Here is a 56,900-nt window from a genome sequence, read left to right as displayed (position 1 = left end):
GCGGATAGGCGCAGACCGGCTTCTCCGCGACGACGCGCTGGAACATGGAGTCGCAGTCGGTGTTGGGCGATACCGGCACGACGAAATCGGGCATCCGCTGCTTCGGGATCGCCTTACCGTTCAGGAACAGCTGTCCGCCGCGCATCTGCACCGTGTCGCCAGGGATGCCGATCACGCGCTTGATATAGTCCTGCTTGGCGGTCGGCGGTGCCTTGAACACCACCACGTCACCGCGCGCGGGCGTGCGCGGCAGGATGCGGCCGGGGATCAGCGGCACGCCCCATGGCAGCGAGTAGCGCGAATAGCCGTAATTCCATTTGGTGATGAACAGATAGTCGCCGATCAGCAGCCGCGGCTGCATCGACCCTGAGGGAATCGAGAAGGGCGAGAACAGGAACGATCGGATGATGAACACTACGATCGCCAGCTTCAGCAGGAAGACCATCAGGTCCGCCCCCTCCGAACGCTTCGGCTTGGAGGCAGGCGCGGGCGGAGTCGGCGTGGGGGCAGCCGGGACGGGGTCGAGAGCCATGGGGTGAGCCATGCGTGCGACGGGGCGAGGCGTCAAGCGGGTTGGGGGATGCTTGTTGGGCGGTCGGGCAAGAGCCGCGGGAGACCCCAGCCTTCGCTGGGGTGACGTTTGGGTAGGATTATCCAAATATCGTCACCCCAGCGAAGGCTGGGGTCTCCCGCGGCTTACACGATATCGTCGAACAAATCCCGCCACTCCGGGTTCGACTCGGTGATCAGCCGGTGCTTCCATTCCGTTTGCCACGCCTTCAGCGCTTTCTCGCGCCGGACGGCGGTTTCGATGCCGTCATGCAGTTCCGCGAGCACCAGCATTCTGATCCCGTACTTCCGGCAATAGGCCGAACCCTCGTCCCGCCGATGCTGCCACGCACGAGCGGCAAGGTTCGCGGTGACCCCGACATAGGTCATGCCGAACGGGCGGTTCGCCATGATGTAGGTCCAGCCGCCGCGCATCGGGCTGGCGTACCGTGATGCGCAGGGAGATGCCAGCCTGCGCTGGCATGACGATATAAGGGAGTGGACCTGCCCCCGGTCCCCGCTCTAGGGCTGCCCGCATCCTAACCGACGACAAGACGAGGGACGATATGGCGATGCAGGACTGGTCCGCGATCGAGGGGCTTGGCAGCACGAAGCTCACCGAATTGTTCGCGAACGATCCCGATCGGCTGGCCAAGCTGACCGTCGATGTCGGGGCCGTGCATTTCGATTTCGCCAAGACGCATCTCGACGACGCTGCGATCGAGGCGTTCACCGGATTGGCCGCGACGATGGAACTGGCCGCCAAGCGCGATGCGCTGTTCGCGGGCCAGGTCGTCAACGTGACCGAAGGGCGCGCCGCCACGCATACCGCCGAGCGGGGCGAGGGTAATCCCGACGATGTGGCGCAGGCACGCGCGTTCCAGGCGCGGATGCGGCAGGTGATCGACGCGATCGAGGCCGACGCGTTCGGCCCCGTCCGCCACATCCTGCACGTCGGCATTGGCGGGTCGGCGCTCGGCCCAGACCTGATCTTCGACGCGCTGGGCCGCGACGAGGACAAGTATGACGTGGCGATCGTGTCGAACGTCGACGGCGTGGCGATGGAGGAAGCCGTGAAGGGCTTCGATCCCGCAGCCACGCTGCTGGTCGTGGCGTCGAAAACCTTCACCACGACCGAGACGATGCTCAACGCCGAATCGGCGATGGCGTGGATGCGCGAAGGCGGGGTCGAGGACCCGTTCGGCCGGGTGATCGCGCTGACCGCGTCGCCGGACAAGGCAGTGGAATGGGGCGTCGACGAAACCCGCGTGCTGCCCTTCGCCGAGTCGGTCGGCGGGCGCTATTCGCTATGGTCGACATTGGGCTTTCCGTTCGCGCTGGCGCTGGGGTTCCAGGCCTATGAGGAACTGCTGGAGGGCGCAGCCGAGATGGACCGGCATTTCCGGCTGACCGAGCCGGCGAAGAACGCCCCGGTACTGGCCGCCTTTGCCGACCTGTATTATTCGCAGGTGCGCGGGTGCGAGACGCGCGCGACCTTTGCCTATGACGAGCGGTTGCGGTTGCTGCCGTCGTATCTCCAGCAGCTGGAGATGGAATCGAACGGCAAGTCGGTGACGGCTTCCGGCGAACCGCTGGGGCGCAATTCGGCAGCGATCACCTGGGGTGGCGTGGGTACCGACGCGCAGCACGCGGTATTCCAGCTGCTGCATCAGGGCACGCGGATCGTGCCGCTGGAGTTCGTCGCGGTGGTCGAGGCGGGCGATACGCTCGACCCGGCGCATCACCGGCAGCTGCTGCTCAATGCCTTTGCGCAGGGCGCGGCGCTGATGGCGGGCAAGAGCAATGCCGATCCGGCGCGCGCCTATGCCGGCGATCGGCCGTCGTCGACGATCCTGCTCAAGGACCTCGACGCGCGGACGCTGGGGGCGCTGATCGCGTTTTACGAGGCGCGGACGTTCGTGAACGCGGCGCTGCTGGGGATCAATCCGTTCGACCAGTTCGGCGTCGAACTGGGGAAAGAAATGGCGAAGGCAGCCGATGCGGGCGGTCAGACGTTCGATGCATCGACCAACGACCTTCTGGCACGGGCAGGACTTGCATGAGCGATTACGACTACGACCTGTTTGTTATCGGCGCCGGATCGGGCGGGACGCGCGCGGCGCGCGTGTCGGCTGCTTATGGCGCGAAGGTGGCGGTGGCGGAGGAGTACCGCGTCGGCGGGACCTGCGTCATTCGCGGCTGCGTGCCGAAGAAGCTGCTGGTGTACGGCGCGCACTTTGCCGAGGATCTGCGCGATGCCAACGCGTTCGGCTGGGACGTGCCGGCGCAGTGCAATTTCAGCTGGGAGCGGCTGCGCGACAATGTGCTGGCCGAGGTCGACCGGATCAACGGCGCCTATACGAGCACGCTGGAAAACCACGGCGTCGAGATCATCCACGAGCGCGCGACCGTCACCGGACCGCATTCGGTGAAGCTGTCGGGCGGGCGTGAAGTTACCGCCGAACGCATCCTCATCGCGGTCGGCGCGAAGCCGGCGGTGCCGTCGTGCCCCGGCGCGGAGCATGGCATCACCTCGAACGAGGCGTTCCATATCGACGGCATCCCCAAGCGCATCCTGATCGCCGGCGCGGGCTATATCGCCAACGAGTTCGCGGGCGTGTTCCACCAGTTCGGTGCGCATGTCATCCTGATCAACCGCACCGACGTCATCCTGCGCGGCTATGACGAATCGATCCGCGACCGGCTGCTGCAGATTTCGATGACCAAGGGCATCGAGTTCCGCTTCCACGCCGAGTTCGAGGGGATCGAGAAGGGCGAGGATGGCTGCCTGACGGTCAAGATGTCGAACCATGAACCGGTGACGGTCGACATGGTGATGTTCGCGACCGGGCGCGTGCCGAATACCGACGGGCTGGGGCTGGAAAGCGCAGGCGTCGAGCTGGACGACAAGGGCGCCGTCAAGGTCAACGAGCAGGCGCAGTCGTCCTGCCCGTCGATCTATGCGGTCGGCGACGTGACCAACCGCGTACAGCTGACCCCCGTAGCGATCCGCGAGGGACAGGCGTTCGCCGACCGCACCTATGGCGGCAAGGACGTGACGCTCGATTACGACTGCATCCCGAGCGCGGTGTTCAGCCATCCGCCGATGGCGGGCGTCGGCATGACCGAGGGCGAGGCGAAGACGAAGCTCGGCTCGGTCAAGGTGTACCTGTCCGACTTCCGCCCGATGAAGAACGTGCTGGCCGGGCGCAACGAACGCGCGCTGTACAAGATGATCTGCGAGGAGACGACCGGACGGATCGTGGGGCTGCACATGATCGGTCCGGATGCGCCGGAAATCTTGCAGGCGGCGGCGATCGCGGTGAAGGCCGGGCTGACGAAGGAAGCGTTCGACCAGACGGTCGCGCTGCATCCGACGATGGCGGAAGAATTGGTGTTGATGAAGTAGGGCCAAATCCTTCCCATGGAATGGGGAGGGGGACCGTCCGGCGTAGCCGGATGGTGGAGGGGGCATCGCCACCGTCGGAACGGCTGCGTTTGCGGCGGCACCCCTCCACCATGCGGCGCATGGTCCCCCTCCCCGCATAGCGGGGAGGATTTTAGCCCTCTGCCAGAATTACATCCGCTTCGCTGACCGCCGACCCGCCGACCCGTTCCCCGATCGTTGCAGTCACCGCGACGTTCATCGTTACGTTGCCGAGCGTCCGCACGATATCCGGCAGCGTTTCGACCGCGACCAGCAGTGCGAGCGGTTCGACCGGCACACCCATCGCCACCGCGATCGGCGCGATCGAGGAGACGAAGCTGATCTGGCCGGGCAGGCTGGCCGCGCCCATCGTCGTGATCGCACCCGCGGCGATGCCGGCGGCGATCTGCCCGGCGCCGAGCGGCACGCCGAACACATGCGCGACGTACAGCGCGACGCCAAGGTTCATCGCCGGCCCGGTAGCGCGGAACAGCGCCACCGCCATTGGCAGCACCACGCCCGACGTCGCCACCGGCACGCCGACGTCGCCAGCGCCCTTCAGCATCGCCGGCAGCGAGGCGAGCGAACTCTGCGTCGAGATCGCAACCGCCTGCGCCGGGGCGGTTGCCTTCAGGAAACGGCCGATCGGCACCCGCCCACCGAAGCGCGCCAGCGGATAGGCGAGCAGCCAGATGCCGAGGCCGACACTCATCAGCACCAGGACATAATGGACCAGCGCGCCGAACGCCGCCGTGCCCGCGCGCGCGCCGACGACATAGCCGAGCGCGAATACGCCGATTGGGCCCAGCCACAACACCCAGTTGATGACGATCAGCATCGTGTCGGCGATCGCCTGGAACAGCCGCACCAGCACGCCGCGATTGTCATGCGGCAGGCGGGTCAGCGCAAAGCCGAACACCAGCGTGAACAGGATCAGCGGCAGGAACTGGTCGTTCGCCGCCGCTGCCACCGGATTGGTCGGCACGATCGCGACGAGGAAATCGGTGAACGGCGGGACCTTCGCGGCGGGCGCGGCGGTGCCGAAGGTCGCGCGCAACGCCTCCGCCGCGGTATTGCCCAGCGGGAACAGGTCGAGCAGCGTCAGCGTGAACAGCGCGCCCAGCGCCGACGACGTCCACAGGATGATGACGAACAACAGCAGCGATCGCGTCGCGATCCGCCCGGCGCGCGCCGCCTCCGCCGTCTGGGCGATGCCGGTGATCAGCAGCGCGACGACCAGCGGGACGATCGTCATGCGCAGCGCGTTCAGCCATGCGGTGCCGATCGGTTCGGCAATGGCGATGCCCGATAGTGCGGTGTCGGGCGATTGCCCCGCCAGGACAATGCCCAGCGCCAGCCCCGCGCCCAGTCCCGCCAAAATTCGTGTCGCCTGCGACATGCTCGCCCTTTTGATAAAGAGGCGGTAATAGCTCCGCCGATCGATCGCTCAACCTGAAGGCGTATGTCACGATGGCAAGGAAATATTTCGGCACCGACGGGATTCGCGGGCTGACCAACAGCAAGCCGATGACCGCCGAGATGGCGATGCGCATCGGCATGGCGGCGGGCGCGCATTTCCGGCGCGGCGATCACCGCCACCGCGTGGTGATCGGCAAGGACACGCGGCTGTCGGGGTATATGCTCGAAAACGCGATGGTCGCCGGGTTCACCTCGGTTGGCATGGATGTCGTGCTGGTCGGCCCGCTGCCGACGCCGGCGGTGGCGATGCTGACCCATTCGATGCGCGCCGACATGGGCGTGATGATCTCCGCCAGCCACAACCCGTATCAGGACAATGGCATCAAGCTGTTCGGACCGGACGGGTACAAGCTGTCCGATGCCGACGAACTGGCGATCGAGGCATTGATCGACAGCGAGATCGAGCTGTCGGCGCCGGGCGATATCGGCCGCGCCAACCGGATCGAGGATGCACGCGGGCGCTATATCCACTTCGCCAAGTCGACTTTCCCCGAGAATTTGCGTCTCGACGGCATGAAGCTGGTCGTCGATTGCGCCAATGGTGCAGCGTACAACGTCGCCCCGTCGGCCTTGTGGGAACTGGGCGCGGAGGTGATCGCGATCGGCGTCACGCCCAACGGCAAGAACATCAACGACCGCGTGGGATCGACCGCGCCGCAGACACTGTCGGAAACCGTCGTGTCGTCGGGCGCGGCGGTCGGGATCGCGCTGGACGGGGATGCCGATCGGCTGATCGTGGTCGACGAAGCGGGCCGGGTGATCGACGGCGACCAGCTGATGGCGACGATCGCCGCCAGCTGGGCGCGCGCCGGGCGGCTGCAGGGCGGCGGGCTGGTCGCGACGGTCATGTCGAACCTCGGCCTCGAACGGCATCTGTCGGCGCAGGGGCTGGGGCTGGTCCGCACCGCGGTCGGCGACCGGCACGTGCTGGAGAAGATGCGGACCGCCGGCTACAATGTCGGCGGCGAACAGTCGGGGCATATCATCCTGTCCGACTATGCGACGACCGGCGACGGGCTGGTCGCGGCGTTGCAGGTGCTGGCCGAAATCCAGCGCGCCGGGGCACCGGCGAGCGAGGTGCTGCACCGTTTCGATCCGTTGCCGCAGTTGCTGAAGAATGTGCGCTTCGCCGGGGGCAAGCCGCTCGACGATCCGCGGGTCCGGGATGTGGTTGCGGGCGTCGAGGCTGATCTGGCCGGGCGCGGGCGGCTGGTGCTGCGTGCGTCGGGGACCGAACCGGTGATCCGGGTGATGGCCGAGGGCGACGACGCGGGCCATGTCGAGCAGGTCGTCGACCGCATCTGTGACGCGGTGCGGCAGGCGGCGGGCTGATGCTGGTGATGAAGCCGGCGTGCGAGCGTTGTCACGCGCCGCTGCCGGCGGCGGCGCATGGGGCGTTCATCTGTTCGTTGGAGGACACGTTCTGCGCGGATTGTGCGGACGAGCTGGACGAGGTTTGTCCGAACTGCCGGGGGGAACTGGTGGATAGGCCGACGCGGCGCAGATAGATCCTCCCCGGCACGGGGAGGCGGACCATGCGAAGCATGGTGGAGGGGGGTGTCCGCATACGGAACCGTTGCGTTGCGTGGCCAACCCCCTCCACCATCCGCTGCGCGGACGGTCCCCCTCCCCATGATATGGGGAGGATTTTGAGCGCTACGATCCTCCCCACAGGGTGGGGAGGGGGACCGCGCCCGCAGGGCGTGGTGGAGGGGCAACGCCGCGCACGCTACGCTCAGCGGAGGACTTTCAACCGTCCGGCACCGCTGCTAACCCCACCCCATGACCACACCCCGTATCCTGATCGTCGCCGGTTCCGATTCCGGCGGGGGCGCCGGTATCCAGGCGGATATCAAGACCGCGACGATGCTGGGCGCACATGCGATGACCGCGATCACCGCGATCACCGCGCAGAACACGCTGGGCGTCGATGCCGTCCACCCTATCCCGACCGACATGGTGATGGCGCAGATCGATGCGGTCGTGCGCGATATCGGCGTCGATGCGGTCAAGATCGGCATGATCGGATCGGCGCGGACCGCCCATGCGCTGGCCGACCGGCTGCGCGATCTGCCGGGCGTGCCGGTGGTGTTCGATCCGGTGATGATCTCCACCAGCGGCGCGCGGCTGGCGGATGAAGCGACGGTCGCGGCGTTCGAACGGCTGATGGCGGTGGCGACGGTGGCGACGCCGAACCTGCCCGAACTGGCGGCGCTTGGTGGCGTGGGCGACATGCTGTCGCGCGGTTGTGCGGTGCTGGAAAAGGGCGGGCATGGCGAGGGCGAGGTGGTGGTCGACCGGCTGCACCAGCGTGTGGCGGGCGCGGCGCCGCTGGTCGAATGGTCGTCGCCCCGCATCGACGGCATGGCAACGCACGGCACCGGCTGTACCCTGTCGACCGCGATCGCGTGCGAACTGGCCAAGGAATGGACGCTGGTCGAGGCGATCGGCCGGGCGCGCAGCTTCGTGCGGATCGCGATGCTGGGCGCCGACGAACTGGGCCGCGGGGCGGGGCCGATGGCGCAGCAGGGGGTGCGGCTCGACCTTAACCAGACGCGCTGGTCGCCGATGCTCAATCAGGTGACGGTGCCGGCGAACGACGTGCCGGCCAGCGAGCATTTCTATCGCCTGCTCGGCCTCAAGACGATCGTCCGCTCCAGTCGCCGCTATGCCCGGTTCGAGAGCGAGGGCGGGGCGACCTTTTCGATCGAGATGACCGACGATCGCAAGGTGCCGGCGGTGTATTTCGAGGTCGGCGACCTGAACGTCGTGGTCCATTACCTGAAGGGGCAGGGGCTGTCGTTCGCGCAGGAGCCGATCGACCGGCCCTGGGGCTGGCGTGAGGCGCGGCTGTTCGATCCGGCGGGGAACGAGGTGTGTCTGTATCAGGCGGGCGAGATGCGGCGCTTCCCGCCATGGCGCATTGCCGATGCCTGACTGGAGCCATGAGGCCCGCCACACCGGGCCGGTGGCGGGGGTGGACGAGGCCGGGCGCGGGCCGCTGGCCGGGCCGGTGGTCGCCGCCGCGGTGGTGCTCGATCGCGATTGCGTGCCCGAGGGGCTGAACGATTCGAAGCAGTTGAGCGCGAAGCGGCGGGCGGACCTGCACGCGCGGCTGCTCGACTGTGCGACGGTCGGCGTCGGGATCGCCTGTGTCGAGGAGATCGACCGGCTCAACATCCTGTGGGCAACGATGCTGGCGATGGAGCGCGCGGTCGATGCACTTGGGATCGCGTGCGGCATGGTACTGGTCGACGGCAATCGCTGTCCCAACTGGTCGTATCCCAGCGTCGCGGTGATCGGCGGGGATGCGATCAGCCTGTCGATCGCGGCGGCGTCGATCGTCGCCAAGCAGACGCGCGATGCGATGATGGTCGAGGCCGACGGGCTGCATCCCGGCTATGGCTGGGCGTCGAACAAGGGGTATGGAGCAAAGGTGCATCTGGAGGCGCTTCGGACGCTGGGGCCGACGCCGCTGCACCGCAGGAGTTTCGCGCCGGTGGCGCAGGCGATGCTGCTGTAAAATCCTCCCCATATCATGGGGAGGGGGACCATCCGTAGGATGGTGGAGGGGCATGGCCGCATACGGAACGCTTGTGGCCCTTCCCGTCCACCACCGCTGCGCGGCGGTCCCCCTCCCCACCCTGTGGGGAGGATTTGCGGTGAGTTGAGGGCTACCATATCTTGAGTCTCGAATGGTCGGTCGGACTCAACATCTGCCCCACAGCGACTCGATTCGTCGTCGCAACGAATCCTGGCGCTCCTCGGAGTCAAGTATTTCTGCTTGACCGCGACTCGTGGATTCCCCGAAATGGCACCGATTCAAGGGGGACTGCGACGATGGTGGCGACGAAAATCCGGGCGAAGGCGCCCAAGACGGTTACGCTGCCACTCAACCGCATCCTGATGGACGACTGCATCGACGCGATGCGGTCGCTGCCGGCCAAGTCGATAGACTGTATCTTCGCCGATCCGCCCTACAATTTGCAGCTGGGCGGCGACCTGCTGCGCCCCGATGGCAGCCAGGTCGATGCGGTCGATGACGACTGGGACAAGTTCGACAGCTTCGCCGCGTACGACGCGTTCACGAAGGCGTGGCTGGCCGAGGCGCGGCGCATCCTGAAGCCCGACGGCACGATCTGGGTCATCGGCAGCTATCACAATATCTACCGCGTCGGGTCGATCGTGCAGGACCAGGGCTTCTGGATCCTGAACGACATCGTGTGGCGCAAATCGAACCCGATGCCCAATTTCAAGGGCACGCGCTTCACTAACGCGCATGAGACGATGCTCTGGGCATCGATGGGCGAAAAGGCGCGCTACACCTTCAACTATCGCCAGATGAAGACGCTGAACGACGAATTGCAGATGCGCTCCGATTGGGAATTCCCGATCTGCGGCGGGCCGGAGCGGCTGCGCAAGGACGGGACCAAGGTCCACCCGACGCAGAAGCCCGAGGCGCTGCTGTACCGCGTGCTGCTGGCGTCGACCAAGCCGGGCGACGTCGTGCTCGACCCGTTTTTCGGCACCGGTACCACCGGCGCGGTCGCCAAGCGGCTGGGGCGGCATTTCATCGGCATCGAACGCGACGCGACCTATGTCGAGGCGGCGACGGCGCGGATCGAGGCGGCGCTGCCGCTCGACGAATCGGCGATCCGTGCGATGCGGGCACCGTCCAAGCCGCCGCGCGTGGCGTTTGGCGTGCTGGTCGAAAACGGGCTGCTGCCGCCGGGGTCGGTGGTGACCGATGCCAAGCGCCGCTTCCGCGCGACGGTGCTGGCCGACGGGTCGCTGCTGTCCGATTGCGGCACGGCGGGGTCGATCCATAAGGTCGGGTCGACGTTGCAGAACGCGCCGTCGTGCAACGGCTGGACCTTCTGGCACACCGAAGGGCCGAACGGACTGGTCGCGGTCGATGCGCTGCGCCAGCAATGGCTGCTCGCGACCCAGCCCTGATGTACCTGCGCCCGGTCCGCTTCGTCGACACGCCGATCGGGTTGCCTGACGGTAGCGTCGCGCGGCTGGCGGGGGGGATGCTGTGGTTCGCGGCCTATGAGGTGCGCGACCGGGCGGGGTTGCGGATCACGGTACCGGTCGCCGGGTTCGCCGACTGGGTTGCCGGCCTGTCCGCGGCGCAGGCCGAGCGGGCGCAACTGCTCCACCGACGGATCACCGCGCCCCGCGCACCGCTGACGCTGGGCGAGCGGGTGCTGCGGTTCGACCAGCCGCAGGTGATGGGCATCCTGAACGTCACGCCCGACAGTTTTTCGGATGGCGGCGCGCATGTCGGCGACCCGGCGGGCGCGGCGGCGGCAGGAGTGGCGATGGCGGCGGCGGGCGCGGCGCTGATCGACCTGGGCGGCGAATCGACTAAGCCGGGTGCCGCGATCGTGTGGGAAGGCGACGAGATCGCACGCGTCGTGCCGGTCGCCGAACGGCTGGCAGCCGCCGGGGTCGCGGTGTCGGTCGACACGCGCAAGGCGGCGGTGATGGAAGCCGCGCTGACGGCGGGTGCGCATCTGGTCAACGACGTCGCCGCGCTCGCCTATGACCGCCGGGCGCTGGGCGTCGTCGTGGCGCGCGGGTGCCCGGTGGTGCTGATGCATTCGCCGGCACCGGCGCAGGGGCCGCATGGCGGGGAAGGCTATGGCGACCCGCTGCTCGACGTGTTCGACTGGCTGGAGGCGCGGATCGAGGCGGTGGTCGCGGGCGGGGTCGACCGGGCGAAGATCGTGGTCGATCCGGGCATCGGCTTCGGCAAGGCGCTGGCCGACAATCTCGCGCTGGTGAACGGGTTGGCGCTGTTTCACGGGCTGGGTTGCCCGGTGCTGCTGGGGGCCAGCCGCAAGCGGATCATCGGCGCGTTGTCGAACGAGGCGCCGACCGACCAGCGGCTGGGCGGATCGGTCGCGCTGGCGCTGGCCGGGGTCGAGCGCGGGGCGCAGATCGTGCGGGTGCATGACGTGGCGGAGACGGTGCAGGCGATCCGGGTGTGGCGGGGCTTGCGCGATGCGGCGTTGGTGGCTGGGTAGAGGCTTCTTCATCATTCCCGCGAAGGCGGGAATCCATAGCCGCCAAGGTTTCAGCTGGAGCCGATGCGGTAGCGTTTATGGACTCCCGCCTTCGCGGGAGTGACGGACGTGGGATAGGGCAAGTGACCTCGGCCCGGATGACGAGGGTGGCGATGGGATATTAGCCCGTCCCTGCAACGTCCGCTATAGGGGCGGGCATGGTTCGCGTTCTCCTGTTGCTCGCCGCGCTGTCGGTGCTGTTCGCCGATGTCGCCCACGCCCAGCAGAACGGGTTCGACCTCGACGGTCCCGAAGTGATGATCAGCGTCCGGCGTGGCGACGCAGAATTGCCGGTCGCCGCGGTGCCCGCGCTGCGCGGTGGCGACAAGCTCACGGCAAAGGCATTGCTGCCCACCGACCAGTCCGAACGCTATCTGCTGGTCGTCGCCTTCCTGCGTGGCGCGACCAACCCGCCGCCGAAAGACTGGTTCTTTTCGGTCGAGACGTGGAAGCCCAAGAAGAACACGCTGACCGTCACCGTTCCCGACGGCGCCGAACAGGCCATGCTGTTCCTCGCCCCCGAAGCCGGTGGTGGCTTTTCGGCGGTGCGCGGCGCAGTGCGCGGGCGGCCGGGGGTGTTCGTGCGCGCTGCGCAGGATTTGTACCAGGCGTCGCTCGACCGGCAGCGGCTCGACGCGTTCGTCGGGGCGATCGGCCGGATCGGCGACAGCGCGCCCGAACGACTGGCCACCGCCGCGCCGGTGCTGGCCAACGCATTGCGCATCAAGCTGAACGCCGACTGCCTGCTGCGCCAGCGCGCATTGCAGGCCGCGTGCCTGACCCAGCAGCGCGACGCGCTGGTGCTGCAGGCGCAGCGCGGCGCGACGTTGACCGAGACGCTGACCGGCACGCCCGTCGACCTCGCTTACCGCGTGGCGGCGACGCGCGAGGGCGGGGCTGGCTATTACAGCCCGTACATCGCGCTGGCCCGCGACGTGGCACGGCTGTTCGGCGCGTTTCGCAGCGCGCAATATCAATATCTGCCGGCACTGGCGCTGGGGCAGGGGAATGCGATCCACCTGCAGCTGAACAGCGCGCCGTCGTTCCAGAACCCGCGATCGGTGCTGGTCGCGCCGCTGCCGCCGATCGGCGATGCGCCGCCGCCGCTATGGCGATCCGCCGCGCCGGGCGCGCTGTGCCTCGCCAAGCCCGACCTCGTACTGCCGCTCGACGATGCGGCGCTATTGTTCGCGACCGATTATGCTCGCGACCTCGTGCTGCGCGTGACGTCGACGGACGGGCGGGTGTCGACCATGAAGCTGACCCCCGATGCCGAGCGCGGCGGCCTCGTGCTCGCCGGCAACGCGCCGCCCGCGCCGGGCCCGGTGGCGGAGGCGGTGGTGCAGGGCCGCTGGGGCTTTGCCGGGTTCAGCGGGCCGAGCGTCCCTGCGCAGATCGACGGTCCCGGCGCATGGAGCGCGCAGCCCGATGCTAACGTCATCGTCGGGCGCGACCATCCGCTGCTACTGCGCGGCGGGGCAGCGGCGTGCGTCGCCGGCTTGACGTTGCGCGACGGCGCCGGGCTCAGCCGCTCGCTGACGTGGAAGGCGGCAGGGCCGGATGCGATCGAGGCGGCGTTGCCGCTGGGCAAGACCCGGCCGGGGCCGCTGACGCTGACCGTCGTACGCCACGGCGCGGTCGCGCCGGACCAGATCGCGCTGACCGGGCGGGTGGAGCCGAGCCGGCTCGACCGGTTCACCGTCCATGCCGGCGACCGCGACGGCGTGCTGGAAGGGGCGCGGCTCGATCAGGTGACCGCGCTGACGCTTGCGGGCACGCGCTTTGCCGCCGGCGCGCTGACTCGCGTCGGGGAGGGCGACCGGCTGGTGCTGAGTGCCGAACAGCCCTTTGCCGGTGGCAGCGATGCGAGCGCCAGCGTGGTGCTGCGCGACGGACGCAGCGCCAGTGTGGCCGCAACGATCGCCCCAGCGCGGGCGGTGGCGCAGCTGATCGACCGGCGGGTGGTGTTCGATCCGCCGGCGGGTGCCCTGCCGATCGACCTGCCGCAAGGGCTGGTACCGACCGGCGCCTCGCTGACCTTTTCGGCGCGCATCGCCGGGGGTTTGCCCGCGGGGGACGACGGGATCGAGATCGCGGCGGGCGATGTCGTCAAGCGGCTGACCGTCGCATCGGGCGGGGTCCAGCGGGTCGGGAGCGACGTGGTGGTGACGACGATCGCACCGCAGGCGACGTTCGGGCCGGCGGTGACCGGCACGCTGCGCTTCCGCGCATGGCGTGGCGGGGCGGCGGGGGAGTGGCAGTCGCTGGCGACGCTGGTGCGCTTGCCGGTGCTGACCGGTATCGGCTGTACCGATCGCTGCACCGTCACCGGCCGCGACCTGTTCCTGCTCCGCGCGATCGGCGTGAAGGCCGACATGCGCGCGGCGACGGAGCTGCCCGGTGGCTTCGTCGGCACGACCGTCGTGGTGCCGACGCCGGCCGAGGGCACGTTGTACCTGCAACTGCACGACACGGCCGACGCTGTGCTGCGGGTGAAGGTGCCGACCAAATAGGGGGGCGATGATTCGCCAGAACTCTCTGGTCGGAGCGACAGGATTCGAACCTGCGACCCCCACACCCGAAGTGTAACATGGTATTGAGGTTAAGTTGCGGCGAGCACTATAATAATGTCGTACTAAAAATGGCTTGTGGGACAATTATGGGAGGCCAAGTGCTCCCCATTACCCCACGATGTATCAAATGGTGATTGCTAGGGTCAGGACCCATTGATGCGAGCGTCGCGATCTGATTCAGGCTCCGCAAGGAGACCGGAATGAGCGACCTGTTTTGGCTGACGGATGAGCAGATTGAGCGGCTGCGGCCGTTCTTTCCAAAGAGCCACGGCAAGCCGAGGGTGGACGATCGGCGGGTGCTGAGTGGCATCGTGTTCGTCAACCGCAATGGGCTGCGCTGGCGAGATGCACCCAGCGAGTACGGCCCGCACAAGACGCTCTACAACCGGTGGAAGCGCTGGGGCGAGGCCGGTGTGTTCGCGCGAATGATGGAAGGTCTGGCTGCAGCTGGCGCCGAGCCGCAGACGGTCATGATCGACGCGACCTACCTGAAGGCGCACCGCACGGCATCGAGCCTGCGGGTTAAAAAGGGGATCTCGGCCGCCTGATCGGCCGCACCAAGGGCGGCATGAACACCAAGCTCCATGCCGTCGCCGATGCGAACGGGCGCCCCTTGAGCTTCTTCATGACCGCCGGCCAGGTCAGCGACTACACCGGCGCAGCAGCCCTGCTCGATGACATGCCAAAGGCACAGTGGCTGCTCGGCGACCGCGGCTATGATGCCGACTGGTTCAGAGATGCCCTGGAAGCCAAGGGCATTCAGCCCTGCATCCCCGGTCGCAGATCGCGCAACGAGCCGGTCAAATACGACAAGCGCCGCTACCGACGTCGCAGTCGCATCGAGATCATGTTCGGCCGTCTGAAGGACTGGCGCCGCATCGCCACCCGCTACGACCGCTGCCCCACCGCCTTCTTCTCCGCCATCGCCCTCGCAGCCACCATCATCTTCTAGCTGTAATCAACGAGTCCTGACCCTACCAACCTTCAAAAACTAGACATTCGTTGGGAAGTGATTGAGGGCCTGTTAAACCATTTTGGTACAGCGAAAGGGGGTGTAGCGGGAGTATATCAAAGGCATGACTGGTTTGAGGAGAGAAAGGTTGCGATGAGGTTATGGGAAGAGGTGTTGCGCAAGATCGTTGTCGATCAAGCGAAGGGTTAGCGTTGTTGCAAGCAATATCCAGTATTTATGTCCGCAACGAACCAGTTGCGGTCATCCGCCGGCAACATCAACTATCCGAAAGCGGACGGTCGTTCATCATGGGAACAATCCTGCCCAATCTCACAGGAGATGCGGCGGATCAGCCTTTCCGCTACGGATGCGCGGACTGCCGCCCCTTGCTCGATGCGCCGCCAAGTGTTGTAACTGATGCCGAAGCGGGGTTGCAGCGCCTCGTCGGTTCGTCCCGGACACTGCGCGCGCATGTACCGCACGATCTCCGGCGGAAGCGGAACCATCGCCATCACCGCACCGACGCCGGCATCGGATTGCCACGCTTTTCCTTTGCAAGCGCCTCGTCGATGTCGGCACTAAGACAGTTGCGCCATTCGGCGTCGTATCGCACCACGCCTTCACGGCCGACGATGTACGGATTGGGATCGTTCGGCCCACGCCGCGCCAGCGCAGCGATGCGGGTCAGGCCATCGTCGCCGACCGTATGATTGGACAGCACGACATCGGCCTGCATCCGGTCGGTATAATCGGCGAAGTGGTTCAGCGCGTGGCGAAACTGCATCAGCGAGGCGACGTCGCGCGGCGAACCCTGCCCGCCGAACAGCGACGCCATGTGCGGCGCACCACGTTCGGTGACCGGGAACAGCAGCGAGACGGTGCCCGGCGTATGTCCCGGCGTCAGCAGCGCGGTCAGCGTACGGCCGCCCAACGCGATCTCCTGCCCGTCCTCGATGTAGAAATCGTCCGGCCCCTTGACGGGCAGCGTGCCGCGGGTCGGCGTCGCGGTCCAGTCGGCACGGCTCATCCCGATCCGCGCGCCCGACAGTTGCTTCAGATAGGCAGCGCCGCCGAAATGGTCGAAATGGTTATGGGTGATGACGATGATGCGGATGCGTTGCGGATCAAGCTTTAACGCCCGCAGATTGGCGACGATCACGTCGCGGGCATCCGCTTCGGTCGAAAGGGCGTCGAGCAGGATGATACCCGCATCGGTATCGATCGCCCAGATGTTGTTCTCCGCCGTCCCGATCGAATACACTCGATCGAACACCTGCATTGGTTTGGGCGCAGGTGCTTTCAGCGGACGGCGTTCGCGCACCGCCTGACAACGGTAGTAGAGCGTTACCGGCCAGTCTTTCCCGCCGGCTTCGGCAGCCAGATCGGCGTAGGCGCGCGCGCCGGGGGCGGTATAGCCACCGACCCGTCGCATTTCCTCGACGCTGCGGATTTCGGGACGGCCGCCATTGGGCGACGACGCCTTTTCCTGTGCGACGGCAGGGGCCAGCGCGACACCGGCCAGCAGGAGGATCATTGGCAAGCGCATCGTCTCATCCTTTCCGGTAATCATGCCGCGACCAGTGGCTTGTGCGCCGCGCGCCTGCCGACGATCAGCACCGACGTCGCGCTGCCGATCGTCAGCAAGGCCAGCGGCAACAGCGCCAGCACATGGCTGCCCGTTGCTTCGTGGATATAGCCATAGACATTGACCATCAGCCCGCCGCCGATCAGGTTTGACGTTGCGTTGATCGCCGCGATCCCCGCCGCCGCGGTTCCCGCCGCCGCGGTTCCCGCCGACAGCCAGCTTGACGCCATGCTCCAGAACGGCCCCTTGAAACAGTAGGCTCCGGTCAGCACGAAGGTCAGCAGCAGCACGGTCGGCGCCAGACCGGTCAGCAGAAACGTGCCGAGCACCCCGGCCGCGATCAGCAGCAACGGCAGCGCGGTGTGCCAGCGGCGCTCGCCGGTCTTGTCGGAATGCCGGCCCCAGAACACCATTGCCACGACCGCGATACCATAGGGGATCGAATTGACGAGGCCGGTCTGGAAATCGCTGAGGCCATAGGATTTGATGAGCTGCGGCTGCCAGACGCCCAGCACGCTGCCCGCCGCCGACGCGCCGCAGCACGCCAGCACCATCGCCCAGAAGGCCGGCGTGGTCAGCAGCCGCCAAGGCGAACCATCGACCATCGAACGATCACCGGCCTTTGGCGCGATCTCAGCCGACAGCCACGCCTTTTCCTCGGCATCGAGCCAGCGCGCCTCGGCCGGGCGGTTGGTGAGCACCGCTAAGCAGGCGATGCCGCACAGCACCGTCGGTACCCCTTCGCAGATGAACAGCCACTGCCACCCACGCAGCCCCCCGACGCCGTCCATCGACAGCAGCAGTCCACCCAGCGGTGAACCGATGAAGCTGGACAGCGGGATGGCGACCGCGAACAGCGCGAGCGCCCTGCCGCGATAGCGGGCGGGCATCCAGTAGGTCAGGTACAGGACGACGCCGGGAAAGAACCCGGCCTCCGCCGCGCCCAAAAGGAAGCGCATCACGTAGAAGGACGACGCGTCCCAAACGAACGCCATTGCCGCCGACACCGCGCCCCAGCTGATCATGATCCGGGCGATCCAGATGCGCGCGCCGACCTTCTGCAGCATCAGGTTGCTCGGCACCTCCATCAGGAAGTACGCGACAAAGAACAGGCTGGCGCCGAAGCCGAACACCCGGCTGCTCAGGCCCAGATCCTCGTTCATCTGCAACGATGCCATGCCGATATTGGCACGGTCGATAAAGGCCAGCAGGTAGCAGAGCATCAGGAACGGCAGCAGGCGCCACGTCACCTTGCGCATCGTCCGGGCTTCGATCGGATCGGGTCCGGTCATCTCACTCTCCGTGTGACGGCGCCGTCGTCTCTTGTGGACGACATTCACCGGGGAATTATTAGGCGGCGGTTGCCGGCAAGGCGTTGACGAGGTTGCGGGTAACGAGCGTGCCCGTCGCGAGGTAATCCGCGATCTGTTCGACGACGCTGATTCCGACGCGGATCCGCGCCTCGCGCGTATTGGCGCCCACATGCGGGCTGGCGACCAGGGTGTCGAGGCTCCACAGCGGACTGTCGGCGGCGGGCGGCTCGCTTGTGAAGGTGTCGAGGCCCGCCCCGGCGATCGTGCCGCTGCGTAGCGCATCGACCAGCGCCGGTTCGTCGATCAATTCGCCGCGTGCGGTATTGAGCAGGATCGCGCCCGGCCGCATCGATGCCAGCGCCCCCGCGTCGATGAAGCCGCGATTGTCGGGCGTCAGCGGGCAATGCAGGCTGACGATGTCGCTGTCACGCAGCAGCGCGTCGACGCTGTCGCAGCGAATCGATCCCGGCGGCAACTGCGTATCGGAAAGATACGGGTCGTAAATGCGTACGCCGACGCGGAACGGTGCGAGCAGGTCGAGGAACGCCCGGCCGATCGCACCCAGCCCGATCAGGCCGACCTGCTTGCCGGTGATTTCCATGCCGGCATAGGTTGGCTTGTCCCATTCACCCGCCCTCATCCGCCGGTCGAGCCACGCGGTGGACCGCGCGACCGACAGCAGCAGCGCGAGCGTCTGCTCAGCGACCGACTGCGCGTTCGCGCCACCGGCGACGACAACCGGAATGCCGCGATCGGCGGCGGCGGTGAGGTCGATTCCGTCGACCCCGACCCCGTGCTTGGCAACGATGCGCAGCGTGGAAATCCCCCGAATGACGTCGTCCGTGACGCGGCCCATGCGCACTACGATCGCCTTTGCGGCTACGGCATTGGCCGCCTCGATCATCTCGTCCGGGGTAGCGTAGGGCTTGAGCGGAACGAGTCGCAGTTGGCGCGCTTCTGCCACCGCCATCGCTGCGTCGCTGAGCAACGGCCCTGCGATCAATACCGTGTTGGTGGCGCTTTGCCCCATGGTTCCAAGCCTCTCCCTGTGCGGCGGCACCGCATCTTGCGCAGAACCATACTCGCGATGAAAAATGACGCAACGCCATTTTGCAACGGCATTGCGTTTTTCTGAAATGGCCGTAGAACTGGCAGCCGACGAGGCAAACTCGCAACAGTTACAGGAGAGGGATTATGGAATCCGGCTGCACCCATGCCGACTATCGCCACTTGCTGCTGGTCGGCGTTAGCGCCCTTGGACTGTGGGCGTTCCCAGCTTCCGCACAAATCCCGACACCCAGCACATCGGCAACCGCCGCGCCGCAGCCCGGTGATGCGGCCGCTCCCCCCGAGACCGCGCCCGAGGCCGTCCAGACGCAGGAAGGTCAGCCCGCCGAAGCGGCACCCGATACGACCGCAAATCCCCAGGAAACGGGCGAGATCGTGGTCACGGGTTCGCGCATCGGACGCAGCGGGTTCACGACGCCGACGCCGGTCACCGTCATCAGCACCGATCAGCTCGCCAAGAGCGCACCGTCGACCATCGCCGAATCGCTGCGCAACCTGCCCGCGCTGACGGCGACCTCCGGCCCGCAGCGCGCGAGCGGGACCCAAGGCGGCGGCCAGTCCTTCCTCAATCTGCGCAACCTGGGCGCGGTCCGCACGCTGACGCTGCTCGACGGACGCCGTTTCGTCGCCGCCAGCCAGTTCGGCACGGTCGACGTCAACCTGCTGCCCGCCGGCCTGATCCAGCGTGTCGACATCGTCACCGGCGGCGCATCGGCGGCCTATGGCTCCGACGCGGTCGCCGGCGTCGTCAACTTCGTGCTCGACACCAAGTTTGAGGGACTGAAGGGCGAAGTGTCGTCGGGCATTTCGACCGAAGGCGACAACGCCGAGAAGCGCGCGATCCTGAGCGGCGGTATCAGCACGTTGGGCGACCGGCTGCATCTGATCGCCAGCGGCGAATATTACCAGAACGACGGCATTCTGGAGGGGCAGCGCGACTGGGCGCGACGCGGCACCAACCTCATCAACGGTCCGGCCGGTGGCCCCTCTCAGTTACTGACCGACGACGTCCGCAACATCGGCACCTATGGCGGCATGTTGCTGACAGGCAATGGCGGCACCGCGGCACAGAACGCGGCGTTCCGCGGCCTGCAATTCGGTCCCGGTGGCACGGTTTTGCCCTACAGTTTCGGCTCGTACCTGACGCAGACCCAGCAAATCGGCGGTGACGGCGTCAACACCGAACTGTTCCAGGAAATCAACCGTCCGCTCGAACGCTGGTCGGCGTTCGGCCGCGCCGAATATGACCTGACCGATACGATCTCGATCTTCGGCGAAGCGTCCTATGGCTGGACCGACACGCGCTATTCGACATCGGTCAACCGCCATCAGGTCCAGAACCCGATCACCATCCGGCGCGACAACGCGTTCCTGCCGCAGGGCATCCGCACCCTGCTCGCCGCCAATCCCAACGTCTCGACATTGACGATGCTGCGCTGGTCGACCGAGGGTGGCCTGACCGACGTCGCGGTCACCACCGACACCCGGCGTTTCGTCGGTGGCTTCAATGCCGAGGTCGCCGGGCTGAAGTTCAACGGCTATTATCAGCATGGCCGCACCAACCAGCGGACCGACGTCCTGAACAACGAGATCACCGCGAATTTCACACGGGCGGTGGACGCGGTGGTCAGCCCGACGACCGGGCAGATCGTCTGCCGTTCGACGCTGACCGATCCGGGCAATGGCTGCGTCGCGTTCAATCCGTTCGGCGTCGGCGCACCCTCCGCCGGCGCGCTCGCCTACACCCGCGGCACCAGCCGGACCGATTCGGTCTTCACCGAAGACGTTGCCGCGCTGAACCTGTCGGGCACGCTGTTCGAAGGTTGGGCTGGCCCGATCTCGTTCGCGACCGGCGGCGAATATCGCAAGGAAACAGCCGAGCTCGCGGTCGATGCTCTGTCGCGACAGGGCGCATTCCTGTTCGCCAATCCGCAACCGTGGAGCGGCGAATATGACGTCCGCGAAGGTTATGTCGAAACGGTCATTCCGTTGCTGCGCGACCTGCCCTTCGCCAAGCGGGTCGAATTCAACGGCGCGGTCCGCTATACCGACTATTCCACCAGCGGCGGCGTCACGACGTGGAAGGCGGGTCTCAGCTGGACGCCGTTCGACGCGCTGCGCCTGCGCGGCACCCGCTCGCGCGACATCCGCGCGCCCAACCTGTCCGAATTGTTCACCAGCGGCCGTACGCAATCGGCGACGATCGTCGATCCGTTCAAGAACAATATCCGCCTGTCGGGCATCTTCGTCACCACCGGCGGCAATGCCGAACTGCAACCGGAAAAGGCCGATACGCTGACGCTCGGGGCCGTCCTGCAGCCGACCTTCATCCCCGGTTTCAACCTGTCGGTCGACTATTACGACATCAAGATCCGCGACGCGATCGGCACGCTGACGCCGCAGCAGACGGTCGACCAGTGTTTCCAGGGCAATCAGCTCGCCTGCGGACTGGTGCGCCGCGATGCCGGCGGCAACCTGCTCGACCTGACCGCCTTCCCGATCAACCTTGCCGAACTCGAAACCAACGGCATCGATGTCGAAGCGAGCTACCGCGTGCCGCTGTCGTCGCTGATGGATACCGACGCAACGCTCAGCCTGCGTACGGTCGTGTCCTATGTCGGCAAGCTGTCGTCGACGACGCCAGGTTCGCCCGCGATCGATCGCGCGGGCGAGGTCGGGATCAGCGCCAATCCGCACTGGCGCTTCAATGCGCAGGCCGATTTCTACAAGGGCGATTTCAACTTCTTCAACCAGGTCCGCTTCATCGGCGGCGGCCGCTACGACGTGACCCGCGGGCCGGCGCAAATCGACCTGCAGAGTATCAAGCCGCAGGCCTATTGGGACATGCAACTCGGCTACAGCCTGAAGAATGTCGGGATCGATGGTGCCGAATTCTACCTGAACGTCCGCAACGTGCTCGACACCGATCCGCCGCGCGCGCCCGGCGACGGCACCATCGCACTGGCGACGAATACCGGTCTCTACGACACCACCGGCCGCCTGTTCCGCGTCGGCTTCCGCTTCAATTTCTGACCCTAACGCCGTGTCGGGCATCCTTGCCCGGCCGGTGAGGAGAATATCATGGCCATTGGTTTCCGCGTCCTTCCTCTGACCCGCCGCATCGATGCCGCTCTTGTCCGGCGCTTCGCCGAACTGCCCGTCGCCAATGTCAGCGATGCGATGCAACGCATGACCGGCGGCGGCGCCGCGCTGCGTCCGATGCACGGCGGTGGCGTACTTGCCGGTCCCGCCGTCACCGTGAAGGCCCGCCCGGGCGACAATCTGATGATTCACAAGGCGATCGATATCGCCGAACCCGGCGATGTCGTGGTAGTCGATGCCAGCGGCGACCTGACCAACGCGCTGATCGGGGAGTTGATGACCGCTTATGCCGAAACCCGCGGCATTGCCGGGATCGTCATCTACGGCGCGATCCGCGACGCAGCCACGATCCGCGCCAGCAGCTTCCCGGTGTTCGCCGCCGGCGTCACGCATCGCGGGCCGTACAAGGACGGTCCGGGCGAAGTGAACGTACCGATCGCCATCGACGGAATGGTCATTCATCCCGGCGACCTGGTGCTGGGCGATGATGACGGACTGGTCAGCGTGCCCATCGACGGCGCGGAAGCGGTCTACGACAAGGCCCACGCCAAGCACGCGGCCGAGACAGCGCAGATGGAAAAGATCCGGCGGGGCGAAAATCCGCGCGCCTGGGTCGACGAAGCGCTCCGCCGCTTGGGCTGCGAGGGACTTTGATGATCGGTCCTGCCTGAACGACGAACTACGTCGGCAGGCGGGACCCGAGGGTCGAACGATCAAACACGTCGACCAAACTGCATAGGCCAACGAGCCGGGGAGAGGGTATCATGAAACGCACAGCCATTTTGTTGGCGACCACGACACTGGGTATCGCCGGCGCGGCATCCACCGCATCGGCGCAGATATCGCCGGCCCCCGTCGAGGCGGATCAGACCGCAGCCGATGCCGCCCCGGCCGATCCGACCGATAGCGGACAGGACATCGTCGTTACCGGGTCGCGCGTCAGCCGGCCGGGCTATACCGCCCCGACTCCCGTCACCTCGCTTAGCAACAGCGAACTGACCAAATCGTCGCCCTCGACTATCGCCGATGCGCTGCGGACCTTGCCTGCGCTGACGAACACGTCCGGCACGCAACGTAATTCGGGCAGCGCGGGCGGCGGGCAGAGCTTCCTGAACCTGCGCGGCCTCGGCGCGACCCGGACGCTGACGCTGGTCGACGGGCGGCGCTTCGTGTCGACCAACATTACCGGCAGCGTAGACGCGAACCTGATCCCGTCCGCACTGGTCGAACGGGTCGACATCGTCACCGGGGGTGCTTCGGCGGCCTATGGATCGGACGCGGTTGCCGGCGTCGTCAACTTCGTGATCGACACCAGGTTCAAGGGGTTGAAGGGCAGCGCGCAGTACGGCATCTCGTCCGAAGGGGACAATCGCGAGTTCGTCGCGACCCTGACCGGCGGTACGCGCTTTGCTGACGATCGCGGTCGCATCGTTGTCAGCGGGGAATATTTTCGCAACGATGGCATCGACGGGGATGCCCGTCGCTGGGCGCGCAGCGGCTATCAGGTTATCACCCGGCCGGGCGCCGCCGGCACTGCAGCCGATCCGACGCAAATCCTTGCGGCCAATGTCCGCCTGGTCAGCAGCTATGGCGGACTGATCCTGAATGGCAATGGCGGCACCGCCGCCGCCAATGCCAGCTTTCGTGGGATTACCTTCAACCCCGACGGCTCGCCCCGCGCGTTCGACTTCGGTACCCTGACCAGCACTGGCACGCAGGTCGGCGGCGACGGCATCGACAACGGCATCATCCAGCAGATCAACCGCCCGCTCGAACGCAAGGCGGTGTTCGGCCATGCCACGTTCGACGTTACGCCGGAATGGAACGTCTTCGTCCAAGCAAGCTATGGCGATGTGCGTTCCGACTATATCAACGGCCCCAACGTCCACAACAGCTCGGCCGCGCAGACCGCCTTCATCACCATCCAGCGTGACAATGCGTTCCTGCCGCAGGCCGTTCGCGACCAGATGCTGGCACGCGGCGTCACCAGCCTGACCATGACGCGGTGGGATCTGGAAGACGGCAAGACCCATACCGACAACCGCAACAGGACGACGCGGGTCGTTGGCGGTTTCGCAGGCAAGGTCGGCTCGTGGAGCCTCGATGGCTATTATCAGTGGGGCCAGAACCTCAATACCAACATCGTCAAGACGACGAACCGGATCGGCAATTTTACCCGTGCCGTGGACGCGGTCCGCACCGCGTCGGGCGCGGTGGTGTGCCGTTCGACCCTGAGCGATCCGACCAACGGATGCGTCCCGTTCAATCCATTCGGGGTGGGCGCTCCGTCGCAGGCGGCGCTCGCCTATGTGAACGGCGACAGTCCCGCCTATATCCGTACCACGCAGCAGGCGGCTGCGCTCAACCTGTCCGGCGAACCCTTCGCGACCTGGGCCGGGCCGGTGTCGCTGGCGGTCGGGGCGGAATATCGCCGCGAAACCGCGCGGGTCCGGTCGGACGCGCTGTCGGTGCAGAACGGATACAAGATCGGCAACCAGCAGCCTTGGTCCGGCGACTACGACATCCGCGAATTCTATGCCGAGACGGTGGTGCCGTTGGCCCGCGACATGACGCTCCTGAACCTGCTGGAGGTGAACGGTGCGGTTCGTCGCACGGACTATAGCACCAGCGGCGCGGTGACGACGTGGAAGGGCGGTGTCACCTACAAGCCGGTCGACGACCTGCGGCTGCGACTGACACGGTCGCGCGACATTCGCGCCCCCAATCTGAACGAACTGTTTTCGCGCGGTCGGCAGAATGTGTCGTCGGTGCGCGACCCGTTCCGTGGCAACATTCTGGTATCGAACGTCTCCAGCCTGACGACGGGCAATGCCGCCCTTCAGCCAGAAATCGCCGAAACCCTAACCTATGGCGGAGTCTTCAGCCCTTCCTTCGTCCCGGGGCTTCAGCTTTCGGTCGATTATTACAAGCTGCGGATCGACGGGGCGATCGCGACCGTCACCGACCAGATCGCGCTGGACCAGTGCTTTGCCGGAGCGGCCGACTTCTGCGCGCTCAGCACGCGTGACGCATCGGGGAACCTGACCGCGTTCCGGTCGTCCCCGATCAATTATTCGCGGCTCGAAACGAGCGGTATCGATATCGAGGCATCGTACCGTGTGCCCATGGCCGACTGGATCGACTGGTGGCGCGGGCAGCTGACGCTGCGGGCTGTCGCGAACCGGGTGAACCATTTCACCACCTCGGCGCCCGGGCTCGTCACGCGCGACGTCGCCGGCTCGATCGTCGACAGCCAGCCAAAATGGCGGGGACAGGCACAGATCGGCTATACCCAGGACACATTCGATCTCACCCTGATTGGCCGCTATATCGGCGGCGGCACCTATGACGTGTCGCGGACGCCGGCGCAGCTGGGCTTCCGTGATGTGGCACCGCAGGCGTTTTTGGACGGACAGCTCGCGGTCAACATCCCGGCAATGGGCAAAGGCGGGCAGCTGTACTTCAACGTCCGCAATATCCTGAACACCGAACCGCGCATCGCGCCGCTCGCCGGCAACCTCGCGATTGTCACCAACCCCTTTCTCTATGACACGGTCGGCCGCATGTTCCGCATCGGCATCCGGGCGGAGTACTGATCATGACAAAACCTTCGCGCCTTTTCCGTTCGGTGCTGTGGATGTTCCTCGGCGGCGCGGCCTTTCCCGTCGCGGCGCAGGACCGGACCGCTTCGCACACCGTCGATCAGCAGACGATGGACAAGTGGAAGAAAAGCGAGAGCAACTGGGGTCGATGGGGGCCACAGGACGAGAAGGGTACGCTGAACCTCATCACGCCCGCCGTTCGCACCCGCGCAGCAGCCACTGTGAAGCGCGGGATATCGGTGTCGCTGGAGCGGGAGATCGTGCCCGAGATGGCCGGCGCGGAAAGCGCTGCGTCGGGCCGACCGGCTTCGGTCCAGCAACGGATTCTGTCGGGCCCGCCTACGCGGCCCAGCGGATCGACCGACCTCCTCTCGATCGCCGCGCACGGCTACACGATCACGCATTTCGACGCGCTGGGACATCATTTCTTCGACGGGCGGATGTATAACGGCTTCCCGGCGGACGGGAATTTTTCGATGGCGAGCGGTCTGGCACGCGGCAGCATCGCCGCGGCGGCGGATGGCGTCTTCACCCGTGGCGTCCTTGTCGACATCCCGCGGATGAAGGGGCTGGCGTATCTCGAACCCGGCACGCCGATCTTCGTCGAGGATCTCGAAGCGTGGGAGAAGTTCGCCGGCGTGCGTATCGGTTCCGGGGATGCGATCTTCATCCGGACCGGTCGCTGGGAGCGCGAAGCGGCTAAGGGTGCGTGGGATATCGCGAAAAACTCGGCCGGCCTCGATGCGTCCGTCATTCCATGGCTGCGCAAGCGCGACGTGGCGTTGATCGGCAGCGAATCCGCGCTCAGCGTCGTGCCCTTCCCAGCGACCACCCAGATCACCAATCCGGACGATTATCTGCCGGTCCATAATTTCGCGCTGGTCGCCTTGGGTATGCCGCTGATCGACAACACCGATCTTGGCCCCCTGTCCCGTATGGCGGCATCGTTGAAACGCTATACCTTCCTGCTGACGGTCGCACCGATCCGGGTGAAGACCGGCACCGGCGTCCCGGTCAACCCGGTCGCAACCTTCTGACGATGTTCGGGCGCGGTCCGCGTCGCGGACTGCGTCGTCCGATCGTTACCCGGCTTGGTTAGAAGCGATCGCCACCGGAACGCGGTAGATCGCTTCGCCATCGCCGCCGAGCGACCGGCACAGTGAAAGTCCCGCTTCGAGCAACGGCAGCGCGACCTGCCGCGCGCGTTCCTCGGTCAGCCGCGCGTCGGGCCCGGCAAGGCTCAGGGCGCCGACTAGTCGATTGCCTTGGCCGATAACCGGTACCGACGTGGACGCCACATGCGGGGTCGTCGCCCCCACGGTGTAGATCGGCAACGAGGGCAGCGCCGGCCGTTCGTCGGGCCAGTCCGCGAACAGGCGCAACAACTGCGCGGATCCCGCTTCGTCCATCGGCCGCTGCGTGCCGGGTTGCACATCGAGCCGCAGGCTGCTGGGCGAATTGACCCGGAACAGGCAAAGCCGGACGTCGCCGTGACGGACGTAGAACGTCGCCGTTTCCTGAGTCATCACCGCGAGCGACGCCAGCACCGGCATTACATGCTCCTCGAGTGCAACACTGTCCTGATAGATGGTGCCAAGCCGAACGACCCCGCTGCCAAGCTGATAGCGCCCGTCGTGGAGCCGGACGATCAGGTTGTACCGTTCGAGCGACACGGCAAGCCGCATGATGGTGCTTTTTACTAACCCAGTCCGATCGGCGATCTCCGCTAGCGACAACGCTTTATCGCCTGTTCGAAAACACGTCAGCAGTTCCAGCGCGCGCTCGGCCGCGGCAACGCCTTCGACAGTGGGTCGGTCCTTGATGATGGTCGCCATATTTGACGGCTAGCAGGCATGGCGCAGCAGCGCCATCAGAGACATTTATCGACGACTGGACTCGGAGCACGTTTGAATTTTCCGGTGAAAGTTGCACGAGAGTTGACTACGCGACCACTGTTTTGGGGAACTGGCGGTGGCCGGGCAAACGATCCATTCGCGGTCGTTCGCGGCGGCTTGAGCGTTTGCCGAAAGCAGCCGTTAGGTCAGGTTCTGCTAAAGGGCTGAAACTGGAACGATTGCGGACAGACAGCTCGAGGTTGTAATCGTCGTGAAGCAGACATTCGCTACGATGGCGGCGCTGGCATCGGCTGAGCAAGCCGCAACGGCGGAATGGAAGAACCGCCAACGGTGCTCCATATGTTCGTCCATGGCTGCATTGGACTTCACCGCGATCGCGCCCGCGCAGGGCGGCCCCGACCGGGACAGCTTCGAGCTGTTCGCCCGCGAACTCTTCCTGGCTGAGGGGTTCAAGATCGTCGAGCACCCCGACCGCGGCGCCGACGGAGGACGCGACCTCATCGTCGAGGAGGAACGGCTTGGGCCTGGCGGAACCAACGTCGTGCGCTGGCTGGTCAGCTGCAAGCACAAGGCCCACTCGGGCTTGTCCGTTACGCCCGGCGACGAACAGAACCTGCGCGACCGGCTCGACACCCACCGCTGCCAAGGCTTCGTGGCGTTCTATTCGACGCTGCCAAGCAGCGGGCTCGGCCAGGCTCTTATCGCTCTCCGGCCGACGTTCGAATACCTCCAGTTCGACTCCGACGTCATAGAGCGCAAACCGCTTCTTCCTCCGACCACCCCATGACGATTTGGACGTCGCGCGCGCTGAGGCGGCCGAGCGGGGCCTGCCGGTGTTTGCAGTCGTCTTCGATGCCGACCACCCTACGCTCAGCAAGCTCGACTTCTCGCTCGGCTACTTCATGGAATACCAAACCACCAAGCGCATCGTGGACCAGCACTTCGTCGCGGCGGTCGGGCCAAGTAGCAATCCGGCGTTCGGCGATCTGGTGCCGTCGGACGATCCGCTCGAACTGGCCCGGTTGGTGGCCTTCAAGCCGGATGGCGTGATCATCGGGAGCGAGGGCGTCTACGCCAATCCGGACGAGGGCATGAAGCGGGTTCGCGCCATGGTTGAAGCAACCGACGCCGCCTGAACCCGACCCAACGGCACTTTCAGCTCAGCGTTTTGTGCAGTAGCGATTGCCACACTCGGTTCCGAGCCGCCTAGACGACTGCTTTCGTCATTGTCGGTTCGTTGTCCGAATAAGCAAAATTGATGCGCACAGCCGCCGTCGGAGGCCGCGATGAACGAGCGTCCGCTTCTGGGAACCGAAAAGAGGCCGCGAATGACAGGATGTGGGTCGAGGTCGTCATCGGGCTGTCCGGTCTGATAAGGTTAACTATGCCGAAGAAGCGAAGAAGAGTGCGTTCTTTTGGTTCGTGCGACTGCTTTGTGATGGCTCGACCAGGCACGGCTTGAAGGCGACCTTTCCCGTGATGAGCGAAAGTCAGTGGTCAGCCGCAACGTCGGTAATGGATAAGGCCGCAGCACTGGCCGTGCACCCTACGTACCTCACGCACTTCGTGCTCGCGCTTGGAGGCTGGCGTAATGCAGCTTCATCGCTGGAGGCAATCGATAGGTCACCCCAATGGGTGCAAGGCCTGTCGTTACCTCAGCAGGAGGGAGTGGCTTGCAAGCCGCAGGCAACAACTGCGTCAGTTATTAGGCAGTGCACCAATCTCGCTCATCGAGCGAGTCGAATGACCCCGACCGGAAAACGGTGATTGCTGGGTGATTGCTAGCCATCTGCAGGATGGTCTCAGGCAACGCTAAGTCGTTAATTTCTCTGGTCGGGGCGACAGGATTCGAACCTGCGACCCCCACACCCCCAGTGTGATGCGCTACCAGGCTGCGCTACGCCCCGATCAGAGAGGGGCGCGTTTAGGCCCGGTTTCGTCGCCATGCAAGCCCGAAGCGCGCGAACGGGCAAATGTTGCGCGGGGCCCGTGCAGATGATAGCTGCCCGCAATTGACAGGATGCCGTGTTCGCGGCGTCCGCTTTTTCGGACATTCAGGCCAGCAATGCTCGTACCTTCCGCTTTCGCCCAGACCGCTGCCGCTCCTGCGGCTTCGGGTGGTTTCCTCGGCACGCTTATCGGCATCGCGCCGCTGCTGCTGATCTTCGTCGCCTTCTACTTCCTGCTGATCCGTCCGCAGTCGAAGCGGATGAAGACGCTGCAGGCATCGATCGCCGCCGTGAAGCGCGGCGACCAGGTCGTGACCGCCGGTGGCGTGATCGGTAAGGTGACGAAGGTCGAGGACGCCTTCGTCGAGGTCGAGATCGCGGCCAACACCCGCATCCGCGTGGTCAAGGCGACCATCGCCGAAGTCACGCCGCCGGCCGGCGCCAAGCCCGCGAACGACTGATGCTCGACTTTCCCCGCTGGAAACGGATCGCCATCTGGGCATCCGTGATTTTGCTGGCGCTGTTCGCGGTGCCGAGCCTGTTGCCTGAAGCGACGCGCGCGAAGCTGCCCGGCTGGGTACCGACGCCGACGATCAATTTCGGCCTCGATCTGGCGGGGGGCAGCTACATCCTGCTCGAAGCGCAGACGCAGGACGTCGCCGCGACGCGGGTCGAGGCGATGCGCGAGATGATAGCGACCGAGATGCGCCGCACGCCGCGGGTCAGCGTCGGCGACATTTCGACGCGCGGCGGGCAGATCAGCTTCATGGTCCGCGACGCGACACAGGTCGACGCCGCGCGTGAAAAGCTGCTGGGGCTGACCGGCGGCGGTGCCGGGATGACCGGCCAGCGCGAATGGGACATCGAGGTGCGCGACACCACGCGCTTTGTCCTGACCCCGACGCAGGCCGGCCTGCGCCTTGCGGTCGAGAATGCGATGAAGGACGCGACCGAGGTCGTACGCCGCCGCATCGACGAACTGGGCACGCGCGAACCGACTATCATCCAGCAGGGCAGCAACCGTATCGTCGTGCAGGTCCCTGGCCTGTCCGATCCGAAGGCGCTGAAGGACCTGCTCGGCAAGACCGCGCGGCTGGAATTCAAGCTGGTCGACCTCGCCGCCGATCCCGCCGCGGTCGCCCGCGGGCAGGCCCCGGCGGGAAGCCAGATCCTGCCCTATCCGGCGCAGGGCGCCCCGATCGCGGTCAAGCGGTCAACGATCATTTCGGGCGACCAGCTGGCCGATGCGCGCCAGACCTATGACCAGAACGGCCAGCCTAACGTCACGATCAACTTCAATGCCGAAGGCGGTCGCCGCTTCGCGAAGGTGACGCAGGAAAATACCGGCAAGCCGTTCGCGATCATCGTCGACAATTCGGTGATCTCGGCTCCGAACATCAACGAACCGATCCTCGGCGGCAGCGCGACAATCAGCGGCGGCTTCACCGCCGACAGCGCCAACCAGCTCGCCATTGCGCTGCGTTCGGGCAAGCTGCCGGTCGACCTGACCGTCGTGCAGGAAAGCACCGTCAGCCCCGAACTGGGCGCCGATTCGGTGAAGGCCGGCGTCACCGCCGCGATCATCGCGACGGTCGCGGTCATCGTGTTCATGGTCATGACCTATGGCCGGTTCGGCATCTATTCGACGATCGCCGTCGTGCTGAACATCCTGATGATCATCGCGGTGATGGCGTTCCTGAACGCCACGCTGACGCTGCCCGGTATCGCCGGGTTCGTGCTGACCATCGGCACCGCGGTCGACGCCAACGTGCTGATCAACGAACGCATCCGCGAAGAGCGGCGACGCGGGCGCAGCGTGCTGCAATCCCTGGAGCTGGGCTATAAGGAAGCGAGCCGCACGATCTTCGAGGCGAACGTGACCCACGCCATCGCCGGCGGGATCATGCTGATCCTCGGCTCTGGCCCGATCCGCGGTTTCGCGGTCGTGCTGCTGCTCGGTATCGCCAGCTCGGTGTTCACCGCCGTCACCTTCACGCGGATGCTCGTCGCCGGATGGATGCGCCGCAACCGTCCGACCGACATCACCATTTAAGGCCCCGGCGTCATGCGTCTCATCAAGCTGGTTCCCGACAACACCAACATCCGCTTCGTCGCGGTACGCAGAATCGCGTTCACCGTGACGCTGATCCTCAGCATCCTCGCGGTCGGGCTGGTGTTCGTGCGGGGCCTGAACTTCGGCGTCGACTTCATGGGCGGCGTCGCGATCGAGGAGAAGTTCGCTTCGCCGCCGCAGATCGACAAGGTGCGTGCGACGATCGAGCGGCTGGGCGTGGGCGAACCCGCGATCCAGCAGTTCGGCGACCCGACGCTCGTGTCGATCCGCCTGCCGGTGCCCGAGGGCGATTCGGGCGCGACCGACCGGCTGGTCGAACGGGTGAAGTCCGCGCTTTCCTCTGAATTTCCGGGTGCGACCTTTAGCAACTATTCGACCGTGTCGGGCAAGGTGTCCGACGAGCTGGTGACCAACGGCATCCTCGCCGTAGTGCTGGCGATCGTCGGCATCGCGATCTTTTCGTGGTTCCGCTACGAATGGCAGTTCGGCGTGTCGACCGCGGTCGCGATCGTCCACGACGTGCTGATGACCTTGGGCTTCTTCGCGCTGTTCCGCGACCAGTTCGCGTTCGACCTGACCATCGTCGCGGCGGTGCTGACCATCATCGGCTATTCGATCAACGACAAGATGGTGATCGACGACCGTATCCGCGAAAACATGCGCAAGTTCCGCAAGATGGAGATGCGCGAGCTGATCGACCTGTCGGTCAACGAAACGCTGCCGCGGACCGTCATGACCTCGTTGACCATCCTGCTCGCGCTGACCGCACTGCTGGTGTTCGGCGGCCATGTGCTGCGCGGTTTCACTGCCGCGATGATCCTCGGCGTGATCGTCGGCACCTATTCGTCGATCTACGTGTCGTCGTCGCTGCTCATCACGCTGGGGCTGAAGCCTGGTGCGCCGGTGGGTGAGGGGACGGTCAAGGAACCGGTGCCGCAAAAGGGGCCGCGGTGAAGCTCGACCGGACCCGCAAGGGCGACGGTCCGCTCGTCTCCGGGCTGACCGCCGCCGGGTTCCGGGTCGATGACGGCATCTACCCCGCGCTGCTGATGACGCCGCAGCGCGCCGATCTGTGGGAGCCGCCGGTGTTCGAGGAGCTCGACGCGGCGGCGCTGGCATCGGTGCTGGCGATGAATCCGGAGTTCCTGTTGCTCGGCACCGGCGCGACGCTACGCCAGCCGCCCCGCGCGCTGGTCCGGGCGCTCGATGCGCAGGGGCTGGGGATCGAGGCGATGGACAGCCGCGCGGCTGCACGCGCGTGGGGCGTGCTGCGTGACGAAGGGCGACAGATCGCGGCGGCGTTCTATCCGCTGTGAGGGTGGCTGCTTAGCCATCAACGTCATCCCAGCGCAGGCTTGGACAGAAGCGAATCAATAACCTTCTTCTTCACCCCGGACTTGATTCGGGGGTCCCGCTATTTGACGACGGGTGAGAAGAAGCGGGACCCCGGGTCAAGCCCGGGGTGACGAAGTGTTGTGGTGTTAGTGCCGCGCCGCGACCAGTCCCGCCAGATGCTCGCGCAACTCCACCGCATTGCGCTCCCAACTGAACGCGTCGACCGTCGCCCGTGTCGCGGCTGGGTCGACCGGTTGCAACAGTATCGCGGCAATTCCCTGCGCCACCGCCGCCGCTTCGCGCGCGACGATCCGCCCCGCCGCCGGGGTCGTCACGACTTCGCGGGCAGCGCCGGCATCGGGGATGACGATCGGTGTTCCGCTCGCCAAAGCCTCGACCCACGCATTCGCCAAGCCCTCCGACGCCGACGCCAGCGCCATTACGTCGGCGGCCGCTAACAGGTCAGGCAAATCGCCATGCGGCATCGATCCGCACAGCCGCACCCGGTCGCCGACGCCCAGCTCGGCGATGCGTGCCGCCAGCGACGCGTGGTCCGGGCCGCCGCCGACGATCCACAACTGCACCCCCGGCAGCGCCGCCACCGCGTCGAGCACGATGCGATGTCCTTTACGTGGGATCAGCGCGCCGAGCGACACGACCAACTGTCCCGTGATCCCCAGCCGCGCGCGGGCCGCGAAGCGATCGACAGTGCCGAAGCGGCTGCGATCGATCCCGGTGCGATGGACGCGCACCGGCCGGTCGATCCCGGCGGCGGCGATATCGTCGGCCATCGACTGCGATACCGCCAGCAATCCGTCGGCGGCGCGCCCGGCGGCACGCACCTGCGCGGCGGTGGCGGGTGTATGGCCCCAATGGTGGATGTCGGCACCGCGCGCCTTGATCGACACCGGCACGCCGAACCGCTGGCCCAGCGCTACGGCGGCGGGACCGTCAGGGAAGAAGAACTCGGCATCGATCACGTCGAAGGGGAAGGTTTCGCGCAGCGCCGTCAGGCGCGGCACCAGTCGGCGGACCAGCGCCCCGACATGGAACCGCCCCTGCGTGCCGGGTAGGTTCAGGAACCGCGGCCGATCGACCGGCAGGCCCTTCCACACCTCCCGCTCAGCGAGTGCCGACAGCGCGCGATAACTCGGGTGGAGCGTGAGCGGGAAGGGGGGCAGGCCCAGCGGCGCGATCACCTGCACTGCGACATCGTCGAGCGCGGCGAGCCCCAGCGTCTGTCGTTCGACGAACACGCCGAAATTGGGCCGCACCGCATCGGGGAACAGGGTGGCGAGGGTCAGGACACGCAGCATCGCGGGCGGGTGTAGCGTGAAAAGGGTGAAGGCTTCGCGAAAAGGTGGGCGCGTCTAACGTATCCCCGCCTGCGCGGGGATACGAAAAGATGTGCGTGTTCGCGACCTACGCCGTCAGACTATGCTCCAGCGTGATCTCGGCATTCAGCAGCTTGGAGATCGGACACCCCGCCTTGGCACCGGCGGCGATTTCCTCGAACTGCGCCTGTTCGATGCCCGGCACGCTGGCGGTCAGCGTCAGGGCCGACTTCGTCACCGTGAACCCATCGCCATCCTTGTCGAGCGTCACCTTCGCGGTCGTCTCCAGCGTGCCGTCTTTGAACCCGGCACCGGCCAGCGCGAAGCTCAGCGCCATGGTGAAGCAGCTGGCATGGGCGGCGGCGATCAGTTCCTCGGGATTGGTGCCCTTGCCGTCCTCGAACCGGGTATTGAAGCCATATTGCTGGTCGGACAGTACGCCCGACTGGGTCGAAACATGGCCTTTGCCGTCCTTGCCGAGGCCGTCGTAGCGGGCGGATGCACTGCGGATCATGCGGGAACCTTCATCATGAAAAAGGGGCGGGCCCGTCGCCGGACCCGCCCCTCAGAATTCGTCAGACCGGTTAAGGTTCAACGGCAACGGCCACGACTGCCGCTGCGTTCGATCTCGCGACCAGCCAGTGCGCCTGCACCGGCACCCAGCAGCGTACCGAGCGTACGGTCGCCGCGCGAGTCGATCGTGCGACCGACCAGCGCGCCGGCGACGCCGCCGACGACCAGGCCGGTGGTGCCGTTGGGCTTGCGGCAATAGCGACGACCGTCGCGGCCGCGCCATTCGCGATACTGGCTGCGACGCTGCGCCTCGGCCTGGGTCTTGCCGACCGAGATGCCGTGGTCCGAGAAGGTCACGCCGACCGGTGCCATCAGCGAAGCAGCGGCGAGCGCCATCATGATAGTGCGCATGGGGTTCTTCCTTTCGTTCGTATCCTTGACTTGATCGCTTAACGCATCCTCGGCGTGACGGTTTCATGAACGAAACAACAGGCGTTCGTTCAGCTTTCGCCCGGTGCCTGCGCGATCAGGGGATAACGGGCGACGGGCTCGTACCATGCGCCGCCCTTGCCGAGATGGCTTTCGACCAGCACGAAATGGTCGAAGCGCATCGCGGGCGAGGTCAGTCCGGCATGGCGGCCGAGAAAACCATCGGTCGGCCCCGATGCGCGGTTGAGCCGGGCGAGCGTGATATGCGGCAGATAGGCGCGACCCTCGGGCGGCAGGCCGATGCGCAGCAGCGCGTGATCGACCTTGCGGTGGAGCGCGGCGACCGCGTCGTGCGGCGTCACCCCCGCCCACAATGCCCGCCCGCGCGACCCGGTATCGAACCGCCCGACGCCCGACAGCGCCAGGTCGAGTGCGGGCGCACGGACCGCCTGCAAGGCGACGGCGATATCCTCCGCCACCGGGCGTTCGACCTCGCCGATATAGCGCAGTGTCACGTGCAGCTGTTCGTCGTCCTGCCACCGCGCGGCGTCGATCCCGTCCATGACGTCGACCAGCGCGTCGCGCATTGCAGGCGGCGGGCGAAGGGCGACGAACAGACGGTGCACGGCGGATTCTCCCGGTAGCGTAACAAAATGTTGCTCTCCGCGTTTGGCTTGAAATCGCCGTTGTGGCGGCCGATATTTCAAGCATCCGGCATGTGTGCCGGGAAGAGGAGTTTACAATGGCGAACTGGTCCGATCCCCGGACGTCGGCCGCACCGATCACGCGCACTCGCGACCGCGATATGGCGCGCGACGAAGGGCTGCGGTCCTATATGCTTTCGGTGTACAACTACATGGCGTCCGGCGTGCTGTTGACCGGCATCGTCGCGCTGTTGTTCTCATGGGGTGGCGATACCTCGATGGCGGCGCAGGTGTTCTACCAGCCCGGCCTGCTGAAGTACGCAATCATCTTTTCCCCGCTGATCTTCGTGATGGTGCTGAGCTTCGGCATCAACCGCCTGTCGACCGGCGCGGCACAGGGCCTGTTCTGGGCCTTTGCGGCGATCATGGGTCTGTCGATGTCGACGATCTTCCTGCGCTACACCGGCCCGTCGATCGCGCTGACTTTCTTCGCGACCACCGCCGCGTTCCTGTCGCTCAGCCTCTATGGCTATACGACGAAGCGCGACCTGACCGGATTCGGCACGTTCCTGATCATGGGCCTGGTCGGCCTGATCGTGGCGTCGCTGCTCAACCTGTTCTTCCAGTCGGGCATGATGAGCCTGATCATCAGCGGTGTCGGCGTGCTGCTGTTCGCCGGTCTGACCGCCTATGATACGCAGCGGATCAAGGGCCTGTACTATCAGGTCGCGGGCACCGATTTCGCGGGCAAGGCCGTGATCATGGGTGCGCTGTCGCTATATCTCGACTTCGTCAACATGTTCCAGTTCCTGCTGTCGTTCCTCGGCAACCGCGACTGAAGCTGCTGATAGCCAATGCGAAGGGCCCGGCGGGAGACTGTCGGGCCTTTTCGTTTACGGGGAACGCCCGCCGGGCTCCTTTCGTTTTATCGGCGAAGGAGTGAGGGATATGACCAACGACACCACCGGAATCGACGACAAGGCGCTGTCCTCGCTGTCGGTCGCACCCGACGGCAAGGAGAGCGAAGCCAGCACGCCCGCGCGTGGCGATGCCGGTCGCGGGGGCGACCATGCCGATGCGTCGGACAGCGATGCGCGGCTCGACCGCGGCCTCGACGAATCGATGGACGCGTCGGACCCGCCTGCTTCGGTCCAGCCCGGCAGCGACGGCCCCGCGCCGTCATCGGGGTACGACGCGGACGCGGAAGCGGAGCGCGCCGACCGCGGCTAATACGCCAGCGACGGTACGGTTCGGGCGGCGCGTCGGGTGGTCCCGGCGCGCCGCTTTCGGTATAGTTGCCGCATGACGATCGACCGCCTGTTCCGCCCGCTGCTGCGCGGGTTCGCACTGTTGCTGCTGACGCTGGCGACGATCGTGCCGGCACAGGCGGCGGTGACGATCACCTTCTGGTCGCAAGAGTTCGGCCAGAATTTTCCGCATGCCTTCTTCACCTTTTCGGGTGCGCCCGATGCCGGCGCGCCGGCGGTGAACGAAAGCTATGGCTTCACGGCCAAGGCGATCACCCCGGCGCTGCTGATGGGATCGGTCGGCGGGCGGATCGATCGCCCCAAACCCTCCTATATCGCCAAGAGCAACGCGCATTTCTCGGTCGTGCTGAGCGACGCGCAATATGCCGCGGTCCGATCGCTGATCGTCGAATGGGGTGAGGCCGGCGACTCGCACTACAACCTCAACCGCCGCAACTGCGTCCACTTCGTTGCCGAAGCGGCGCGGCGATCGGGGTTGCAGGTGGTCGAGGACAAGAAGCTGATGAAGAAGCCGCGGTCGTTCGTGCAATCGGTCGAACACGCCAATGCCGGGCGGGTGACAGTAATCGAGCTGCCGGCCAAGGCCTATTTCGCGACGCTGTCGCCCCCGGCGGCGACCGACGACACCCCGACCCCCGAAACGGCGACGCAACCGCACTGATCGCCGCGTTCGCCCTTTCGCTCGGCTATTGAATCCGGCAGTCGTGCGGCGTGGCATTCGGGAGGTCGAGCGATGCGGCGGTGGACGATAGGCGTGCTGGCGATGCTGGCCGGGTGCGGACAGGCGGATGAAACGCCGCCGCCCGCCAATCTGACGCAGGACGAACCGGTCCTGCCCGCCGCCAGCCCGACCCCGGAGACGCTGGTGACGATCCCGACCCGCTTCGTGGGTACATGGGACCGCGACGGCACGACCTGCGCCGCCACGACGCCCGGCGCGACCCGGCTGGTGGTGGGCGCCAGCGCACTCAAGATCGGCGACCGCGACGTGCCGGTGCGCGGCATCACCGTGGCGGAGGCGGGGGCAGTGGATGTCGACGTGGTCGGCGACCGCGGCGGGATCACCGAACAGCGCCGCTATCGCTTCGCCCTGGGTGCCGGCGGTTCGCTGGAGATGACCGGCGTCGACGGCCCGGCGCGCCTCGTCCGCTGCGACGCACCGGCCGGGGCGGAGGCGGCGGCACGCAACGCGGTCGCGCTGAACCTCGCCCCCGACGGGTTGCAGACGGTGGCCGGCGCCAGCAGCCGCACGCTGGCGTTCGGCGCCCCGGCGGGGGTCGTGCTGCGCGTGGTCGAGGCGGCGACGCAGACCATCCCGGCGCGATCGACCAATGCCGAGTGCGGCGAGGGTCCGCTCGACGTCGCGACCTATCCGCGCATCGCCGTCTATTTCCAGGAGGGCCGCTTCGTCGGCTGGGCCGCGCGCGGACGCGGGCTGACGACGATGGCCGGGGTCGGCATCGGATCGAAGCGCGCTGCGGTCGAATCAGCGATCGTCGCGCCGGTCGAGGAGACCAGCCTCGGCCGCGAGTTCAGCAGCGGTGGCCTGTCGGGCGTGTACGATGCGAAGGACATTGTCAGCGCGCTATGGGCGGGCAGTACGTGCATCGCCCGGTGATCGCGCCCGCCACCGCTGACGACGCGGCGGCGGTGGTGGCGCTGTGGCACGCCTGCGGCCTCACCCGCCCGTGGAACGATCCGCATGCCGATTTCGCACGGGCGCAGGGCGGCGGGAGTTCGGACATATTGGTCGCCCGCGACGGCGATGTGATCGGCAGCGTCATGGTCGGCCATGACGGGCATCGCGGCTGGCTTTATTATCTCGCGGTAGTGCCCGACGCCCAAGGGCAGGGGATCGGCAGCGCGCTGTTCGCCGCAGCCGAGGACTGGTTGCGCACGGCGGGCGTGCCGAAGGTGCAGTTGATGGTCCGCAGCGACAATCATGCGGCGATGGCGTTTTACGCCGCATGCGGGCTCGACCGGCAGGATGTGGCCGTCTTCGGACGCTTCCTCACCGGATAAGAGTGAGATACTGATAGTCACTTGCAAAAGCAGTAACGGCGGATTAGGCGGCGCGAAACATCACAGGGATTTCGCATGTCGCCTCTTGCCGTTCTGCTCGCCGCCACCGCCCTTTCGCCGACCCCGGTCGCCGAGGACCCTGCGCAGCGTGGCGAGGAGATCGTCGTCACCGGCCTGCGCACCGAAGGCAGCGACGACTATGCGGTAAAGGCGCAGAGCACCGCCACCCGCCTGCCGCTGTCGCTGCGTGAAACGCCGCAGTCGGTCAGCGTCGTGACCCGCGCGCAGATCGACGATTTCCAGCTGAACGACATCAACCAGCTGCTGGCGACCGTGCCCGGCGTCAACGTGCAGGCGCAGGAAACCGACCGCTTCTATTATTCGGCGCGCGGCTTCGATATCCAGACGTTCCAGATCGACGGCGTCGGCCTGCCATTCCCGTTCGGCATCCAGAACGGGTCGATCGATACCGCGATGTACGACCGGATCGAGGTATTGCGCGGCGCGCCGGGGCTGTTGTCGTCGACCGGCAACCCGTCGGCGGTCATCAACTTCATCCGCAAGCGCCCGACCCGCGATCTCGCCGCATCGGCCAGCGCGCAATATGGTTCGTTCGACAATCTCCGCCTCGACGGCGATATCAGCGTGCCGCTGACCAAGAGCGGATCGGTCCGCGCGCGTGCGGTCGGGTCGTATCTCGATACCGACAGCCATCTCGACCGCTACGGCCTGCGTCGCTGGACCGGCTATGGCATCGTCGAGGCGGACCTCGGCCCCGATACCGTCGTCAGCGCCGGCTATGGCCACCAGAACCACAAAAGCCGCGCGGCGATGTGGGGCGCGCTGCCGCTCTATTACAGCGACGGCAGCCGGATCGACTATGCCCGCTCGACCAACAGCTCGCCCGACTGGTCCAGCTTCGACGTCACCGATCGCCAGATCTTCGGTGACGTGACCCACCGCTTCGGCGACTGGACCGCGAAGGTCAGCGTGCAGCGCCGCGCGATCGACGAGGACGACCGGCTGTTCTACGTCTATGGCGAGCAGCTGCCCAACGAGGTCAACGGTGCGCCCGATCGTGCCACCGGCCTCGGCATCGTCAGCTATCCCGGTGCGTTCCAGTCGTTCGCGCGTAACCTGACGATCGACGCCAACATCAGCGGCACCGTGTCGCTGTTCGGGCGCAGCCATGACGTGATGTTCGGCGCCAACCGCTCGGCGCAGCGCTACACGCAGGATTCGGCGTATGACTTTTCCACGATCGGCATCTCGCTGCCGCTGTTCAGCGGGTTCGACGGGTCGTTTCCCGAACCCGATTTCCCGGCCTTCACCCGCAGCCTCGACAGCCATACCCGGCGCGACACGATCTATGGCCTGATCCGGCTGAACCCGGTCGATGCGCTGAAGGTCATGGTCGGCGCCAACGCCACCCGCGCGTTCAGCGAGGGCGTGTCCTACACCGCGCCGACCAACTACGATCGCGCCCGCTTCCTGCCGTTCGTCGGCGCGACCTATGACCTGACCGGCAATGTCAGCGCCTATGCGAGCTTCGCGACGATCTTCAATCCGCAGACGCAGACCGATGTGAACCGCCGCCTGATCGACCCGATCGAGGGCGACAATCTGGAGGCCGGGTTGAAGGGCGAATGGCTGGGCGGTCGCCTGAACGCCAGCGTCGCGCTGTTCCAGGCGCGGCAGAAGAATACGGCCGAAGCCGCCGGCTTCGATGCGTCGATCGGTCAGTCGCTTTTCCGCGGCGTCGACGCGACGTCGCGCGGCATCGAGTTCGAGATGAGCGGCGAGCTGGCACCGGGGCTACAGGCGACCGGCGGCTTTACCGCGATGCGCATTCGCGGCGAGAATGACGAACCGGTGCGGACCTTCGTGCCCCGCAACACCGCCCGGCTGAACATCGTATGGTCGCCGACGATGCTCCCCGACCTGAAGATCGGCGCGTCGGGCCAGTATCAGAGCCGGATGTACCTCGAACCGCTGGGCGTCATCGCGACGACGGGTAAGCAGGTGCGGATCACGCAGGACGGTTACGCGACGGTCGACCTGATGGCGCGCTATGCGCTGACCCCGCGCGTGTCGCTGTCCGCCAATGTCCGCAACGTCAACGATGCGAAGGCGCTGAGCGCGATCAACTTCGACCAGGGGTTCTTCATTGCCCCTCGGACGGTGCTGGGGACGGTGCGGGTCAGTTATTGAGCGGGGAGGGGGCGGTGATGAGCCGCCCCGGTTCCTGACTATTCCGTTCGGTTCGAGCAGCTTCGAGCGAAGTCGAGAAGCGTCCGTCGAGAACGCCTTGCCCCAAACGGGCCGTTCTCGACAGTCGCTTCTCGACAGGCTCGAAGCTGCTCGAACCAAACGGTTCTGATTTGAAAGGAGGTAGGGGTAAAGGCGGGCAGCCTTACCCCACGAACGCCCGCTCGATCACATAATCGCCCGGCTTCGCGTTCGACCCTTCCTCGAACCCCAGCCCTTCGAGATACTCCGAAAAGTCGCGGATCATCTCGGTCGAACCGCACAGCATCACGCGGTCGGTCGCCGGGTCGAACGCCTGCGCGCCGCCGATGCGCGCCGAGAACAGCGTGCCGTTGTCGACCAGCGCATCGATGCGGCCGGTGGTGTGGAATTCCTCACGCGTCACGGTCGGGACATAGGTGAACTGCTGCGCCGCCTGATCCTCGACCAGCGGATCGCCGGCAAGGTTCGCTTCCAGCGTGGTGCGGAACGCCAGGTCGGACACGCGGCGCACCGAATGGACGACGACGATCGACGCATACATGTCATAGACGTCGGGATCGCGGATCAGCGACAGGAACGGGGCGAGGCCGGTACCGGTCGAAAGCATGAACAGCCGCGAACCGGGCTTGAGCGCGTCGGTGACCAGCGTGCCGGTCGGCTTCTTGCCGAGGAAGATTTCATCACCCGGCACGATCTGCTGCAGCTTCGACGTCAGCGGGCCGTCGGCGACCTTGATCGACAGGAACTCCAGTTCCTCGGCATAGGCGGGACTCGCGATCGAATAGGCGCGCAGCAGCGGCTTGCCGTTGTCGCCGGGCAGTCCGATCATCACGAACTCGCCCGAACGGAAGCGGAAGCTGGGCGGGCGCGTGATGGTGAAGCTGAAAAGATGCTCGTTCCAGTGGCGCACCGAACGCACGCGCTCGACGCTGAGCGCATTGGTGGGTTCGAGGCCGTGGACGACGGCGGTGCGGTCGGTCATGATAATCCTTACGTCCTGACGTTGGTCCCCGGCGGCAGCCCGACCTGTCCGAGCATTGCCGCCGTGCGGGCCAGCGCGCAAAAAGTGGGGGCGATCGCCTCTTCGGCGACCAGCAGCGAAAGCGTGGTCCGCGCCTTTGCATCGCGTCCCGTTACGAGATCACGCGCCAAGGTCAAGAGAACCGATTCATCGTCGGTCACAAGCCCGCATTTACAATTGATCTGGATCGGTACCCGCGCATGGGTCGACAATTGCGTCATCCACCCGTCGAAATCGTTCAGCGCGTCGAGCGCGCCCGACTGGGCGAAGCGCGCCGCCAGCAGTGCCGCTGGACATTGGCACGCGCCGCGCGCCGCGACCCACAGCCGGATCGCATCGATCAGGAAGCGGTCGCCGGGGGATAGGGCCGATACCGGCCGGTCGATGAGATCGTACATAGAGCCTCGCTATTGATACTCATTCGCACTGGCTATCGTGCCCGGACCGGGCCGTCAATGGGCTTGAAAGTACGCGTCCGCTCGCTCGGTAAAGGTCGCCCCGGCGCAGGCCGGGGACCAGAACGCCATCGCAGCAATGCCACGTCTACGTCACCGCAGCGCAGGCCGGGGTCTCCCGGTGATGGCGCGGTCTGCCAACCGCGAGAAACCCCCGCCTGCGCTGCGGTGACACCTGAGGTGAGGGATAATCGCGCGCCACCGCGATCGTATCGCAGCCGGCATAAACCCGATCTTCAGCTTTGCGTGCAAGCTACCCGCAAATGAAAAGGGCGAGCGCATGCAATTGAAGGTCCGGGGCCGCATCAACCTGATCGGTCTCCTTGCCGCACTGGGGCTGGTGGCATTGCTGTGCATCAGCCTGTTCCGCCTGTCGGCGGTGATGCACGAGGGGATCGAACGCAGCACGCGGCAGGCGGTCGAGGGTGCCCGTTCGGTCGTCGCCCACTACCATGCGGAGGAAGTTGCCGGTCGCCTGACCCGCGCCCAGGCACAGCGCGCCGCGCTGACGACGCTGAAGGCGATGCGCTACGACGGCACCGAATATTTCTGGGTCAACGACCTGCATCCGCGGATGCTGATGCACCCGATCAAACCCGAGCTCGACGGCACCGACCTCTCCAATAATCGCGACACCAACGGCAAGGCGCATTTCGTCGAGATGGCGCAGATCGTGAAGGCGCGTGGGGCCGGCTTTCTGGAATATAACTGGACCAAGCCCGGCCAGCCGACGCCGCTACCCAAACTCTCCTACGTCGCGGGTTTCGGCCCATGGGGCTGGGTGATCGGCTCGGGCGTCTATATCGACCGGATCAATACCGCGGTGTTCGATGCGGCGCTGTACCTGATCGGGCTGGCGCTGGTGGTGCTGGCACTCGTCGCGCTGTTCTCGTTCCGGATCGGCCGGTCGATCTCGCTGCCGATCGAAGCGGTGTCGACGCGGATGCGCGCGCTGGCCGGCGGCGATACCGCCTCGGCGATCCCCGGCCGCGCTCGCCATGACGAGATCGGCGCCATGGCCGTCGCGCTGGAGACGTTCCGCGACGCGGCGATCGTGGCGGCAGAACGCGAAACCGAGCAGCAGCGCGTCGTCGCGACGATCGGCAAGGGGCTCGAGTCGCTCGCGCGCGGACAGCTCGACACACGGATCGGCGACACGCTGACCGGGCCGTTCCGCAAGATCGGCACCGATTTCGATTCGGCGATGGTGGCGCTGGGCGATGCGATGCGCGCCGTGGCGCTGTCGACCGGCGGCATCCGCAGCGGCGCATCGGACATCAGCAGCGCGTCCGACGACCTGTCGCGCCGTACCGAACAACAGGCGGCCAGCCTCGAGGAAACCGCCGCGGCCCTCGATCAGATCACCGCGACCGTACGCCGCACCGCGGCCGGTGCGGCCAAGGCCGATACGACGATGGTCGCGACCCGCGGCGATGCCGAGGACGGCGCGCGCATCGTGCGCGATGCCGTCGGCGCGATGAGCGGGATCAAGCGCGCCTCGGACGAGATTTCGGAAATCATTTCGGTCATCGACGGCATCGCGTTCCAGACGAACCTGCTGGCGCTGAATGCCGGGGTCGAAGCGGCGCGTGCCGGCGATGCGGGCAAGGGCTTCGCGGTCGTCGCCTCCGAGGTCCGCGCCTTGGCCCAGCGCTCGGCCGATGCGGCGAACGACGTGAAGAACCGCATCCATGCCAGCGGCGCGCAGGTCCAGCGCGGCGTCGATCTGGTCGGCCGCACCGGCGAGGCGCTGGAACGGATCGTCGGCCGCGTCGCCGAGATTTCCGGACTGGTCGCGGCGATCGCCAGGGGCGCCGACGAACAGGCGTCGGGGTTGCAACAGGTCAATATCGCGGTCGGTGAAATGGACGCGGTGACGCAGCAGAATGCGGCAATGGTCGAACAGAGCACCGCCGCCGCCCGCAGCCTCGCCGAACAGGCCGAAGCCCTGGCCGATCACGTCGCCCGCTTCCGCCTGGCGACGGAAACGCACGCCCGCCAACCGAACTACCGCGCCGCCGCCTGAATCCTCCCCGCCATGCGGGGAGGGGGACCGTTCGCGCAGCGAAGGGTGGAGGGGATCGCCACGCCGCGCAACGCCCGCGGCACGTCCCCTGCCCGCAGGGAGGATGTGGCGCGCCGTCACCCGGCAGCGAAGGTCAGAAACTCGATCTTGTTGCCATCGAGATCGCGCACGAACGCGGCATAATAGTTCGCGTCATATTCCGGCCGAAGCCCCGGCGCGCCGTCGCTGCTGCCGCCATGCGCCAACGCCAGCGCATGGGCGTCGTCGACCGCGCTCCGCCGTTCAACCTCGAACGCGACATGCGTGCCGTTGCCGACCCCGGCGGCGCTCCCATCGGCCGGCACGTTCAGGCTGAACACGGTGATCCCCGCGCCATAACCGACCGCCTCCGCCACATCGAGCGTCCGGCGCAACCCGACCGCCGCCATCACCGGATCGTAGAACGCCCGCGCACGGGCCAGATCGCGGGTACCAAGCGAGACATGGTGCAGCATGCCGCTACATCGCACGGCCTCCGGCGTTCGTTCCCGACCCGGTTGAACGTGCCGATCGCCAACCCCAGAGCCCGCCATCAAGCTATTGGTAAACGGCGATGTACAGATCGTTAGCGGCCTTTCGCCTTCTCCGTACGAGCGAGCGTGTGGCTTCCGTTGAAGTCGCGCCTGCCCGTTTGCTTGAACAGGCGACCTGCAACGTGGCCGAGCTTCAATAACCGTCGATGCCTGTTAATCGCTCGTGCAATTTGCCGCGCGCGATTGTTTGCAAGATCGGGAGGAATTTCAACGTAATATGTTGCGAACCGAAACCGCGAATACCGCGTTGCCCTCTGCTTGATGGGCAAGCCTGCGCGCTTACATAAGTTCAGGCGCAGCCAAATGCGATCCTTGCGACCACTTAAGGCGGGTAGCGGCTTGTTCGCTGTCATTCCGTCGATCTAGCGGGGCGCGGAATGTCTGCAATCGGGCCAAGGTCGATCAGATGCTTTTTTGACGGGCCTGCATTATCGGGACACATTAACAGTCGCCGAGGGACTACCAATGACCTTAACCATATACGGCATCCCCAACTGCGACACGATGAAGAAGGCGCGCACCTGGCTCGATGCGCACGGTGTCGCCTACACCTTCCACGACTATAAGAAGGCCGGCATCGACCGCGGCACGCTGGAGGGCTGGGTCGGTGATCTCGGCTGGGAAACGCTGCTTAACCGCGCGGGCACGACCTTTCGCAAGCTGCCCGACGCCGACAAGGCCGATCTCGACGCATCGCGGGCGATCGACTTGATGCTGGCGCAACCGTCGATGATCAAGCGGCCGGTACTGGTCGGCGACGGCTGGATCGAAACCGGGTTCAAGCCCGATCGCTATGCCGGGCGATTCGCCATCGCCGGGTGATTGCGTTAACCACCCGGCGGGGCATTATTGCGATGCCGTATCGATTCGCGTGGGAGCAGCATGGCACCGACTTTCGTCCGAACGCCGCCACCGTGGTTCCGCATCGTCGCGGTGCTGTTCCTGCTGTGGGGGGCGGCCGGGGTCTATGCCTTTTATGCGCAGGCGACGATGGGGCCGGCGGCATTGGCGGCGCTGCCCGACTATGATCGCCGCTTTTTCCAGTCGCTGCCGGTCTGGTTCAACTGGATCTACGGCATCGCGACCTGGGGCGGATTGTTCGGCAGCGTCGCGCTGCTGCTCGGGCGGCGCTGGGCGGCGGGGCTCTATGCCGCATCGCTGCTCGCGGTGGCGATCCAGTTCGGCTGGGTATTCGCCGCGACCGACCTGATCGCGGTCAAGGGTGCGGCGGCGACCGTGCCATTTCCGCTGGTGATCTTCGCGATCGCGCTGTGGCAGCTGGGCGTGGCCCGGCACGGCATCGCCCGCGGGTGGCTTCGCTGAGCCGGTTTCGCTAGACCCGCGCAATGTCCACGACCTTCACCATCGACACCGCCACCAGCCGCGCGACGCCCACCCCGGCGCCGATGAAGCGACTGACCATCCCCGCGATCCGTGCCGCCAAGGGCAAGACGCCGCTGGTGATGCTGACCGCCTATACCGTGCGCATGGCGCAGCTGATGGATGCGCAGTGCGACATGCTGCTCGTCGGCGACAGCCTGGGGCAGGTGATCTACGGCCTGCCGTCGACCGTGCCGGTGACGCTGGACATGATGGCGGCACACGGCGCGGCGGTGGTGCGCGGCTCCTATCACGCGCTCGTCGTCATCGACATGCCGTTCGGCAGCTATGAAGCGAGCCCCGCCCAAGCCTTCGAAAGCGCGGCGATGCTGCTGAAGGCGACCGGTGCCGCGGCGGTGAAGCTGGAGGGGGGCACGGCGATGGCCGACACCGTCGCCTTCCTGTCGCAGCGCGGGATTCCGGTGATGGGCCATGTCGGCCTGACGCCGCAGGCGGTGAACCAGCTCGGCGGCTATGGCGCGCGCGGGCGGAGTGTAGCGGAAGCGGAAAAGATCGTCGCCGATGCGGTCGCCGTGGCCGAAGCGGGTGCCTTCGCCGTGGTGATCGAGGGGGTGGTCGAACCGATCGCGGTCGAGATTACCCGCCGCATCGCCTGCCCGACGATCGGCATCGGCGCATCGGCGCAGTGCGACGGGCAGGTGCTGGTGGCCGAGGACATGCTGGGCCTGTTCGAACGCACGCCGCGTTTCGTGAAGACCTATGGCGAGATGGCCGACCATGTCGCGGGGGCGGTGACGACCTACGCCGAGGAGGTTCGCGCGCGGACGTTCCCGGGGCCGGGCCAGCTCTACGCGCCGAAGGAGTAGGGCGGCGTCACCTCCCCCTCGTCATTCCCGCGAAGGCGGGAATCCATAGCCGCAACGCCAGCGAACCCTGCCGGAACGTCAGCGTGTATGGATCCCCGCCTGCGCGGGGATGACGATCGTCGGGAACCCCGTTCATCCCCCACACAGCCGCAACCGTCTATGATCCCACCCCGGCACCGACCCCCACGACCATTCGCTTTCGTTTCGTCCGGTGCTCGGCTAAAGGAGCGCGCTTGATCTATCCCCTGGAGCTGTTCCCTTGGCGTTGACCCCGCAGAACAACGAAGCCTTCATCCGCGAAGTCGATGACGAGCTGCGCCGTGAGCAGATGTCGAACATCGGCAAGCGCTATGGCTTGTTGATCATCGGCGTGGTCGTGCTGGCGCTCGTCGCGTTCGGCGGCTGGACGTGGTGGCAGCACCGCCAGAACAGCATTGCCGGCGAACAGGGGCAGCAGCTCGCCACCGCGCTCGACGATATCCAGCAGGGGCGCCCGGCACAGGGCGGCGCGATCGTCGCCAAGCTGACGACATCGGACAAGGACGCGGTGCGCGCCACCGCGCTGCTGACGCAGGCCGACCTGCTGCTGTCGAAGAACGACGCGAAGGGCGCCGCCGCCGCCTTTGGCAAGGTCGCCGCCGACGAAACCCTGGCCCAGCCGTTCCGCGACCTCGCGCTCGTCCGCCAGACTTCGGTCGAATATGACACGCTGCAGCCGCAACAGGTCATCGACCGGCTGCGCGGATTGGCCGACAAGGGCAGCCCGTGGCTCGGCAGCGCCGGCGAAATGGTGGCGATCGCCTATCTCCGCCAGAACAAGCTGCAACAGGCTGGACAGACCTTCGCGCTGATCGCGCAGACCGACGGCGTGCCCGAAAGCGTGCGTGCGCGCGCGGTGCAGATGGCCGGGTCGCTCGGCGTCGACGCCGCACCCGCCACGCCCGCCGCCACCGTCGTCGCGCAATAACCCTTCTCGATACCGGAACCCCCTTTCCATGAAGACGCATCTGAAACTCTCGGCAGCGGTCGCGGCGTTGGCGCTGCTGGGCGGTTGCGGCGCCTTGAAGGGCAAGGGCCCGGCGCGCACCCCGGTCGTCGGACAACGCGTGCCGATCCTCGCATCCGAAAACCTGGCCGAGGTCGATCCGGCGCTTGCCAATTTGCAGGTCGTGCTGCCGCTCGCGGAAACCAATGCCGACTGGGCTCAGCCCGGCGGCAACCCGTCCAAGTCGATGGGCCATGTGGCGCTCGGCGACACGCTGACCCAGGCGTGGAGCGCGCGGATCGAGGGTGGCAACACCCGCACCCGTCTTGCCGCGGCACCCGTCGTCGCGGGCGGTCGCCTCTACGTCATCGACGTGACCGGCAAGGTGACGGCGATGGCCGCCGATACCGGCGCGGCCATCTGGACCGCGCAGACGGTCAAGGGCGATGAGAATCCCCGTGCCCGCTTCGGCGGCGGCGTCTCGGTGGATGGCGGCCGTGCCTTCGCCACCGATGGCCTGGGCGATGTCGTCGCGTTCGACATTGCCGATGGCAAGGAAGTGTGGCGCGCGAAGCCCGGCGGGCCGCTGCGCGGCGCCCCGACCGTCGCCAACAACCAGGTCTATGTCGTCAGCCAGGACAACCAGCTGTTCGCGCTCGACCAGGCCGATGGCAAGGTCGCGTGGACCCAGTCGGGCAGCGTCGAGGCGCAGGGCGTGTTCGGCGTCGCCGCGCCGGCATCGGCACAGGGAACGGTGGTCGCCGGCTTCTCGTCGGGCGAACTGAACGCCTATCGCTACGAAAACGGCCGCTCGGTATGGGGCGACAGCCTGTCGCGCACTTCGGCCTCGACCTCGGTATCGGCGCTGGCCGATATCGATGCCGAACCGGTGATCGACAATGGTCGCGTCTATGCGGTCGGGCAGGGCGGGCGCATGGTCGCGCTCGAACTCGTGTCGGGCCAGCGGCTGTGGGAACAGAATCTCGCCGGCATCTCGACGCCGTGGGTGGCCGGTGAATGGATTTTCGTCGTGACCGACGACGCCCGCCTGCTGTGCATCTCGCGCGGCAGCGGCAAGCTGCGCTGGGTGCAGCAGCTCCCCGGCTTCCGCAACGTCAAGAAGCGCAAGGGTCCGATCAGCTGGGTCGGCCCGGTCCTCGCCGGCAACCGCCTACTGCTCGCCAATTCGGAAGGGCAGCTGGTATCGGCCTCGACCGCCGATGGCAGCATCACCACGACGCAGGATACCCGGTCGAAGGCCGGCTATACCCTGTCGCCGATCGTCGCCAACGGCATGCTGTACCTGCTGGACGACGCCGGACAGCTGACCGCCTGGAAGTAATCTCATTCTCCGTCATCCCCGCGCAGGCGGGGATCCATAGACGCAGCGCTTCTGATAGAGGCGCTGCGTCGGCGTATATGGGTTCCCGCCTTCGCGGGAGCGACGATAATGGCTAACCCTCGACCCATTCCCCCTAACGCCCTACAATCGCGGCACCCGCGCACCCCCAGGAATCCCCATGCCCCTTCCCGTCGTCGCCATCATCGGCCGTCCCAATGTCGGCAAGTCGACGCTGTTCAACCGGCTGGTCGGCAAGCGGCTGGCGCTGGTCGACGACCAGCCGGGCGTGACCCGCGACCGGCGCGAGGGGGAGGCGAACCTGCTGGGCCTCGACTTCACCATCTTCGACACGGCGGGGTTTGAGGATGAGGACGCCGCGACGCTGCCCGGCCGGATGCGGATGCAGACGCAGGCGGCGGTCGAGATGGCCGATGTCGCGCTGTTCATGATCGACGCCCGCGCCGGCATCACTCCACTCGACGAGGAAATCGCCCGCTGGCTGCGCTCGGCCGACGGCACCGTCGTGCTGGTCGCGAACAAGGCGGAGGGCCGCGCGGGCGAAAACGGCGTGCTCGAATCGCTGGCGCTGGGTTTTGGCGATCCGGTGCAGATGTCGGCGGAGCATGGCGAGGGTGTCGCCGACCTGTTCGATGCGCTGCGCCCCTATGTCGAGCGCGAGGACGAGCCGGTCGAGGAAGAGGGCGAATATGATCCCGAGAACGCGCCGCTGAAACTGGCGATCGTCGGGCGTCCGAACGCCGGCAAATCGACGCTGATCAACCGTTTCCTCGGCGAAGACCGCCTGATCACCGGCCCCGAAGCCGGCATCACCCGCGATTCGATCGCCGTCGACTGGCAATGGACCGCCGCCGACGGGCGGGTGCGCGACGTCCGGCTGATCGACACGGCGGGCATGCGCAAGAAGGCGCGGGTACAGGAAAAGCTGGAGAAGCTGTCGGTCGCCGATGCGCTCCACGCGATCGACTTCGCCGAGGTCGTCGTGCTGCTCCTCGACGGTACCCGCGGGCTTGAATTGCAAGACATCAAGATCGCCGACCGCGTGCTGCAAGAAGGTCGCGCGCTGGTGATCGCGCTCAACAAATGGGACGTTGCCGAGCACGCCTCGTCACTGTTCAACGGGGTGAAGGGTGCGCTCGACGAAGGCCTCGCCCAGGCGAAGGGCGTGCCGCTGCTGACCGTATCGGCCGCGACCGGCAAGGGGCTCGACGTCCTGATGCAGGCCGCGTTCGACACCCGCGAATCGTGGAGCAAGCGCGTCTCGACCGGCCAGCTCAACCGCTGGTTCGACCGCGCGCTCGAAGCCAACCCGCCGCCCGCGCCCGGCGGCAAGCGCATCAAGATGCGCTACATCACGCAGAACAACACCCGCCCGCCCAGTTTCGTGCTGTTCGGCACCCGCGTCGACCAGCTGCCCGAAAGCTACAAACGCTATCTGGTCAACGGCATCCGCAAGGAATTCGGCTTCGGCGCGGTCCCGGTGCGGCTGAACATGCGCGCGCCCAAGAACCCCTTCGACCATAGCAAGTGACCCGCATCGACGCCCGCGGCATGCGCTGTCCGTGGCCGGCCATCCGGCTGGCCAGGGCATTGCGCGACGGGGCGGCGGTGGTGGAAATCGCAGCCGACGACCCGCGCGCGGCCGGCGAACTGGCGAGTGCCGCGACAGCGGTCGGCGCGTGGCTGGAGGTGGTGGGCGAGGGGGTGTTCCGGGTGGAGCGATCGTTGTAATCGTACCGGCATCACTATCGTCCGCAAGGTAACGCGCCGATGCGCGATCATGCTGGCTACCAGCCAACGTCCGATTTCCTGATCGACGTGTTGAACGAAGATGCGCCGTTGGCGGGCAGTGAGTTTGCCGAACATAATTTGCAGCGTGTGATCGCCTGTCTGGCCGACGCAGACGCGGCCAATCGGGATTGGGCGGCGTTCATCCTCGGTAACTCCGAACTGGATACACCAGCCATCCGCGATACCTTGCTGGTGGCGACAGGTGATCCGTCCCGTAGGGTGGCGGCGGAAGCACTGCGAGGTCTTGCGCAAAAAGATCGGGGGCTCGCACTTCCCTATGTTCAGCAGGCTTTGGCCGCCGACACCGTTCTTGTGAACGTGTTTGAGGCGGCAACGATCGTCGCCGACCCGCGTCTGGCCGATGCGTTGCGACGGTGGGCCGACCCGACGGACGACCCCGGCTTCGATGGACTCGTGCAATTGGCGATTGCGGCGTGCGAGCGTGGATCGTTGCCGACATAGCTCGGACCGCTGTACATCGACCCGCACGTCATCCCAGCGAAGGCTGGGATCTCCCGGTTGTGGTGCGGGACAAGAGCCGCTTGAGACCCCAGCCTACGCTGGGGCGACGGATCGATCGCGCGGATCGATTGGCGACCGCTTTCCTACAGCGCCTCCACCATGCCATGCTCCGCCGGTTCTTTCTCTCTGCCGAAACATCCCGACCCGGACCCGCCCGAAAACCACAGCCGCCACAAAACGCGCACGAGTGTGAACTTAGTGAACTTTGGACCGGCCTACGCCTTCGTTTCCCACGGTTTATCCCGCAAATTCAAATGGGTAATCCCGCGTGCCTTCAGCCTTGGTCCCAGGAAGCGATAGAAATACCAGTCCTTCGCCGCGAACGGCGTCGTATGGTATAAAAGCCGTTCGGTCAGCGTCCAGCGCACCCGCCGCCGGTCCGACCGCCGCGGCGACGGTTTTGCCCAGAAATTAAACGGATAGACGACCCGCCCTAGCTTCATGACGCGCTGCATGATCTCGTGGTCGAGCAGCACGTACGGCCACTGCGCCTCGGAAAACCCGCCGGCGTCCATCAGCGCCGACGTTCGAAACGCCTGTCCATATCCGCCGGTATGCGTCTGTTTCGACAGCAGTTTCGTGACGATCCCTGCATAGAATGCTCGCCGCAGCCGCTGCCTCGACGCATCGACGCCCAGCGCCATCACCGCCACCGTGCGCGGGTCGGCATCGAACGCCCGCTCCGCCTCGGCCAGATAGTGCGGCGGGTAGAAGGTGTCGGCATCGCCGAACGCGCAGAATTCGGTGGTCAGCGCCCCCATTGCCGTCTCCAGCGCGTGGATCTTGCCCGGCCGCGCCTCCGACAGGTTCACCACCTCTACCCCCGTCGCGGCAAAGGCTTGGGCGATCTTGTCCGATCCGTCGGTCGATCCGTTGTCGACCAGCACCAGCCGGAACGGCACGGTCTGCGCCGCCAGCGCGGCCAGCGTCGTGCCCAAAAAGTCCGCTTCGTTGTAATAGGCGATGACGAAGGTCCAGCGCGTCATGCCGCCAGTTCCATCAACCGCCGGCACGCCGCCTCCGACGACCGCGCCCCGTGCGTCGCCACCGCGTGCGCTCGCGCCGCCGCACCCATCGCCGCAAGCGCGGCCGGATCGGCCAGCAGCGCCGCGACCTGCGCCCGGTAATCGGCATCGCATACCAGCAGGCCGCACTCGGGCGGGATGACGTCCGGCCCGATCCGGTCGTCGAACGCCGCCACGGGCAGGCCGCACGCCATCGCCTCCGGGATCGCTCGCGGGAAATAGTCGCGCCGCCCGGCGTGGAAGAACAGCCGCGCCTGCGCCAGCATCGTCGGCACCTGCGCATTGGGGACATGCCCCAGCCACTCGACTTGCGGAAAGCGCCGTTGCAGGTCCGCCGCCTGCGGCCCGTCGCCGATCACCGCCACGCGGTGGGTTTCGCCAAGCGCGGCGATCTCGTCGAAGCGCTTGTAGGGCGTCAGCCGGCTGGTGGCGATCACGTCGAACCGCTTCTCCGCCTTGATCGGCGCGAAGCGATCGGTGTCGATCGTCTTGGGCAGCCGCTGCATCCGCGCGTCCGGCACCGTCTGCCGCCACATCCGCCAGCCCGGCTGGGTCAGCTTCGCCTCCTGCACCGCCGATTCGGGGAACACGAACGCGGCGCGTGGCACGATCCGGCTCCACCAGTCGCCGCCGATGACTACCGCGAAGCGCCGCCTGTCGGGCCGCAGCACGCGATCGTACAGGTCGAACCCCGCGCCGCCATTACTGCCGATCAGGACGAACAGCGTCGCCGGATCGGTCTTCGCCGCGACGATCATCGCATCGCTTTTCTGGTCGCGGGTCCTGGCCTGCGGGTTCGACGGCGCGAACAGCCGGATGGGGTAGGGGGCGATACCCGGCAGCGTCGACACGGTATCGAGCGGTTCCTTCGCCAAGCCCCACAGCTCGACCTCGGCGCCCAGCTCCGCCAGGATGCCCGGCATCCGCCGGTCGCGATTGTCCCAGCGCAGCCACTCGCCGACATCGGCAATCCCGTGATGGGTGGGATAGGTGAGGACGAACACGATCCGCATCCCCGCCGGGCTACCAGCGCGGGCGGCGTCGCGCCACCCGATTGTCGATGTGCGTTTGGCCAGCTAAGGCGCAGGCGATGAACTGGTCCGACGACGGCGCGCGGGTAAGCTGCGTGATGGTGACCGCGAACCGTGCCGGACTGGCGCGGCGCGCGGTCGACTGTTTCCTCGCGCAACGCTGGGGCAATCGCGAGCTGGTCGTCGTCGACGATGGCGAGCAGGATTATACGCCGCTGTTTGCCGCGATCCCCCCCGACCGCCTGCGCTACGACCGCGTGGCCAAGACGCCCGAGACGACGCTGGGGCGTTTGCGCAACCGCACGCTCGACCTCGCCCGTGGTGCCATCGTCGCGCAGTGGGACGATGACGACTGGTACCATCCCGACCGGCTGGCGCGGCAGGTCGCGGTGCTGGACTCGGGCAAGGACGCCTGTGTCCTGCGCGGCACGCTGATGCATCTCGACGCCCCCGAATGGTTCGACCATCCCTATGTCGGCACGCTGGAGCCGGGCGTACCCGGCAGCATCGTCCACCGCGCCGACCCGACTGCCCGCTATCCCGAAAAGCGCCGCGGCGAGGATTCCGACTTTCTCGCGCACTGGCCGATGGAGCGGATCGGCGTGCTCGACGCCCCCGGTCTGTTCGTCCGCGCCTTCCACGGCGGCAATACGTGGGAGCGAACCCATTTCGAACGTCGCGTGCGCAATACGCCCGCCGCCGCGATCGAATATGCGGCGCGCCGCTTCCTGCCCGGCGGGGTCTGGCGCCATTCGCGCTTCCGCCTCGACCGCGAAACGCGCGCCGCGTTCGACGCGTTCGTCGCCGATTCGCGCAAGGCCGGGGTGTTCGCTTGACGCTGTCGGAATACGGGCAGCGGCTGCACGACTGGTCGCAGACGCCGGCTGCCGCGTGGGCAGGCAAGGTGTTCCGCGCGCTGTTCTTCGTCGGCGTGCTGTTGTGGCTGGTGCTGAAGGTGCGTGCGATCGGGTGGAGCAACGTCGCCGCCGCGTTGCCGCGCACGCCGTGGTTCTACATCCTGTTCGTCGTGATGTTCATGGCGCTGCCGGTGTCGGAGGTGTGGATCTTCCGCCTGCTGCTCGGCCGCCCGATGCCGGGCAGCCTGCCGGTGTTCGTGCGCAAGCGCGTCTTCAATTCGGCGTTGGTCGGTTATTCGGGCGAACTCTATCTGTTCGTCTGGGCACGACAGCGGCTGGGCATCGCGTCCAAGACGCTGCTGCTGGCGATCAAGGACAATGCGATCCTGTCGGCGCTGGCGTCGGCAGCGATCACGTCCTGCCTGCTAATCATCTTCATGGCGACCGGGCGCTCCAAATGGATCGCCGACTGGCTCCATTCGGCGGGCGGCGCGATCCTTGCCGCGTTGCTGGTCGCCGCGTTCCTGACCCCGCTGCTGCTCCGCCTGCGCAAACAGATATTGTCGGTGCGCTGGGGGACTGCCGGCGCGGTGCTCGGCATCCATGTCGGGCGCATCCTGATCGTCGTGCTGTTGCAGGCGACGCAATGGGCGATCGTGTTGCCCGGTCAGCCGCTGGGCGTCTGGATCACCTTCCTGACGGTGCAGATGGTCATCAGCCGCCTGCCGATCGTACCCAATCGCGACCTGCTGTTCCTGTCCGCCGCGCTGGAGATGAGCCACATCATCGACGGCCCGCGGGCGGCGATGGCCGGGTTGCTGCTGGCCGGCGGCGCGCTGACGCAGGGGAGCAACCTGTTGTTCTTCCTGCTGACCAGCTTCGAACGCCGCCGCGGTACGTTGCCTGTCGCCGATCCCGATCCGGCGTTCGAAGCGGAGGTCGCCACGCCGGCGGTCCCGCCGACGGGCGAATAGGATCAGACCGGCGCCGTCGTCCGCGCGCAGATGAAGCGCGACAGTTCCTGGCGCAGCGGCATGTCTGTCGTCGGGCGCAGCGGCCCGTCATGCGCTACGTTCGTTTCGACATGCGCCCGCGTATCCGCGACGCCGACGACGTGGAACAGGTTGCGCTCGCAATCCAGTTCGGTGCGGGCATAGACGAACCGGTCACCGCGCTGCTGGCGCAGGATGGCGATGATCGTGCCGGCGGCGGTGCGGCGCTGGCGCAGCACCTCGTAGCGCGACTGCGCATCCGACGGCGTCGGAATCTCGACCCCCTCCAGCGGATAGCGTTCGATGCCGTTACCGGCCACTTCGGTTTCGACCAGGTGTCGCAGGTCGACCGTGGTGTTCATCGGCGCTTCGGGGGCGGGCGCGGTCGATGCGCCGCACGCGGCCAGCATCGTTCCGGCCAGCACGGCCACAGTCGATCGGATCATACGCAAATACCCTTGGTTCCGTGAACGCGAGCGCTTCAGGAAAATGTTGCTACGCAGCAATGCTGTGGAAGCCGGGCGTCAGCGCGAACGCAAAGCACCCAGCGCGGTCATGAAGGCTACCGCCCCCATGGCGAGGACGACACCTCCCACATCCTCCCAGCCGATCGCCAACAGACGGTCGAACCGGTCCGAAAAGGGCAGGAGCGCGCGAAATG

The 56,900-nt window shown here is 66.5% G+C and carries 55 protein-coding genes and 1 tRNA gene (2 of these 56 cut by a window edge); 37 read left to right on the top strand and 19 right to left on the bottom strand.

The features are described 5' to 3' along the window. Together lepB and MF610_RS03680 are read right to left on the bottom strand one after the other, a co-directional pair. Positions 1-532, bottom strand: partial view of a signal peptidase I gene (gene lepB / locus MF610_RS03685; protein ID WP_380870631.1) — the 5' portion only. The gene continues 308 nt to the left of window position 1, outside the view; the window shows 532 of its 840 coding nt (coding positions 1-532); the start codon lies at positions 530-532; its stop codon lies beyond the left edge, outside the window. A 164-nt stretch (positions 533-696) separates the two neighbouring features. After that, the gene (locus MF610_RS03680; RefSeq protein WP_242192840.1) at positions 697-984 is read right to left on the bottom strand and encodes a GIY-YIG nuclease family protein; all 288 of its coding nucleotides are present in this window, start codon (positions 982-984) and stop codon (positions 697-699) included. A gap of 137 nt (positions 985-1,121) precedes the next feature. On the opposite strand from MF610_RS03680, the gene pgi reads away from it, so the two are divergent. After that, positions 1,122-2,612, top strand: coding sequence for a glucose-6-phosphate isomerase (gene pgi / locus MF610_RS03675; RefSeq protein ID WP_242192838.1), 1,491 nt, complete (start codon positions 1,122-1,124; stop codon positions 2,610-2,612). Continuing rightward, positions 2,609-3,958, top strand: a complete 1,350-nt coding sequence (gorA, locus tag MF610_RS03670; protein WP_242192836.1) for a glutathione-disulfide reductase — start codon at positions 2,609-2,611, stop codon at positions 3,956-3,958. Before pgi ends, gorA begins: the two co-directional genes overlap by 4 nt. Positions 3,959-4,109: 151 nt before the next feature. Here the strand turns inward: gorA and MF610_RS03665 are convergent, their stop codons facing one another. Further along, positions 4,110-5,375 (bottom strand): dicarboxylate/amino acid:cation symporter, encoded by a 1,266-nt coding sequence (locus tag MF610_RS03665; RefSeq protein WP_242192834.1) that lies wholly within the window; start codon positions 5,373-5,375, stop codon positions 4,110-4,112. A 71-nt stretch (positions 5,376-5,446) separates the two neighbouring features. Between MF610_RS03665 and glmM the strand changes: the two genes are divergently transcribed. The 8 genes from glmM to MF610_RS03625 all read left to right on the top strand — a co-directional run bounded on the left by glmM (position 5,447) and on the right by MF610_RS03625 (position 15,051). Further along, the gene (gene glmM / locus MF610_RS03660) at positions 5,447-6,787 is read left to right on the top strand and encodes a phosphoglucosamine mutase (protein ID WP_242192832.1); all 1,341 of its coding nucleotides are present in this window, start codon (positions 5,447-5,449) and stop codon (positions 6,785-6,787) included. Next, positions 6,787-6,963, top strand: coding sequence for a DUF1272 domain-containing protein (locus tag MF610_RS03655; RefSeq protein WP_242192830.1), 177 nt, complete (start codon positions 6,787-6,789; stop codon positions 6,961-6,963). The genes glmM and MF610_RS03655 overlap by 1 nt, the downstream gene beginning before the upstream one ends. A gap of 274 nt (positions 6,964-7,237) precedes the next feature. Further along, on the top strand, positions 7,238-8,392 hold the full coding sequence (gene thiD / locus MF610_RS03650) for a bifunctional hydroxymethylpyrimidine kinase/phosphomethylpyrimidine kinase (protein ID WP_242192828.1): 1,155 nt from the start codon (positions 7,238-7,240) through the stop codon (positions 8,390-8,392). Then, the gene (locus tag MF610_RS03645) at positions 8,385-8,978 is read left to right on the top strand and encodes a ribonuclease HII (protein ID WP_242192826.1); all 594 of its coding nucleotides are present in this window, start codon (positions 8,385-8,387) and stop codon (positions 8,976-8,978) included. Before thiD ends, MF610_RS03645 begins: the two co-directional genes overlap by 8 nt. Positions 8,979-9,295: 317 nt before the next feature. Further along, on the top strand, positions 9,296-10,411 hold the full coding sequence (locus tag MF610_RS03640) for a site-specific DNA-methyltransferase (RefSeq protein WP_242192824.1): 1,116 nt from the start codon (positions 9,296-9,298) through the stop codon (positions 10,409-10,411). After that, positions 10,411-11,487 (top strand): dihydropteroate synthase, encoded by a 1,077-nt coding sequence (gene folP / locus MF610_RS03635; protein WP_242192823.1) that lies wholly within the window; start codon positions 10,411-10,413, stop codon positions 11,485-11,487. The genes MF610_RS03640 and folP overlap by 1 nt, the downstream gene beginning before the upstream one ends. Positions 11,488-11,684: 197 nt before the next feature. Next, positions 11,685-14,039: a hypothetical protein gene (locus MF610_RS03630; protein ID WP_242192821.1), complete on the top strand. Its 2,355-nt coding sequence runs from the start codon at positions 11,685-11,687 to the stop codon at positions 14,037-14,039. Between the two features lie 260 nt (positions 14,040-14,299). Continuing rightward, a protein-coding gene (locus MF610_RS03625) for an IS5 family transposase (RefSeq protein ID WP_242192820.1) occupies positions 14,300-15,051 on the top strand; the annotation gives its coding sequence in 2 pieces (ribosomal slippage) (positions 14,300-14,633 and positions 14,633-15,051; 753 coding nt in all). A 511-nt stretch (positions 15,052-15,562) separates the two neighbouring features. On the opposite strand, the gene MF610_RS03620 is transcribed toward MF610_RS03625, so the two are convergent. The 3 genes from MF610_RS03620 to MF610_RS03610 are packed head-to-tail and all read right to left on the bottom strand — an operon-like array spanning position 15,563 to position 18,979. After that, on the bottom strand, positions 15,563-16,597 hold the full coding sequence (locus MF610_RS03620; RefSeq protein WP_242192818.1) for an MBL fold metallo-hydrolase: 1,035 nt from the start codon (positions 16,595-16,597) through the stop codon (positions 15,563-15,565). A 20-nt stretch (positions 16,598-16,617) separates the two neighbouring features. Next, positions 16,618-17,928: an MFS transporter gene (locus tag MF610_RS03615; RefSeq protein ID WP_242192816.1), complete on the bottom strand. Its 1,311-nt coding sequence runs from the start codon at positions 17,926-17,928 to the stop codon at positions 16,618-16,620. A 58-nt stretch (positions 17,929-17,986) separates the two neighbouring features. Further along, positions 17,987-18,979: a hydroxyacid dehydrogenase gene (locus MF610_RS03610; RefSeq protein WP_242192815.1), complete on the bottom strand. Its 993-nt coding sequence runs from the start codon at positions 18,977-18,979 to the stop codon at positions 17,987-17,989. A gap of 164 nt (positions 18,980-19,143) precedes the next feature. On the opposite strand from MF610_RS03610, the gene MF610_RS03605 reads away from it, so the two are divergent. From MF610_RS03605 to MF610_RS03590, 4 genes are all read left to right on the top strand, one after another. After that, positions 19,144-22,050 (top strand): TonB-dependent receptor plug domain-containing protein, encoded by a 2,907-nt coding sequence (locus MF610_RS03605; protein WP_242192813.1) that lies wholly within the window; start codon positions 19,144-19,146, stop codon positions 22,048-22,050. A 48-nt stretch (positions 22,051-22,098) separates the two neighbouring features. Beyond that, entirely contained in the window at positions 22,099-22,773 is a 675-nt protein-coding gene (locus MF610_RS03600) for an RraA family protein (protein ID WP_242192811.1), read from the top strand. Positions 22,774-22,883: 110 nt separating this feature from the next. Next, entirely contained in the window at positions 22,884-25,715 is a 2,832-nt protein-coding gene (locus MF610_RS03595) for a TonB-dependent receptor domain-containing protein (RefSeq protein WP_242192809.1), read from the top strand. Positions 25,716-25,717: 2 nt separating this feature from the next. Beyond that, positions 25,718-26,758, top strand: coding sequence for a cyclase family protein (locus tag MF610_RS03590; RefSeq protein ID WP_242192807.1), 1,041 nt, complete (start codon positions 25,718-25,720; stop codon positions 26,756-26,758). Between the two features lie 45 nt (positions 26,759-26,803). Here MF610_RS03590 and MF610_RS03585 read toward each other — a convergent pair whose 3' ends face one another. Next, on the bottom strand, positions 26,804-27,556 hold the full coding sequence (locus tag MF610_RS03585; RefSeq protein WP_242192806.1) for an IclR family transcriptional regulator: 753 nt from the start codon (positions 27,554-27,556) through the stop codon (positions 26,804-26,806). A gap of 370 nt (positions 27,557-27,926) precedes the next feature. On the opposite strand from MF610_RS03585, the gene MF610_RS03580 reads away from it, so the two are divergent. Together MF610_RS03580 and MF610_RS03575 are read left to right on the top strand one after the other, a co-directional pair. Continuing rightward, positions 27,927-28,364 carry a restriction endonuclease gene (locus tag MF610_RS03580; RefSeq protein ID WP_242192805.1) on the top strand — a complete coding sequence of 146 codons (438 nt, stop codon included), beginning with the start codon at positions 27,927-27,929 and terminating at the stop codon, positions 28,362-28,364. A gap of 4 nt (positions 28,365-28,368) precedes the next feature. Next, positions 28,369-28,713, top strand: a complete 345-nt coding sequence (locus MF610_RS03575; RefSeq protein WP_242192804.1) for a hypothetical protein — start codon at positions 28,369-28,371, stop codon at positions 28,711-28,713. Positions 28,714-29,407: 694 nt separating this feature from the next. Here the strand turns inward: MF610_RS03575 and MF610_RS03570 are convergent. Further along, positions 29,408-29,484, bottom strand: a tRNA-Pro gene (locus MF610_RS03570). Between the two features lie 158 nt (positions 29,485-29,642). On the opposite strand from MF610_RS03570, the gene yajC reads away from it, so the two are divergent. The 4 genes from yajC to MF610_RS03550 are packed head-to-tail and all read left to right on the top strand — an operon-like array spanning position 29,643 to position 32,916. Then, a complete protein-coding gene (gene yajC / locus MF610_RS03565) occupies positions 29,643-29,987 on the top strand; it encodes a preprotein translocase subunit YajC (RefSeq protein WP_242192802.1) in 345 nt (114 codons plus the stop codon). Beyond that, complete coding sequence (gene secD, locus MF610_RS03560) at positions 29,987-31,579, top strand: protein translocase subunit SecD (RefSeq protein WP_242192800.1); 1,593 nt, start codon at positions 29,987-29,989, stop codon at positions 31,577-31,579. Before yajC ends, secD begins: the two co-directional genes overlap by 1 nt. Before the next feature lie 12 nt (positions 31,580-31,591). Beyond that, positions 31,592-32,554, top strand: a complete 963-nt coding sequence (gene secF, locus MF610_RS03555) for a protein translocase subunit SecF (protein ID WP_242192798.1) — start codon at positions 31,592-31,594, stop codon at positions 32,552-32,554. Then, entirely contained in the window at positions 32,551-32,916 is a 366-nt protein-coding gene (locus MF610_RS03550; protein ID WP_242192796.1) for an MTH938/NDUFAF3 family protein, read from the top strand. Before secF ends, MF610_RS03550 begins: the two co-directional genes overlap by 4 nt. A 165-nt stretch (positions 32,917-33,081) precedes the next feature. On the opposite strand, the gene MF610_RS03545 is transcribed toward MF610_RS03550, so the two are convergent. From MF610_RS03545 to thpR, 4 genes are all read right to left on the bottom strand, one after another. Next, a complete protein-coding gene (locus MF610_RS03545) occupies positions 33,082-34,251 on the bottom strand; it encodes a glycosyltransferase (RefSeq protein ID WP_242192794.1) in 1,170 nt (389 codons plus the stop codon). 106 nt (positions 34,252-34,357) lie between these two features. Beyond that, positions 34,358-34,783: an OsmC family protein gene (locus tag MF610_RS03540; protein WP_242192792.1), complete on the bottom strand. Its 426-nt coding sequence runs from the start codon at positions 34,781-34,783 to the stop codon at positions 34,358-34,360. A 77-nt stretch (positions 34,784-34,860) separates the two neighbouring features. After that, entirely contained in the window at positions 34,861-35,193 is a 333-nt protein-coding gene (locus MF610_RS03535) for a glycine zipper 2TM domain-containing protein (protein WP_242192790.1), read from the bottom strand. A gap of 89 nt (positions 35,194-35,282) precedes the next feature. Next, positions 35,283-35,837, bottom strand: a complete 555-nt coding sequence (gene thpR, locus MF610_RS03530) for an RNA 2',3'-cyclic phosphodiesterase (RefSeq protein WP_242192789.1) — start codon at positions 35,835-35,837, stop codon at positions 35,283-35,285. 116 nt (positions 35,838-35,953) lie between these two features. Here thpR and MF610_RS03525 point away from each other — a divergent pair, with 116 nt between their 5' ends. The 6 genes from MF610_RS03525 to MF610_RS03500 all read left to right on the top strand — a co-directional run bounded on the left by MF610_RS03525 (position 35,954) and on the right by MF610_RS03500 (position 41,356). Next, positions 35,954-36,694 (top strand): Bax inhibitor-1/YccA family protein, encoded by a 741-nt coding sequence (locus MF610_RS03525; protein WP_242192786.1) that lies wholly within the window; start codon positions 35,954-35,956, stop codon positions 36,692-36,694. 109 nt (positions 36,695-36,803) lie between these two features. Then, positions 36,804-37,085 (top strand): hypothetical protein, encoded by a 282-nt coding sequence (locus tag MF610_RS03520; protein WP_242192783.1) that lies wholly within the window; start codon positions 36,804-36,806, stop codon positions 37,083-37,085. Between the two features lie 72 nt (positions 37,086-37,157). Next, positions 37,158-37,784, top strand: coding sequence for a hypothetical protein (locus MF610_RS03515; RefSeq protein WP_242192782.1), 627 nt, complete (start codon positions 37,158-37,160; stop codon positions 37,782-37,784). 72 nt (positions 37,785-37,856) lie between these two features. Next, complete coding sequence (locus MF610_RS03510) at positions 37,857-38,741, top strand: hypothetical protein (protein WP_242192781.1); 885 nt, start codon at positions 37,857-37,859, stop codon at positions 38,739-38,741. Then, a complete protein-coding gene (locus MF610_RS03505) occupies positions 38,726-39,145 on the top strand; it encodes a GNAT family acetyltransferase (protein WP_242192777.1) in 420 nt (139 codons plus the stop codon). The genes MF610_RS03510 and MF610_RS03505 overlap by 16 nt, the downstream gene beginning before the upstream one ends. A 75-nt stretch (positions 39,146-39,220) precedes the next feature. Next, on the top strand, positions 39,221-41,356 hold the full coding sequence (locus tag MF610_RS03500; RefSeq protein ID WP_242192775.1) for a TonB-dependent siderophore receptor: 2,136 nt from the start codon (positions 39,221-39,223) through the stop codon (positions 41,354-41,356). Between the two features lie 202 nt (positions 41,357-41,558). On the opposite strand, the gene MF610_RS03495 is transcribed toward MF610_RS03500, so the two are convergent. Together MF610_RS03495 and MF610_RS03490 are read right to left on the bottom strand one after the other, a co-directional pair. Continuing rightward, positions 41,559-42,377: a ferredoxin--NADP reductase gene (locus MF610_RS03495; protein ID WP_242192771.1), complete on the bottom strand. Its 819-nt coding sequence runs from the start codon at positions 42,375-42,377 to the stop codon at positions 41,559-41,561. Between the two features lie 8 nt (positions 42,378-42,385). Next, a complete protein-coding gene (locus MF610_RS03490) occupies positions 42,386-42,814 on the bottom strand; it encodes a hypothetical protein (protein WP_242192770.1) in 429 nt (142 codons plus the stop codon). Positions 42,815-43,151: 337 nt separating this feature from the next. Here MF610_RS03490 and MF610_RS03485 point away from each other — a divergent pair, with 337 nt between their 5' ends. Continuing rightward, positions 43,152-44,897 carry a methyl-accepting chemotaxis protein gene (locus tag MF610_RS03485; RefSeq protein WP_242192765.1) on the top strand — a complete coding sequence of 582 codons (1,746 nt, stop codon included), beginning with the start codon at positions 43,152-43,154 and terminating at the stop codon, positions 44,895-44,897. Positions 44,898-45,013: 116 nt separating this feature from the next. On the opposite strand, the gene MF610_RS03480 is transcribed toward MF610_RS03485, so the two are convergent. Beyond that, a complete protein-coding gene (locus MF610_RS03480) occupies positions 45,014-45,391 on the bottom strand; it encodes a VOC family protein (RefSeq protein ID WP_242192763.1) in 378 nt (125 codons plus the stop codon). A gap of 543 nt (positions 45,392-45,934) precedes the next feature. On the opposite strand from MF610_RS03480, the gene MF610_RS03475 reads away from it, so the two are divergent. The 8 genes from MF610_RS03475 (at position 45,935) to MF610_RS03440 (ending at position 52,274) form a co-directional block, all read left to right on the top strand. Beyond that, entirely contained in the window at positions 45,935-46,291 is a 357-nt protein-coding gene (locus MF610_RS03475) for an ArsC family reductase (RefSeq protein ID WP_242192762.1), read from the top strand. Positions 46,292-46,351: 60 nt separating this feature from the next. Continuing rightward, positions 46,352-46,792: a hypothetical protein gene (locus tag MF610_RS03470; protein ID WP_242192761.1), complete on the top strand. Its 441-nt coding sequence runs from the start codon at positions 46,352-46,354 to the stop codon at positions 46,790-46,792. Between the two features lie 23 nt (positions 46,793-46,815). After that, complete coding sequence (panB, locus tag MF610_RS03465) at positions 46,816-47,676, top strand: 3-methyl-2-oxobutanoate hydroxymethyltransferase (protein ID WP_242192760.1); 861 nt, start codon at positions 46,816-46,818, stop codon at positions 47,674-47,676. 259 nt (positions 47,677-47,935) lie between these two features. Then, a complete protein-coding gene (locus MF610_RS03460; RefSeq protein WP_242192759.1) occupies positions 47,936-48,643 on the top strand; it encodes a tetratricopeptide repeat protein in 708 nt (235 codons plus the stop codon). Positions 48,644-48,671: 28 nt separating this feature from the next. Next, complete coding sequence (locus MF610_RS03455; protein WP_242192758.1) at positions 48,672-50,003, top strand: outer membrane protein assembly factor BamB family protein; 1,332 nt, start codon at positions 48,672-48,674, stop codon at positions 50,001-50,003. Positions 50,004-50,181: 178 nt separating this feature from the next. Further along, positions 50,182-51,552 (top strand): ribosome biogenesis GTPase Der, encoded by a 1,371-nt coding sequence (gene der / locus MF610_RS03450; RefSeq protein ID WP_242192757.1) that lies wholly within the window; start codon positions 50,182-50,184, stop codon positions 51,550-51,552. After that, the gene (locus tag MF610_RS03445) at positions 51,549-51,752 is read left to right on the top strand and encodes a sulfurtransferase TusA family protein (protein ID WP_339328508.1); all 204 of its coding nucleotides are present in this window, start codon (positions 51,549-51,551) and stop codon (positions 51,750-51,752) included. The genes der and MF610_RS03445 overlap by 4 nt, the downstream gene beginning before the upstream one ends. Before the next feature lie 39 nt (positions 51,753-51,791). Beyond that, on the top strand, positions 51,792-52,274 hold the full coding sequence (locus tag MF610_RS03440) for a lyase (protein ID WP_242192754.1): 483 nt from the start codon (positions 51,792-51,794) through the stop codon (positions 52,272-52,274). Between the two features lie 275 nt (positions 52,275-52,549). Here the strand turns inward: MF610_RS03440 and MF610_RS03435 are convergent, their stop codons facing one another. Beyond that, positions 52,550-53,320, bottom strand: coding sequence for a glycosyltransferase family 2 protein (locus MF610_RS03435; protein ID WP_242192753.1), 771 nt, complete (start codon positions 53,318-53,320; stop codon positions 52,550-52,552). Then, entirely contained in the window at positions 53,317-54,372 is a 1,056-nt protein-coding gene (locus tag MF610_RS03430; RefSeq protein WP_242192752.1) for a glycosyltransferase, read from the bottom strand. The genes MF610_RS03435 and MF610_RS03430 overlap by 4 nt, the downstream gene beginning before the upstream one ends. 77 nt (positions 54,373-54,449) lie before the next feature. On the opposite strand from MF610_RS03430, the gene MF610_RS03425 reads away from it, so the two are divergent. Both MF610_RS03425 and MF610_RS03420 read left to right on the top strand, forming a co-directional pair. Continuing rightward, positions 54,450-55,226 (top strand): glycosyltransferase family A protein, encoded by a 777-nt coding sequence (locus tag MF610_RS03425; RefSeq protein ID WP_242192751.1) that lies wholly within the window; start codon positions 54,450-54,452, stop codon positions 55,224-55,226. Next, positions 55,223-56,221 carry a hypothetical protein gene (locus MF610_RS03420; protein ID WP_242192750.1) on the top strand — a complete coding sequence of 333 codons (999 nt, stop codon included), beginning with the start codon at positions 55,223-55,225 and terminating at the stop codon, positions 56,219-56,221. The genes MF610_RS03425 and MF610_RS03420 overlap by 4 nt, the downstream gene beginning before the upstream one ends. A 2-nt stretch (positions 56,222-56,223) precedes the next feature. On the opposite strand, the gene MF610_RS03415 is transcribed toward MF610_RS03420, so the two are convergent. Together MF610_RS03415 and MF610_RS03410 are read right to left on the bottom strand one after the other, a co-directional pair. After that, the gene (locus MF610_RS03415) at positions 56,224-56,685 is read right to left on the bottom strand and encodes a hypothetical protein (RefSeq protein WP_242192749.1); all 462 of its coding nucleotides are present in this window, start codon (positions 56,683-56,685) and stop codon (positions 56,224-56,226) included. Between the two features lie 78 nt (positions 56,686-56,763). Continuing rightward, positions 56,764-56,900, bottom strand: the 3' portion of a protein-coding gene (locus MF610_RS03410) for a hypothetical protein (RefSeq protein WP_242192747.1). Its footprint extends 19 nt past the window's final position; the window shows 137 of its 156 coding nt (coding positions 20-156); its start codon lies off the right edge, out of view — the gene reads right to left on this strand; its stop codon occupies positions 56,764-56,766.

The organism is Sphingomonas hankookensis, assembly GCF_022664465.1.
Classification (GTDB): domain Bacteria; phylum Pseudomonadota; class Alphaproteobacteria; order Sphingomonadales; family Sphingomonadaceae; genus Sphingomonas; species Sphingomonas hankookensis.
This window is presented reverse-complemented; position numbering and strand designations above follow the sequence as displayed.

Coding starts and splice junctions, on each gene's coding strand:
- thiD (WP_242192828.1), top strand. CDS start 7,238: ATGACCACACCCCGTATCCTGATCGTCGCCGGTTCCGATTCCGGCGGG.
- MF610_RS03630 (WP_242192821.1), top strand. CDS start 11,685: ATGGTTCGCGTTCTCCTGTTGCTCGCCGCGCTGTCGGTGCTGTTCGCC.
- MF610_RS03645 (WP_242192826.1), top strand. CDS start 8,385: ATGCCTGACTGGAGCCATGAGGCCCGCCACACCGGGCCGGTGGCGGGG.
- MF610_RS03535 (WP_242192790.1), bottom strand. CDS start 35,193: ATGCGCACTATCATGATGGCGCTCGCCGCTGCTTCGCTGATGGCACCG.
- MF610_RS03510 (WP_242192781.1), top strand. CDS start 37,857: ATGCGGCGGTGGACGATAGGCGTGCTGGCGATGCTGGCCGGGTGCGGA.
- secF (WP_242192798.1), top strand. CDS start 31,592: ATGCGTCTCATCAAGCTGGTTCCCGACAACACCAACATCCGCTTCGTC.
- pgi (WP_242192838.1), top strand. CDS start 1,122: ATGCAGGACTGGTCCGCGATCGAGGGGCTTGGCAGCACGAAGCTCACC.
- secD (WP_242192800.1), top strand. CDS start 29,987: ATGCTCGACTTTCCCCGCTGGAAACGGATCGCCATCTGGGCATCCGTG.
- MF610_RS03615 (WP_242192816.1), bottom strand. CDS start 17,928: ATGACCGGACCCGATCCGATCGAAGCCCGGACGATGCGCAAGGTGACG.
- MF610_RS03585 (WP_242192806.1), bottom strand. CDS start 27,556: ATGGCGACCATCATCAAGGACCGACCCACTGTCGAAGGCGTTGCCGCG.
- MF610_RS03600 (WP_242192811.1), top strand. CDS start 22,099: ATGGCCATTGGTTTCCGCGTCCTTCCTCTGACCCGCCGCATCGATGCC.
- MF610_RS03425 (WP_242192751.1), top strand. CDS start 54,450: ATGAACTGGTCCGACGACGGCGCGCGGGTAAGCTGCGTGATGGTGACC.
- MF610_RS03665 (WP_242192834.1), bottom strand. CDS start 5,375: ATGTCGCAGGCGACACGAATTTTGGCGGGACTGGGCGCGGGGCTGGCG.
- MF610_RS03500 (WP_242192775.1), top strand. CDS start 39,221: ATGTCGCCTCTTGCCGTTCTGCTCGCCGCCACCGCCCTTTCGCCGACC.
- gorA (WP_242192836.1), top strand. CDS start 2,609: ATGAGCGATTACGACTACGACCTGTTTGTTATCGGCGCCGGATCGGGC.
- MF610_RS03430 (WP_242192752.1), bottom strand. CDS start 54,372: ATGCGGATCGTGTTCGTCCTCACCTATCCCACCCATCACGGGATTGCC.
- MF610_RS03490 (WP_242192770.1), bottom strand. CDS start 42,814: ATGTACGATCTCATCGACCGGCCGGTATCGGCCCTATCCCCCGGCGAC.
- yajC (WP_242192802.1), top strand. CDS start 29,643: ATGCTCGTACCTTCCGCTTTCGCCCAGACCGCTGCCGCTCCTGCGGCT.
- MF610_RS03610 (WP_242192815.1), bottom strand. CDS start 18,979: ATGGGGCAAAGCGCCACCAACACGGTATTGATCGCAGGGCCGTTGCTC.
- MF610_RS03525 (WP_242192786.1), top strand. CDS start 35,954: ATGGCGAACTGGTCCGATCCCCGGACGTCGGCCGCACCGATCACGCGC.
- der (WP_242192757.1), top strand. CDS start 50,182: ATGCCCCTTCCCGTCGTCGCCATCATCGGCCGTCCCAATGTCGGCAAG.
- MF610_RS03540 (WP_242192792.1), bottom strand. CDS start 34,783: ATGATCCGCAGTGCATCCGCCCGCTACGACGGCCTCGGCAAGGACGGC.
- folP (WP_242192823.1), top strand. CDS start 10,411: ATGTACCTGCGCCCGGTCCGCTTCGTCGACACGCCGATCGGGTTGCCT.
- MF610_RS03515 (WP_242192782.1), top strand. CDS start 37,158: ATGACGATCGACCGCCTGTTCCGCCCGCTGCTGCGCGGGTTCGCACTG.
- MF610_RS03455 (WP_242192758.1), top strand. CDS start 48,672: ATGAAGACGCATCTGAAACTCTCGGCAGCGGTCGCGGCGTTGGCGCTG.
- MF610_RS03580 (WP_242192805.1), top strand. CDS start 27,927: ATGGCTGCATTGGACTTCACCGCGATCGCGCCCGCGCAGGGCGGCCCC.
- MF610_RS03640 (WP_242192824.1), top strand. CDS start 9,296: ATGGTGGCGACGAAAATCCGGGCGAAGGCGCCCAAGACGGTTACGCTG.
- MF610_RS03485 (WP_242192765.1), top strand. CDS start 43,152: ATGCAATTGAAGGTCCGGGGCCGCATCAACCTGATCGGTCTCCTTGCC.
- MF610_RS03545 (WP_242192794.1), bottom strand. CDS start 34,251: ATGCTGCGTGTCCTGACCCTCGCCACCCTGTTCCCCGATGCGGTGCGG.
- MF610_RS03595 (WP_242192809.1), top strand. CDS start 22,884: ATGAAACGCACAGCCATTTTGTTGGCGACCACGACACTGGGTATCGCC.
- MF610_RS03680 (WP_242192840.1), bottom strand. CDS start 984: ATGCGCGGCGGCTGGACCTACATCATGGCGAACCGCCCGTTCGGCATG.
- MF610_RS03415 (WP_242192749.1), bottom strand. CDS start 56,685: ATGATCCGATCGACTGTGGCCGTGCTGGCCGGAACGATGCTGGCCGCG.
- MF610_RS03590 (WP_242192807.1), top strand. CDS start 25,718: ATGACAAAACCTTCGCGCCTTTTCCGTTCGGTGCTGTGGATGTTCCTC.
- MF610_RS03495 (WP_242192771.1), bottom strand. CDS start 42,377: ATGACCGACCGCACCGCCGTCGTCCACGGCCTCGAACCCACCAATGCG.
- MF610_RS03520 (WP_242192783.1), top strand. CDS start 36,804: ATGACCAACGACACCACCGGAATCGACGACAAGGCGCTGTCCTCGCTG.
- MF610_RS03480 (WP_242192763.1), bottom strand. CDS start 45,391: ATGCTGCACCATGTCTCGCTTGGTACCCGCGATCTGGCCCGTGCGCGG.
- panB (WP_242192760.1), top strand. CDS start 46,816: ATGTCCACGACCTTCACCATCGACACCGCCACCAGCCGCGCGACGCCC.
- MF610_RS03605 (WP_242192813.1), top strand. CDS start 19,144: ATGGAATCCGGCTGCACCCATGCCGACTATCGCCACTTGCTGCTGGTC.
- MF610_RS03435 (WP_242192753.1), bottom strand. CDS start 53,320: ATGACGCGCTGGACCTTCGTCATCGCCTATTACAACGAAGCGGACTTT.
- glmM (WP_242192832.1), top strand. CDS start 5,447: ATGGCAAGGAAATATTTCGGCACCGACGGGATTCGCGGGCTGACCAAC.
- MF610_RS03655 (WP_242192830.1), top strand. CDS start 6,787: ATGCTGGTGATGAAGCCGGCGTGCGAGCGTTGTCACGCGCCGCTGCCG.
- MF610_RS03440 (WP_242192754.1), top strand. CDS start 51,792: ATGCGCGATCATGCTGGCTACCAGCCAACGTCCGATTTCCTGATCGAC.
- MF610_RS03475 (WP_242192762.1), top strand. CDS start 45,935: ATGACCTTAACCATATACGGCATCCCCAACTGCGACACGATGAAGAAG.
- MF610_RS03620 (WP_242192818.1), bottom strand. CDS start 16,597: ATGCGCTTGCCAATGATCCTCCTGCTGGCCGGTGTCGCGCTGGCCCCT.
- MF610_RS03470 (WP_242192761.1), top strand. CDS start 46,352: ATGGCACCGACTTTCGTCCGAACGCCGCCACCGTGGTTCCGCATCGTC.